Raw genomic sequence first — 55206 nt, 5'->3', positions numbered from 1 at the left:
ACGCCCGAGCTGGATGCCGCTGCGCTGGCTGATCCGGCCAATCTGATGTTCTACGAGCCGACCTACTACCGGATCGGCAACCAGCGTTACCACCGTTCGCACCTGGCCATTTACGTGCCGCATCCGGTGGTCGACATGCTCAAACCGGCCTATCTCTACGGTGGTATCAGCGTGCCGCAGCGGATTTACGAGCGGGTGTATGCCGCTGAACGCACGGCCAACGAAGCGCCGCAACTGGCCATGACCAAGCGCCTGACCACCTTCAAGGTTCCGGATGCGGCATTGAGTAACCCGGATAAGATCGCCCAGGTGCTGCAAGGCGTGATCGAGAACCGTGACAACTATGGCATCTGGACCATCGGCCCGGATGACACGGTGACCCAGAGCGACACCAGCCTGGCTGATCTGGATGCGGTGATCATGAGCCAGTACCAGTTGGTGGCGGCGATTGCCAACGTGCCGGCTACCAAGCTGCTGGGCACCACGCCCAAGGGGTTCAACGCCACGGGTGAATATGAGGAAGCCAGCTATCGCGAGGAACTGGAAAGTATCCAGGCCAACGACCTGACCTCAATGCTGGAGCGTCACCACGCGTTGGTGATGCGTTCCGATATTGCGCCACGGCTGGGTATTGAGCCGGCGCCGACCAGTGTCGACTGGCGGCCGCTGGACAGTCCCAAAGCCGAGGTGTGGGCGACGATCAACAAGACCAAGGCCGAGACCGACAAGATCCTGTTCGATGCCGGTGCCGTGGACGGCCTGGATATCCGCCGCCGGGTCGCGGCCGACAAGGATTCCGATTACTACGGCCTGAGCGAGGAACTGATCGATGCTGGCGAAACTGACCCGCAAGCGTCAGCGCTGGGTGGCGCAGCGGCAGAGGGCGACGGTCAAGGGCAGCAAGCTGGCCTATCCGGCAGCCCCGGCAGCCCGTTATGACGCGGCGCTACAGCGGCTGATCGGCCAGATGCTCAAGGCTTACCGGGCCGAGCTAAAATCCGCCTTGGCGGCTGGCCCGGTCACGCAGGATGCTTCGCCTGCCACCTTGGCCAAGCGGGCGCTGACAGGGCTCAAGTCACGGTTCCAGCGGCTGTTCAGCAGCAATGCGCGCACCCTGACCGACAACCTGTTTGGCCAGATTGATAAAGCCAGCACCAGCAGCCTGAACACCTCACTGCGTGACCTGTCTGGCGGCATCACCCTTACCACTCCGAAGATGCCCGGCGCGCTGTATGACCAGATGCAAGCGGCCACCGCCAGCAACGTGGCGCTGATCAAGTCCATTCCGGCAGAGTTTCACGCCCGGATCGAGAGCGCGGTGTTGCGTTCGATCCAGCCCGGTGGCAACGGCCTGCAGGACGTCATGGAAACCTTGAGCCAACAGGAAGGCATCACCCAGCGCCGCGCCCGGTTCATTGCCGAGGATCAGACCCGCAAGGTCACCACGGCAATGAACTCGGCACGCATGCAGTCCACCGGCATCCGCGAGTTCGAATGGATTCACTCCGGTGGTGGCGCCGAACCGCGCAAGCTGCATGTCGAGCTGCATGGCCAAGTGTTCAGCTTTGACGACCTGCCGGTGATTGACGAACGCACCGGCGAGCGAGGCTTGCCAGGGCAGTTACCCAATTGCCGCTGCACCCTGCGGCCGGTGATCAACTTCGGCGAATGATTCAACCAGCCCACTTCGGTGGGCTTTTTCTTGAGCGCATGCCATGCCTGCACCCTCATCCAAACGCACCACCGACCTCAACGGCTGGCTGGAGGTCCGCGATAATCCGCTGAGCAAGGTCGGAGTGTTCCCGTATCTGGGCAGCGAGATCGGCGCACCTGAGCCAGAGCGTATCTATCAGGTTTACCGGCCTGCTGAAGAGTTGTCCGACCCGGCGTGTATTGCGTCGTTTCGCCTGTTGCCCTTCATCGATGAACACGACTTTCTCGGCGCCGAGCAAGACGGCGGCCTGCCGGCTGAGCGCAAGGGTGTGCAGGGCATGATCGGCGAGCAGGTTTACTTCGAAGCCCCGTACTTGCTGGGCAATATCAAGATCGTTTCCGAAGCCGCCAAGGGGCTGATCGAGGCCGGCAAGATCGAGTTGTCGCCCGGTTACCGCTGCCGCTACGACTTCACCCCCGGCGTGTTTGAGGGCCAGCCCTACGACGCCATTCAGCGCCACATCCGTGGCAACCACCTGGCACTGGTCAGTGAAGGGCGCACCGGCCCGGACGTCGCCGTGCAAGACCACCTCACCATCACCATTGATTCAGCGGAGCTATTACCCATGGCTGTAGCAACTGACAACCCGGATAACGGGGGCACCCTGGCGCAAATCAAGGCGCTGCTCGAACAACTCAAGCCTTTGCTGGCCAGCCAGGCTGAAGCCAATGCCTTGCTGGCTGAAGTCGGCCTGGCACCGACAGGCCCTGTAGCTGATGACGAACCTGTACTCGACGATGAGCCGGCCGCCGACGACGAGCCGGTGGCAGATGACGAACCAGTACTGGACGACGACCTGGCTCAGGACGATGAGCCGACTACGGATGACGACCCTGAGCTGAAAGCCGCCGACAAGGCGGTGCTCAAGGCGCTGGACGGCATCAGCAAGCGTTTGGGGCGTCTAGAGAAGAGCGCCCGAGGCATGGATGCCGCGCTGCTCACCAGCATTGCCGAACGCGATGCTCTGGCCAGCAAGCTGTCCGGGTTTGTCGGCACCTTCGATCACAGCCGCATGACCACCCAGGCGGTGGCGGCCTACGGGGTGAAGAAGCTCGGCATCCCGGCGCGCAAGGGCACCGAGCGCATTGCGCTGGATGCCTGGCTGCATGGCCGCGTACCGGCACACAAACACTCGACCATCACCCATGACAATGCCGGCGTGAACCTGCTCGCTGGCTGGGAGTAAGCACATGGCATTTCCATCTTCGGTGAAGGCCGATCTGATTTCCGGCGTGGTGGGCGAGATTTCCCACGACGGCCCGTTTCGCGCTCGCGCCGGGCAACTGGACAGCGCTGATCCGGCGCACAACGTCATCGGGCGTGCCTTCACCTACGCCGACACCGGGCGGCAGACCCTGCAAGCCGGTGGCGACGGCGCGTTTGGCGGCATCCTCATCCTGCCGAAAACCCATGTGCTGTGCGGCGTACCGGGCGACACCCTGGCCGACAGCATGACGCTGCCCAACGGCGCCCAGGCCGAGTTCGCGGAAATGGGCTTTGTCACCGTGGCCTTGAGCAGCCCAGGCGCAACCATCGGTGTGGCCGTTGTGTACGACCTGGCCACTGGCGAGCTGGACTGGACGGCAGACCCGACCGATCCCGGTGCCGGTCGGGCGCGAGTGCCCAACTGCATGGTCGACCGCTGCAACGCTTCGAACGACACGCCGTCGCTGGCGTTCGTCAAACTCACCAATTAAGGAGGCGCCCCGTGCGAACCCCTGAAAGCAATTACATCAGCGGGCGAGAGCTGGCGCGGCGCGGCCCGTTGGTGATCAAACCCGAACACGCCCGGCACTATGCTCAATTGAGTCAGATCGGCATTGGTCTGGATGGGCTGGCCATGGATTCGGCGCTGATCGGCCCGGCGATTGGTGGTGCCGGTACGCCCGCGCAGTTCCTGCAAGTCTGGCTGCCGGGTCTGGTCAAGCAGATAACCCAGGTGCGCATGATCGACGAGCTGTGTGGTGTGCTGACTGCCGGAGCCTGGGAAGACGAAGAGGTCATCCAGGGCACCATGGAGGCGACCGGCAAGGCTGCGTTGTATGGCGATACCACCAACATTCCGCTGGCCAACTACAAAAGCGGCTATGTGCGGCGTACCGTGGTGCGCTTCGAACAGGGCTTTGTGGTTACCACTCTGGAAGCGTTGCGCGCAGCCAAGGCCAATATCAACGCCGAAGCCGAGAAGCGCAGTGCGGCCACTGAGTCGCTGGACATCTCGCGCAACCGGGTGGGCTTCTACGGCTACAACGCGCCGGAGACCCGCACTTACGGTTACCTGAATGACCCGGTGCTGCCGGCCTATATCAGCCTGCCCACCAACGGCGGCTCACCAGCCTCTGCCGCATGGGCGGACAAGAACTACCTGCAACTGACCGCCGACATTCGCCGCATGGTGGCTGACCTGGTGGTGTCGGGCGGTGGCCACATCAACAACAAGACTCTCATGACCTTGTCCATCCCGCTGGGCCATGGTGAATACCTGGGCGTGACCTCGGACTTCGGCAACTCGGTGCAGGAGTGGATCACCAAGACCTACCCCGGCATGCGCATCGTCGAAGTGCCCGAACTGGCTGGTGCGAACGGCGGTGCCAACGGCGCTTACCTGATGGCCGACGCCGTGCAGGACAGCAGCACCGATGACGGTCGGGTGGTGGCGCAGGTCGTACCGTCGCGCTTCCAGGTGATCGGTGTCGAGAAGCGCGCCAAGGGCCAGGTGGAAGACTTCAGCAACGCCACGGCCGGGGTGACCTTCAAGCGGCCGTGGGCGGTGCGGCGTTATACCGGGCTGTGAGTGGTCTTGCTGTCACATGCCGGGAAGGGCGCCTGACTGAAAACCAGAGCGCGCTTTGAGGTGACCGAGGGCAGCCATGGCAACCTCGATCAGCTCTTCCGTACTCACCATCATGTCGCCCGGCGTGAGCATGCCCTTGATGAACTGCTGATGAGTCATGACGAAAGCGTCAAGCGGCACCGGTTTGATCTGCCGTTCACCTGCATCGTTGAAACTCACCAGATAGCGGCGAGTGGGGCCGGCCTCGATTTCAAGGCGGTCCGGTTTGGGCAACCATTCACCTTCCAGCGCATAGGCAGCAATGAAGTTGCGCGCTGCGTCGAGCTGGTCGGCAGGAATGTCAGCTGCCGAGCGCACGCCAAAGGCGGCATGGGTCTGTGACCAGATCTTGGCTTTGGCCCGACGCTGTACCGATACCTGTAGCGACGACACCTTGCCTTTGATCAATGCACCGAGCATATGGAAACCATCAGTGCCGATGGTCTGGCCGAGCAGAGTGGCCATGCGGTTGTCAGTGTCTTCGTATCGGCCGTGTTTGCGAATCGATGGTAGAACCTCGTCGCATACCCAGACTTCAAAGCGTTGAGCTTCTTCCTTTCGGCTTTTGATGATGAGACGGTAGAGATTGCCTTCATCAATGAGCGTCATGATTTGGCTACGGCGGGCACGGGATGTAACGCCACGATTTGCGACGTCAGATGTGATGTCACCAGTGGTGACACCACATACACGACAGTTATCTACAATGGCCTTGCGACTGTTCGAGTAGCCGAGAATGGAGCAGACGTCGGCAGCGACGAACCAAGGCTTATTGTTGATTAATACTGTGCGTGTGGCCTTTTCCTCAAATTTGAACGGAATGACGTTCGTGATACGCTTGTCCATGACGATTTCTTCCTCCAAGTGGATTTCGTTCCCTGAAGCCCTGGCCCGCAATGCCAGGGCTTCTTCATTAGTGCGGCGCGGCTTTTCAGTCGCGTGCATTCTTTGCGTATAACACTTCTCGGACTTTATAGACGCTTGTTGCGTTTGTAAACATTTGTTGGTGCGCTTTTTGCGCGTGTGCGTCTGAACGTGTACATTTGGTGCGTTTATCGCACCTTTGGAGCATTCATGAGCACTGTTTTTGGCAAGCGCTTAGCTATGGCGAGAGCCAAGAAAAACCTGACACAGCGCGAACTTGGTGAGCTTGTAGGGATCACGTGGTCACAGGTTTCTCGATACGAGGCTGGTAAAAGCAAGCCTCGACTCGCTGCTTTGCTAAATCTCGCCAAAGCCTTAAATGTCGAGGTTGACTATCTCGCAGGTGACAGCGAGGACGAGGACGGTCGTGAGATCACCCTCATGCTTACTGCCGAGGAAACCAAGCGACTCGAAGAGTTTGCCGAATCTGAGGGGCTCAGCTTTAACGACGCAGTTCAAAAAGCAATTGGCGAAGGTTTGAAAATGAAGCTCAACCAACGACCTGACATGCTGGCCCAACTAGAGGCGGAGATGCCTGGAGCCTATGAAAAACTGCTCAAGCTATTGGCCAAGGAATCTTAGGCCCATCTGACCGATCGCTGCTGGGCCATGATACTGAGGCAGACCAATCTGATGGCAACTGCCGATGTATCCTTTCAACGAGTGCCGGCCGCCGGCATCGAGACGGTTGCACAACGTAGTTTGGGCTATCCCTAAACCGTCTTTGATCTCGCTTCATCCTGTTACAAGCCTCTCCAGGACAGGTCGCACGACCTCGCTGTACCTCCTCCGGTTTCAAACACCTCCTTAACGACTTCTGTCATTTTTCCATTTGGGACAATGCATATGCCTATCTACGTCTATTCCACTCTGAGCAACGACCAAAGCTACACCACCTATACCGAACTGGCCGGCGGCGTGCCGCAGAAGGATCAGGCGATTTTCATCGCTGGCAAGGCCAACGTCGCCAATAACCATTTCATCACGCCGCTGGGCATGATCACTGAGGTTACCGCCGAGCAGTTGGCCGAGCTGCGCCGTAATCCGGTGTTCCGCATGCATGAGCAGAACGGCCATATCTCTGTGTCCCAAGCCAAGGCCGATCCTGACCAAGTGGCAGCCTCGATGCAGGGCCGCGATGCTTCGGCCCCGTTGGTTGATCAAGATTTTGCTGAAGGCGAAGCGCCGACCACTGGCAAGGTCGAACGCAAGCAGGCCCGCTGATGTTCAGCCTTGAGGGGTTTCGTCTTCGCTTCCCGCAGTTCGCTCATCTCGGTGACCAGCAGGTGTTGGCAGCGGCTGATGATGGCCGGGGCTTTCTGGCTGACCACGGCTGCGCCTGTTCCGAGCAGCAGTTGCGCCTGATGGTGGCTCATTTGCTGGAGTTGCAGCAGAAGGCACAAGCGGGCGGGGTGGTGGGCCAGGTCACCGGGGCTGGCGTGGATAAAGTCTCGGTCAGTCTTGCGCCGCCACCCAGCCGTGATATGTGGGGCTACTGGTTGAGCCTGACCGGCCATGGTCAGCAGTTGCAGGCGCTGCTCAAGGCCTGTATTGCGGGTGGCTTATACGTCGGTGGCCGTTCAGAGCGGGCGGCGTTTCGTGCGGTCGGCGGTGTGTTTCCTGGAGGTGGCCGATGGCGACGGTAACCCCGAATACGGCTGGCAGCGAGGCACTGCGCCGGGCCTTGGCCGAGATTGCCAGCAAGCAGGCCCGCGTCGGCTTCTTCGAGCACAGTAAATACCCGGACGGCACTTCGGTGGCTCATGTGGCGACCATCCAGGAGTTCCACCCGCAGCACGCCCGGCCGTTCATGCGCCCGACCATTGAAGAGCAGCGCAGCACCTGGCAAGACACCCTCAAGAAAGGCATGCAGGCGGTGATCAATGGGCGGATCGACGCCACCGCGATGCTGCAGCAGTTCGGCATGTTGGCAGCGGGGGATGTTCGCCTGACCATCAGCCGCATCACCTCGCCAGAGCTGTCGCCGATCACCTTGCTGTTGCGCAAGCGCAGGAACTCTCCGGACTTCACACCCGGTGGTCGTGCTGTGGGGCAGGCGGCGCGTGATGCCCGTTTCACCGGCCCCAGAGCGGCCGACGACCGCAACAATCTGTCAGGTGTGTCGACCAAACCGCTGGTCGACACCGGCCTGCTGATCCAGTCAGTCAACAGCGATGTGGTGGACCGATGATTGCCGACCTGAACATTCTTGGCCTGGCTTTGGGCGTGATCGGCACTCAAGAGCTGGTTTGGCATCAGGCCAATGGCCGTCGACAGAACGACCAAGGGCAATGGATCACCCTCTATGAGCCGCCAAAGCCAGTATCAGGCAGCTTGCAAGCGGTGGACCGCACTCGTTATCAGGCGCTGGGTCTGGACCTGGCCCGCCGCTACTGCCTGTTCTATGGAAAGGTGCCGCTCAAAGGGACTGAACGCGGTGAGTCACCGGACCTGCTGGACTTTGCTGGTCGCCGCCATGAAGTGGTCAACGACCTGGACTGGATAGCGCAAGCCGGTTGGCAGGGTGTGCTGGTGGTTGATACAGGGCCGGTGCCATGACTGAAAACCAGCTCAAGGCGCTGTTGCGCAAGACCCTGCTGGACGGCCTGCTGGCCCAAGGCATCAATGATGTGCCGGTGATCAACGGCTACCAACCCACGGGGCAGGGGCGTGAACCCAAAGGTTTGTACTTCTTCCCGCTGGCCGAACCTGGGTATGGCTGGCAATACCGCAAGGATCGCTATGACCCGGCCAGCGGCGAGCAGATCCACAGCGAAACCCAGCTCGTGCGTTCGACCTTCCAGATTGCCGGATTTGCCGAAGCCAACCTGCAGGACGCCTCGGTGCTGACCGCTCAGGACATCACCGGGCTGGCCGCCATGCTGCTGGTTTCGGCGTCGGCCATTACCGCGCTGCGACGAGGCGGGGCAGGGGTTGAGCGGGTCACGGCCATTCGCACCCTGTTCATCGAGAACGACCAAGGCCGCAACGAGGCCACGCCGTCGTTCGACATCACCCTGACGCACAAACGAACCCTGACACAGAGAGCGCCTTCGATAGAGGCGTTTGAGCACGCATTCACTCGGGTATGAGGTCACCATGACCATTTCCATTGATCGTTACATCCAGATCACCTCCGGCGTGGCCGGCGGTCAATCGGTCGCCCAGCGCGAGCTGGTGGGCCTGCGTTTTACCAGCGACCCGCGAGTGCCACTCGACGCGGTGATCAGCATGGGCAAAGGCGATGCCGATGCCTACTTTGGTGCAGACAGCCCAGAGGCGACCTTTGCCAATCAGTACTTTGGCTATATCAGCCCGGCGCCGGCCAGCCAGGCGCAAAAGATTCGCTTTGCCGCTTATGCCGATGTGGCCCGGCCACCACGGATCTACGGGGTGAAAACGGGCAACACGGTGACGGCTTTCAACCGCGTCAAAGACGGCTCTTTGCACCTCACGCTGGGCGGGACGGTTGCGACTCTGGGCGGGATTGATCTGTCAGCCGCCAAGACCTTTGCCGAGATTGCCTCGGCGGTACAGGGCGCTGTCCGTGCACACGCGGCCGGAGGAAAGCAGTGGGCTGACGCGACGGTGACCTATGATGCTGTTGCGGCCATCTTCACCTTGATCGGCGGTGTGGCTGAGCAGGCAGTGGTCGGTATCGATGCCAAGGACGAGTTGGCGCAGCTACTGGGCTGGGGCAAAGCCTTGACCATCAGGTCGCCAGGCAGTCTTGGACAGACCCCGCTGGAAGCCTTGCAGGCCGTGGAGGGCATTACCGACTCGTTCGGTTCACTGAGCTTTCCCGAGCTGAGCATTGATCAGGCGGTGCCTTTGGCGCAGTACGTCGCCGCCTTGAACGTGAAATACATGCTGCTGGTAGCGGTCGACGAGACCAATGCCGAGGCTTGGTATGCCGCGTTGCGCAGCTTCCCGTCCACGGGCTTGATCCTCAGCGGCATTGCCAGTCAGTACAAGGAAGCCATTCCGGCCGCGATCATGGCCGCGACCAATTACCAGCGCCGCAACGCGACGGTGAACTACATGTACCGGCAGGTACCCGGCATGACGCCGGAGGTCAGCAGCAACCAACTGGCCAACCTGCTGGACGGGCTACGGGTGAACTACTACGGCGAAACCGCCAACGCCGGGCAGAAAATCGCGTTCTTCCAACGCGGCTATCTGCTGGGTGACGCCACGGCGCCGCTGGACATGAACGTCCACGCCAATGAGCAGTGGTTCAAGGCATTTCTGACCGCCAGGCTGCTCAGCCTGCAACTGTCGGTCGGCAAGATCCCGGCCAACAACGACGGGCGCGGCATGGTGCTGGGGCAGGTGATCGAGGCGGTGAACCTGGCGCGCTTCAACGGTACCATCATCGTCGGCAAGGACCTGGACGCCACCCAGCAGGTGGCGATCACCCAACTGGCCGGCGACCCTGACGCCTGGCGCGACGTACAGATCAATGGCTTCTGGGCTGATGTGCGGATTGTCCCGCGCAGCGGCGAGAGCGGCGTGACCGAGTACGTGGCGCAATACGCGGTCGCCTATAGCAAGAACGATGTGGTGCGCAAAATTGAAGGGTCGCACAATTTGATCTAACCCTTGGATATTCCAATCTTCTGAAACGTCCTACTGAGTAATTAGAAGATTCTGACATACAAAGTTGCTTGCCCGTTTTAGCTTCCGTTTCTCGTTTAAGGAGGAACTTAATGGCATTGCGATTCAGAAAGTCGATCAAGATTATTCCCGGAGTAAAGCTCAATCTGGGAAAGAAGGGCGCCAGTTTGTCCGTTGGTGGTCGAGGATTAACAGCTAACATCAGTCGACGGGGAACTCGGGTCACAGCGGGAGTGCCCGGTACAGGGCTGTCCACTACCACGATGATGAACTCTCGAACGCAACCAGCGGAGAGCGAAATTCTCTTTGATGCCGCCTGGCATAGAAAACGTCTGGTGGAAGTTGTATCCACAGTTCGCTCGATCATCAGTTGGGCAGCAGGAGTATTTTTCTCTCTGACAGGTTTGGGTTTAAGCAGTAAGCACCTGTGGGGCGGAAGTCTGGTCATGTGGGGTGGGCTGCTGTTTTTACCTATTATCAAGCGGCTTATCAATCGTGTATCAGGACTGAACATTCACGGCTTCTTTTATTTTACTGCGGGACTTGTGCTGATATTCGTCGGTGCCGCACTGACGGCCTAGTCCTGTAAGTCCTTATTTAACTCAGTATTCAACCAGCCCGGCATTGCCGGGCTTTTTTTGAGGTCATGAAATGTACGACATTTCCGCGACGGGTCTGTCGCTCACCATCATTGCTCACAAGACCTTTCCCAATGGCTTCCCGGTCACCGAGTTTGCCGACGATGCCGACCCTTTCGACCTGCCCACCGTAGTGGCGGCAACCGCTGCCATGAACGTCAATGGCGACCTGGTGGTGTTCAGTTCGCCGCAGCCGATCTTGCCGACCCTCAACGTGATTCCTGGCAGCGAAGCGGATAACAACCTGCAGATCCTGTTCGAGGCTAATCGGGCGGCGAAGGGCAAGAAGGTGGCCGGTGATGTGGTCAAGATCGTTGCCAGCTACCCGGACGGCTCCACCCTGACGGTTTCCAACGGCAAGATCCTCAGCGGCAACCCTGGCAACTCGGTCGCCAGTGCCGGCCGCAAGAAATCCAAGGCTTATGCCTTTGCCTTCCAGGACCTCAGTTCCACCCGGCCGACAGCCGAATAAGGAGGCTCTATGGCTGATTTGATCAAACCCAAAGAGGTCGCCATCAAGGATATCGATGGCAACCTGCACACCTTTGTCATTTCCCGGCTGCCGGCGCTGGACAGCCGCGAGATCCTCGCCAAGTACCCGGTCAGCAACATCCCCAAGCTGGGCGAATACAACGCCAGCGTCGAGGCAATGCGCCTGCTGATGTCCTATGTCGCGGTGCCGATGGAAAGCGGCCTGTTGCGCCTGACCACCAAAGCGCTGATCGATAACCATGTGCCGGATGGCGAAGCCTTGCTGCGCCTGGAGTTCGCCATGCTGGAGCACAACACCAGTTTTTTCGGCAACGGCGGCCCCTCCGGTTTCTTGGAAGGGCTCGTCAAGAAGCACCTGCCATTGATTATCCAAACGCTGATGGATTCTTTGCCGCCATCGTCAGCGCGGGATTTGCGACCCGCACCGAACTCAAAACAACCATAGACCTGGAAGAGGCTTTCGAGCTGTGGGAGGTGGTGCAGGTCAACCGCTACAACGAATGGCTGGCCATCGAGCACAGCAAGAAGCAGGGGCGATAAATGTCATTACTCGACACCTTCACCATCCTGTTCCAGGCCGACACCGGCAGCGTCGAGGACGGTGCGCGGCGCTCGGAAAACGCGGTTGATGGCTTGCTGGACAGCCTGCGCGATACCGATGCGATGGCCGGGCGGGTCGGTGACACCCTCAAGGACTACGCCAAGGGCGCGCTGGGCGCAATTACGGCCGCGCTGGGGGCCAAGGCACTGGTCAGCGGCACCATTCAGAAGGCCGCCGATATCACCGCCCTGGAGCAGACCGCCGAGGCATTGGGTGAGGCCATTGAAGAGGTCGACGCCTTTGGCCGTGCCACTGCTGCGGCGGGTGGCGATGCCGAGACTGCGCGTGACGCCCTGACGGACATGGCCGAGAAGATCGGCGAGGCCCTGAGCGACACCGAGTCATCGGCCGCCAAGGCGTTCTCAGCGCTTGGAGTTGGCCTCAAGGATGCCGAGGGCAACTCCAAGGGCGCGGTAACCGGGATGCTGGATCTGGCCGCAGCCGTGGAGGGCATGGACAAAGCCCAGGCGGTGTTCAAGCTCAAAGAATTGGGTGTATCCGATAACATAACGTTGGAGATGCTGCTCAAGGGCCGTAAGGAACTGGAGCGCATGATGGCCGCGCAGAAGGAACAGGGCGTCGTCACCAAAGAGACCGCCGAGCAGGCGCGCAAGCTGACCGAAGGCATGAACCGGCTGCGCGGTGCGTTGGATACGGCCGGTACCGGATTCATGGTGACCTTGATTCCGGCCATCTCCAAAGGCGTGGAGTGGCTGACCACCCTTGTGGACTGGGCCGGCGAGCACAGCGATTTCATTGTCGGGTTTTTCGCGGCGATCGGCACGGCCGTGACGCTGTACTACACCCCGCCGATGCTCAAGGCGGCTGCCACAACGTTGGCGGCGACCTGGCCGATCATCGCCATCGGCGCGGCAGTGGTGGCGATGGCCGCGCTGTTCGCGCTGGCCTACGAAGACATCATGTACTTCATCGAAGGCAACGATTCGTTGATCGGGCAGATCTTCGACAAGTACCCGATGGTCAAGTCCGTGGTGTTCGGCACCATCGACGCGTTCAAAGCCATGGGTGTAGTGGTCAGTGCAATCTGGAACACCATGATCACCGGCTTCCAGCAGGTGATTGATTTCATCTTGGCCGGTGTTCGGCAGATCAGCCAAGGCATCCGCACGGTGGCCAGTTTCTTCGGTATCGGTTCGGATGCACCTGCGGCTGAGGGCGAGAACGGCGAAGGCACCGCGCTGACCGACGCGCAGTCGGCCACGGCGGGGATCGAGGCAGGGCGCCAGGCCATGACTGCCGCCAATGCCTCCCCATTGAACGCCACCACCAGCAACGCCATCAGCAACAGCGCGAGCAGTCGCCGGGAAACCAACGTGCAAGTGGGCGATATCACCATCAACACCCAGGCCACGGATGCCAAAGGCGTCGCGGCGGAGGTGGGCGGTGAACTCACCGGGCAAATCAAGCAACTGGAATCCGAACATTCATCGGGAGTAGACCGTTAATGGCACAGACTGATTTGTCCGTTCAAGAGTCGGCCCAGGATCTGGTCTCGATACTCGATGCGGCCAGTTACCAGCCGCTATTCGAAACCCTCAACCCCATGCGGGTGACCGTGCGAGAGGTGGCGAAGCTGACCCGGTTCGCGGTCGAAGACGGTTCGCCCCGGTCGGATCATCGCTATATCGAGCCGGTGGAAATCGACCTGCCACTGCTGTTGGTTGACGACGTGCGTAACGTCTTCGAAACCCTGCGCCAGGCTTGGCTGGACGGTAAAGCCCTGATTGTGCAGACCAAGGTGCGCAGCTATCCCGACATGATGATCGTGGAGCTGCCGCACGAGGAAACACCAGAGCAGGGCGCCTCGATTCCGGTAGCCGTCCGGTTGCAGGAGGTCAGCGTGGTGACCCCTGAGTTCGGCGCGCTGCCGCCGCGCAAGGTGGTTAATCCGGCCCAGGCCAGCACCACCAAGAAGGGCCACCAACAAACCTCGGAAACACCGGACGCTGCCAAGAAACGAGCCAGCCTCCTGCATGGAGTGTTCGACTGATGCGCACCATCCCCTTAAGCCGTGTACCCAATCAGGAGTTCACGGTCACGCTCCTGCAGAACCGCTGGACACTGCGCGTACGGGTTGGCATAGGCATGATGATGGCTGATATCTATCTCAACGACGCGCCGCTTTTGTTGGGCCAGCGTCTGGTTGCGGGTACGCCATTGATTCCCTATCGACACCTGCAAGATCACGGCAACTTCTGGCTGCTTACCGAGGCCGACCAGTCGCCTTGGTGGGAGCGTTTCGGGGTTGATCAACTGCTGGTGTATGCCGCGGCAGGTGAGCTTGATGCTTGACCTCAGACGCATCCGGATTGGCATCGAAATCGATGGCCGAATCAGGTATTACGAAGGCCTGCGGGTCAAGGTCAGCGGTACCAAGTACGCCAACCCGCTGATGAACGACTGCACGGTGACTATTACCGGCCTGAGCCAGACTACTCGTGACTACCTGCTGACCGAAGCCAGCCCGTTCAATGACAACCGTACGCCCAAGCGGCTGATCGTTGAGGTGGGGCGAGTCTCCACCGGTCTGTTCCGACTGTTTCTGGGCGACATCGAAAGCGCCGAACCTGGCTCGCCGCCCGATATTGATCTGACCCTCAAAGCCAAGACCCAGGCGGCGGCCGGCGGCCAGTTGCTGGCCCGCTCCGGCGCGCCGCTGACCCCGCTGTCAGCACTGGCGCAGGGGGTGGCCAACGATCTTGGCCTGGCGCTGGAGTTTCAGGCCCAGGATCGCAACATTGGCAACTACAGCCACACAGGCTCCGCCTTGCAGCAGGTGGAAAAGCTGCAAGAGGCCGGTGGCGTCTCGGCGTACATCGACGATGACAAGCTGGTGGTCAAGGACGCCGGTGCATCGCTGTCCGGACGCATGCGCGTGCTCAACAAGAACTCCGGCATGGTGGGCATTCCCAAACCCACGGAAAAGGGCGTCAAGGCCACGTTCCTGATTGACCCGGAGACCGCCATTGGCGGCGGCCTGCGCATTCAATCGCGCTTCAATGTCGCGCTCAACGGCGACTACGTGATCAATCAACTGGCGTTCGACGTGCAAAGCCACGCTGACCCGTTTTTCTATACCGCTCTGGCCACTCGACTATGACTTTGCAGAAATCCAACGCCGACCAGGCCAATGACGGCAATCTGGCCGGCGCGCTCAAGCATGCCTTGAATAACTGGCTGATGGGTGTCGACGACATGCTGCCCGCACGTGTGGTCAGCTATGACGACACCAGCAACCGCGCCGTGATACAGCCGGTCGTGATGATCGGCGGTACCGACGGCAGCAAGCTCTCCCGGGCGAGGATCGCCAACATTCCGGTATTCCGCTTCGGGGGTGGCGGGTTCTTTATCCGCTTCCCGCTCAAGGCCGGTGATCTGGGCTGGCTCAAGGCCAATGACCGGGATATCAGCCTGATCATGCAGTCCGGTGGCGGGGAAGAGTGGCCGCACACCAAGCGTCGGCACTCGTTCAGCGATGCGATGTTCTTCCCGGACACTTTCAAGCAGTGGGTGATCGACGGCGCGAATGCCGATGCGCTGGTGGTGCAGAGCCTGGATGGCGCGGTGTGCCTGGCGCTGCACGCTGACAAATTCGTGCTCAAGAGCCCGGCCGGTGAAATCGCCGTTGATGGCAGCCTGAGTATCAACGCGGGCGACCTTGCGATCAGCGCCGGCTCAGTGGCAATCACCAGCGGCAGCCTCACGCACAACGGCAAGAACGTAGGCGACACCCATACCCACCTCGGCCCGGTCAGCGCGCCGCCAGGCCCCGTCGTGCCCACTGGGGTGCCGCTATGAAAACCTTCCTCAGCGACTCGCTTAACGACTTGGTGCTGGGCCGTGACGGCCGCCTGGCCACCGCCCGCGAAATCGATGCTTTCGCTCAATCGGCACGCCAGTACATGCAGGCCCGCCTGGGCGAGATGATCCATAACGCCGATCAAGGCATTCCCTTTACGGCCGTGCTGTGGGGCGGCACCCCCAGCGTCGCGCAGTTTGAGGCCGCCGGCCGTGTGCGCCTGATGCAGGTGCCTGGCGCGCTGGCAGTGGTGTCGTTCACCGCCCGGTTGCAGGGCGACGTGATTGCCTACGACGCCATGGTCAAGACCCAGTGGGGTGAGGTAACCATCAATGGCTAGCTTCCAATTCATCACGTCCAACGGCGTGATTGTGCCGGACACGGCTGACATCCGCGAGGAAGTCATCTCGCAATGGAAAGCCGCTTTCGGTCAGGACCTGGATGTCAGCCCGGAGACGCCGCAAGGCGTGATGATTACCGCCGAGATCGAAGCCCGCGACAGCGTAGCCCGCAACAACGCCGACCTGGCCAACCAGATCAATCCGGACCTTGCGGGTGGCGTGTTCCTGGACGGCATCTGGTCGCTGATGGGCGGCGGCCGACGCCAGGCCACCCGCTCGCTGATCAGTGGGGTGGTACTCGGCGGGCAGGCCGGTACCGACATTTTGGCCGGTGCTCGGGCAGCGGTGGAGGGCACTGGCGCGCTGTTCGAACTGCTGACCAGTGTAACGCTGGGCACGGATGGCCGGGCCTTGGCGACCTTTCGCGCCATTGACTACGGGCCTATTACGGTCAGCGCCGGGCAACTGAATGCCATTGTCACCGGTGTGCTGGGATGGGAAACCATCAGCAACCCCGCCGATGCGGTAACGGGTCGGCTCGAAGAGTCGGATATCGCGGCCCGACGTCGGCGTCGGCAGACCCTGGGGTTGCAGTCGGTGGCCTTGCCCGAGGCGATCATCTCTCGGCTGTACGACACTGAAGGCGTGCGCTCGCTGGTGTTCCGCGAGAATTACACCGACCTGCCGCTGCACATCGACGGCGTGGTGCTCAAGCCGCATAGCATCTACGTGTGCGTGGACGGCGGTGACGATGCTGTGATTGCCGGAGCGCTGCTCGATACCAAAACCCTGGGCGCCGGCTGGAATGGCAGCGTGGCGGTGACGGTCATCGATCAGGCCAGCAGCCAACCTTACCAGGTGCAGTTTGACCGGCCGCAGGTGGTACCGGTGTTCATCCGGGTGACCGCCCGCTACAACAACCTCGACGGTCAGCAGATCATCCCCGAATCGATCATGGCCTACGTCAACGGCAGGCTGGAGGGCGATGCCGGGTTTGTGGTCGGTAACCCTGTGTCGCCATTCGAGCTGGCCAGCGCCGTCAATCAGGTTGAGCCGCGGATCTTTATCAAGCGCGTGGAAATATCCACTGATGGCCATGACTGGCAGAGCGACGTGTTGCCGATCAGCATTCAGCAGAAGGCCCAGACCTCAGTCGGTGCTATTCAGGTACTGCCGACATGAGCGACCGACGTATACAGGCCGTCGAATGCAGTCTCGACGCCATGCAGGCGCTGCTCTGGCAGCACGACAATGCCGAGCGGCTCAAGCGGCTGATCAGCCTCAAGCAGCAGTGGTACCAGCAGAACCACTGCGAGTTCTGGTCGGACTGGATTCGTGACGTGTTCGACCCGCGCACCGCCAACGACTTTGGTCTGGGCATCTGGGCCAGGATTCTGGACATCTCGCTGGGCGTGGACGTGCCCAGCAGCCGCGACAAAGAAGCCTTTGGCTTCGGCGAACAGCACCAGAACTTTGGTAACGGCAACTTTGCCCGAGGCCGGGCCGGGCAGGTGGCGCTCACCACCGAGCAAAAGCGCTTGGTGATCCGCCTGCGTTACTTCCAACTGACCAGCCGGGGCACGGTTCCGGAGATCAACACCTTCCTGCGCCAGTTGTTCGGCGAGCTGGGTAGCGTGTGGGTGGTCGATTCTCTAGACATGACCTACGTGACCTATTTCTTCTCGTTCCAGCCTGACAGCCAGCTCAGCTTCATCACTGAGTTTTATGACCTGTTTCCGCGCCCCTCAGCGGTAGGCGTGCGCTTTCGGGTTCAGCCGCGTGAAGCCTTCGGCTTCGGTACCCAGCACCTCAACTTTTCTCAAGGCAGCTTTGGAGCCTGATCCATGCCCAAGTTTTTCCGATTTCCCTGGGCTTACCAGGGCGATAAGAGCCCCATACCGGACGCCGTTCAGGCGGATGGCAGCTTCAGTTACAACCAAGGCTTCGGCTTTGACTACGAGCGCGCCCGCAATGACCCCAGCTACAAGCCGGTGCCACGCGAAGGCATGAATGGTGTTTTCCATGACATCACCGAGGCGTTGGGCACGATCCAGCGCCAAGGGGTATTTGATTGGGTGGATGCCGCGCAGAACGGCGGTGAGGCGGTGCGCTATGAGCTTAATGCGTTGGTGCGCCACCAGCAAAAGGTCTGGCGCTCACGCATCAGTGACAACCGCTCCGAGCCCGGCACGGATGGTACCTGGACCGATTTGAGCATCAGCCATAACTGCGCCCGTTTTACCGAGTCGGGCCGCCTGATTATCCCGGCCGACGTGACCACCATCTGGATTTCCGGCTGTGCTGGCGGTGGTGGTGGCGCCGGTGGCTCCGGCAACCATATCCAGGGTGCGGCCGCGCCCAGTCCCGGTGGCGGCGGCGCGGGTGAGTTTGTGATTGCCGAGCCTCATGACGTGGTGCCTGGTCAAGTACTGGATATCTTGATCGGCACCCGTGGTCTGGGCGGTGAGCGGGGCGTGCCTATGGTCACTGAACCCGGCAATGGTATCGATGGTGGAGATACCGTCATCGGCTCGGTTCTCACGCTACGAGGCGGCAAGGGCGGCGGACGCGGCATCAGCGCTCCAAACGGCGCCTACTCAGGGGGTAAAGGCGGAGCCGGTTTTCCTAACGGCGGCAGCGGTACCGATGGTACTTCGTCGATTGAGCGAGCCAGTCATACTGGTCTCAGCGGTGCAGGTGCATCCGGTCCATTTGGCGGTGGTGGCCTTGGACAACGCAGTGGTATTCCCCAGGCCCAGCTGAACGAAGGGCTAGAGGGCATGTCTGCTGCGGGATTTGGTACGGGCGGTGGCGGTGGAGGGTCTTCCTACATCAACGTCGGTGCCGGTGGAAAGGGCGGTAATGGCGCGCCCGGTTTCGTAATGATCAGGTGGTGATTCATGGCAAAGCGCGTGTTGTATTCCTTGCAAACCTTCCGTGTGCTGGAGTGGCAAGACACGGACAAAATGAACTATGGCGCTCCAGGCTGGGGCATGGCTGTGGCGGTGATTCCGGAAAGTGACTGGCTGCGGCAGAACACCTTGCAGTGGTACTTCAATGGGTCGTTGACCGACATGGAACCGACCATTGCGCCGCCCGTCATCACCCCGGAAGAAATCCTGTTTCGCAACGGCGTGACTCGCAGGCGCTTGATGAGCGAGGCGCAGATATCTATCACGCCGCTGCAGTACGCGGTCGATCTGGAGATGGAAACTGACGACGAAGCGGCCCAACTATTGCGCTGGAAACGCTACGTCGTCGAGGTCAATCGAATCGACCTGACGCTGCCAGACCCTGACTGGCCAACCCTACCCGAAGAATTTGAAGCCCGCCCCGAGCGGGCTTTTTATTGAGCGCAAGAAATGAACATGACAGTCCCTCGCGGCGTCCGTAACTGCAATCCGGGCAACATCGATTACAACCCGCGCAACCCGTGGATCGGCCAGCTTGGTCTGGAGCTGGGCGTGTTCCGCCCGCGCTTCGCCCGCTTCGACAGCGCCGAGAATGGCATTCGTGCCCTTGGCAAACTGCTGCTCAACTATCGCGGTAAAGATGGCCTGCCCGGCATCGGCGGGCCAAACATCGACACCGTGCGCGAAACCATCACCCGCTGGGCGCCCGGTAACGAGAACGATACCGAGGCCTACATCAGGGCCGTGGCCGGGAAACTGGGTGTCAGGGATAACGACATCATCGACGTGCGCCAACCGCGTGTGCTGCGCACCATGGTCGGCTCGATCATCGCCCACGAGTGCGCCAACTATCGGTACCCGAATGAAGTGTTTGACGAAGGCATGCGGCGGGCGCTGGCATGATCGGCGCGTCCATCGATGGCCGACCCTGGGTCGCGGCGTTGCTGGTCGGCTTGGGCAGCGGCTTCGCCGTTGCCTGGGCGTGGCAGGCCAACGCTTACCGGGCACAGCTGGCCAGCCAAGCCGCTGCCTTTCAGGCCGACCTGACCACCATCGCCAACGCCAGTGCCGCCCAAGCCCGCAAGGCGTTGCAGGTGCAACAGCGCATGCAACAGGCGCTGACCGTGCTCGACCATAAACACACTCTGGAAAAGGAGCAGGCCAATGCCGCAAATGAAGCTCTGCGCCGCGCTGTGGCTGACGGCACTCGCCGGCTGCGCATCGCCGGGACATGTCCTGCCGGTACCGGGCACGTGCCCGATGCCACCGGCACCGCCGGCGTGGGCCATGCAGGCGCCGTCGAACTCGCTCCAGTTGCTGGACGAGCTGTTTTTGATATCAGAGCCGGGATTATTGCCGATCAAGCAGCTTTGAAGGCGCTACAGGAGTACGTAGAGAGCGTTTGCCAAGTACGCTGAAAAGGCGTCACTCGCCGCCTTGGCCTATCTCGATATCAGCGCCCACTTCACGCATCTTGGCATAGACCGTTTCCAGCACTTCATCAGGTAACGTCAGACGTGCTGAGAGCATGAACAGCATCTGGGCGCTCAATTCCCGTGGTGCAGCGCCACCGGTGTACTTGCGCCATTGACGCCCGTCGGCCAGCCCGGCCAGGTCGGCCATCTGATTGCCGGTCATGCCCAGCTCGCGCTTGAGCTGTTCAAGGTCGTCTGTGGAGGGGGGAGAGTAGCGGGTGATCTTGTTCATGTGCCGCCTATGAGAAGCTCCGCTTGCGCGGGGCTTGTTGATCAGGCCAGGTATTTGGTCAAGGCCAGGGTCGCTGCTGCCACCGCGCCGACCAGGCCGGATGCAATCGCGATGGGGTACCAAAATACTTCGCGGCTCATCTTGGATGACTCGGCCCGCAGCTTGATGGTCTCAGCGTTCAATTTGCTGGTCTCGGCCATCAGCTTGGCGATCTCGGAGTGGATCTTTTCCAGTTCGGCGGTGGTCATTGCGTTGCTCATGTGTGCTTCCCTTTGGGGCTGTCGGGCCGGGCGATTTGCGCTTCCCATGTGTTGTATTTTAGGCCCATTGGGCCTATTCCGCAATAGCTGATATTACCTTTTTTGGGAGAGGCGATGCCTGTCGGTGTCGATCAAGCGCTGCGCTCGATCAGAAGGCTTGTCTCTTTTTCACCACCCGTTCAAGCAAAAGGAGCGACCAGCCTGGATGCGTCAACATCCATACCGGTCGCCGAACCCGCAGACCATTCCTGCAAGTCCCGCCAAGGCTCCTGCTCCGTGCACAAAGCGCGGCGAGCCTATCACCTGTTTATCCATACAGTAAAGACTTGCACATGACCAACCCCATCGTTCCATGGATGGGCGGCAAACGCCGCCTGGCCAAACACCTGCTGCCCCTGTTCCCGAAGCACGACTGCTACGTCGAAGTCTTCGCGGGCGGCGCCGCCCTGTTTTTCAAGCGACCTGAACCCGCCAAGGTCGAGGTTCTCAACGACCTGAACGGGGAACTGGTGAACCTCTACCGAGTGGTGCAGAACCACCTTGAGGAATTTATCCGCCAGTTCAAGTGGGCGCTCTCGTCCCGTCAGATATTCGAATGGCAGAAAATGACCCGCCCCGAGACCTTGACCGACATCCAGCGCGCTGCGCGGTTTTTCTACCTGCAGCAGCATGCGTTTGGCGGCAAGGTCAGCGGCCAGACCTTCGGCACCGCGACCACCACCCCGGCGATCAACCTGTTGCGGATCGAGGAAAACCTGTCGGCTGCCTGGCAGCGGTTGTCAGGCACCTACTTAGAGAACCTGCCGTGGCTGGAGTGTGCCGAGCGTTATGACCGGCCGCATACGTTTCACTACATGGACCCTCCGTACTGGAAGACCGCAGGGTATGGGGTGGGGTTTGGGTTTGAGCAGTATGAGGCGATGGCTGATTTTATGCGGCGGTGTAAGGGGCGGGTGATGGTGAGTATTAATGACCATCCGGATATTCGAGACGTGTTTATAGACTTTCAGATGAGCAGATTAGAAACGCGCTACACGACAGCGAATCTGAAGAGCGCAACCGCGAGAACTGCAGTGGAGCTCGTCTTTATGAATTAACGAATCTTTATGTTGGTTTTTTATTTTTACGCGGCGTGTGAGTTTAAGGTTTCGTAGAAGTAGGTGTAGATCCCTCGAAGCTATATAGGGATCTACAATGGTCTAGAGTTATAACTTAAGGGTTGGTGTTTCCGATTGATTTGTCGATTTCTCCCAGGTAGTAGGTTGTCCGGATTTCCATGAGCTTTCTTTGAGGGTGGCTTTCTTTTTTTATTAATGCTTCGAGTTCCAGTTTTAAGTTCTTAAGCCATTCATATTCGTCGCTCAGTACATGGTCGCGCCCTCGCTCGCTTTGATAACGTCGCTCTAGGCTGCCGAATAGTGAGATGTTAGGTGTCGAGTTGTGAATTAGTAGCTCGGCAAATCTTTTTGCATCTAGATGGTGTAGGAATGGTATTGCTGCGTAGTTATTTTTGTTAATGCCGTATTCATAAAGCGATTGGTATGAGCTTGGGTCGCTGCTTAGTCGTTCAATGTATCGGGCTGATATGGTTTTCATATATCTTTCTTGCGCTGCATTTACTGTGCTTTGGACGTGTTGGAAAATTTTTTTGAAGTTTTCTGATTCATTGCCTGGATATCCTAAGCCAGCAAAAGCAAATGATGAAGCATGGAAGTGCTCTTTGGTGGGGTCGAGCGCTCCTGCTTCGAGAAGTTTGTTCATGTAGTTGTCGAAGTATTCTATCGTTTTTGCTGGGTCGCCAACTATTGCGTCTCCAAATTCATTTAGTACTAGAAAGGAACCGGCAACATGTAGTATTAGTCCGGGGTCTGTTATGCTCCCTTCTTTAAGTTGTTCGAGGATCTCTTTCCTTGCCTCAATATACTGGCTTTTAGTTAGGTCACTCCACCCCCAGAGCCTGCGCCATGCTGGGGCTGAGGCATAGCCTACTATTATTGGGTGTAAAGATAAGGATTTATTAATTTCTTCAGCATCTATCAAGCCTGATTCATAGAGCTTGGCGAGATGGAGTGGAGAAATAATAGGGTGCGTCCATTTTACATCTGTGTATTTTTTCTTTAGTTTTTCGTATGCTTGTACGTATGGTGACTTTGCTGTGTTTTTGTTGAAATTCAATAGGTCAAGGTCAGACGTTGGTAGTTTTCGGAGTATTTCTGCTTTAAGCTTTCCGCAGCGATATTCGTGACCTGTTGCAATCATGTACAGCAATAGCTGCTTCATGCCCTCATTAGAGTCTCTGAGAGATTGGTTGAGTGCTATGGTTAGTCGTTCGTACTCCATAAGAATTGCGCGGAGGTTTCGATAGTTTGTCTTGTCTGAAGCTAGGAAAGTGCTGAGGATGGAGGCTTTTTCTGTCTCTACTGTTCTTCGTATAGAGTCGGTTTCTATTTCTTCAATTAGCTTTTCAAGAATTTCACCTGGATCGGACTTGACCTCTATGGTCTTGCCTATGACCTTTTCTTTCTGTTGGGCGTACTCGTTTTTTTGCGTTTCAGGTATATCGGCTTCGTTGGCTAGAATTATAACCTTTAAGCCTTCATGTTCCACAAAGGTATTTATAAAACCTAGTATTTTCTGCACTTCCAAAGAGCTTCGCTCAAGGTCGTCGAAGACTAGTATTTTTCCTTCTAGATTTAATATTGTTTCTTGAATTATTGACTTGTTTTCTTTGCTGGAGTTTACATCTGTGCCGACAAGGCCGTTAATTGCTTTGGATACGAATGAACCTAACAATCGAGCGGGCTTTGAGCTTAGGAGTGGGTGAGACTGCGTGAAAAATTGGTCAGTTATTTCTGTTGTAGATGTTATTCCATAAAGGCTGGCATATAAATAGTTTTTTTGGTTTTCAGATCCGCCAGTTTCTGTAAATCTTTCAGAGAGATATTTTTTTATGAAATGAGTTTTTCCTGATCCCCAAGGGCCGCTAAGCATCACTGCGAAAGCTAAGTCTTTAGAGTCGTCTAGATAGTAGTCAAGGAAAGTTGACGCTTCGTTTTTTGACATTGCATAGTCCTTTGAATGTCTAGGTGAGTAGCTATGATGCGAGTTTTTTGTTGATGATGTCAAGGTGCTCTTTAGTGAGGTGTTGCTCTGGCTGTGCAGCTTTTTAAAGGTTTTTAGTTGTGGCTGTTTGTTTCTTGCTTTTTAATGCGTGTTCTAAAAAAATGAGGTCTTTTTGAGTGGCTTTGTTTTGATCGTCTGTTTTCGTTTCGTGGCTAGCTATGAGTATTTTAATATTTCGCCGAAGATGGAGTTGTATTTAATATAGCGTCAATGTTTAGATAATATAAAAACTATAGCTCAGTCCTCGTCCCTGATTTTTCGGGTTGCCCACGGACTTGCCGACCGGATGCTAACGAAATTCCTCTGAGGACCGGTATCCGACACTATTTCCTGCGCACGTTTGATAGGTGTATGCAGAATCAGCCGTTGTATTGCAGTCTATGGCGTCAGAGCTAGTTGCTTGTGGCCGTGGACGTCGCTCAAACCTCCGTTAGCTGACGCGGTGATAATCACGAAGTCGTTAGACTCGTTCGACTCCAGATCAGTGTGCACTTCGGCCAGTGCGGTGAAGAATAGCGGCTCGTCTTTAGTGCTGGTGATGTAATACGGTTGCTTTTTCTTTGGAACGTCCGCACTTTAATCCATTCGAACTAGTCGTTTGCTGGTGCCAAACACCTAATGTGCGGCCACAATCCTTTCCAGAGTTTTCCTTCAAGCAATGTATCCACCCGGGCATTGATCGGATCTACTCTCTTGCCTTTGGCCCGATGCGCGCTCCACTCCCCGCGCACCTTGTCCACCCGTAATCCTCCCTCGGCTGGCCTTATCAGCTCAACCCGTGTGCTGGGCGCGACGTTGTAGCGGCTGATCGGATCACGGTCGCAGCCGTTGATTATCAACAGGTCCAGCTCAAGCAGGCGCAGGTAGGCGTCCATGTCTTCATAGATCGAGTAGCGACCACACATGATGTTCTCCTGCCGAAATTTCCTCCCTGACACATTGTTCATGGATGATGCAGATTGCTATATGTATATCCATACAGTTATTGGTTCCGTCCACAGAACATGTCAAGAGGGCCATCTCATGAGCATCAGATCTCTCGGGCGCATCGCATTAGGCAGGGTGCCGCTCACGCTGTATCCATCATTCATTCCGGCCTGCTTTCCGTCTTCAACTGCAGACCACATCGAGAAGCACATCAGCCTGAGTGACCTGTTCAATCTCCTGGCCCCCCATGTGTATCCGGCCCAGGTAAATGGTGACAGCATGCAGGGCGCAGGAATCTATTCCGGCGACCTGCTGATCGTTAATTGCGGTCTTGAAGCGACGCACGGCGATATCGTGACAAGGGCGGCATTTAGGTCGACGCTCTTGATGAGCGAACAGGAGAGGTGGGGGACAGTGAAGGCTGCGGTCTTTGCTGGTTGCAGCGTCGGGGTGAAATCGAATCTGTTGCAGGGTGTTGGATTTTGTTCGGCAGAACGCCGGAGGAGGGGTAAAAACTGGAATTGCGGAGCAGAGGTCTTTTTTGCGGAGCAAAACCCTTTGCTCTTTGGTGCGATAAATCCGCGTAACCCATTGATTTATCTATGGTGCCCCGAGCCGGGGTCGAACCGGCACGTCCAAAGAACGAGGGATTTTAAGTCCCTTGCGTCTACCAATTTCGCCATCGGGGCATAACGACAAGAGCAGGGAATATATACATCAAGGCCCTGCGAAGCAAGCCTGTCGGGTGCCGAGATGGCACAAGATGTTGCATTTCAGGCAAATTAAAAAATCTCGACAAATCATGGGCCTACAAAACAACGCTGAAATACGGCTTTAGCGTTCGGACGGTCTCACAGGCGTCTGAACGTGATCACCCACACCAGCGGGTTATCGCTCCAGGATTGCTCTCGGTGTGAAACCTGCCACCAACTGGCGAAGGCGATCACCGGGGTGGGACTGAGACCGGTGTGCGGGGCGGGCAAATGATTGGCGAAGTACACCTGGATACTGTCATTCACAGGGTAAAAACCTTCAGCCTGTGCCTGCTCATCGGTGATGTCGTGCAGTTGCTCGGTACTGATACTGATGACTTCTATCAGGCCGCGTGAAGCTTGGCGGGGCATCGAGCGACTGGGGCGGTGCCACCAGGCGGGATGGTCGGCGGGCGCTGCTGCGCTATTGAATGCCTCGGGAGGTGTGTGCTGATAGCTCTGCCCGGATTGCAGGGTCATGTCCACGAAGTGTTTGAGTTGACGATGCCTTGTCAGGCTGTATCTCGATTCCCAGAGGCCATAGGCGTAACAATCCTCTTTGAGCCACAAGCGTGTGCCGGGCGGCCCGTAGGGGCAGGCCGGTGGGGAGCGGGCGGTGATCGTGCGACGGGTGACCGTCTTTCTGTCTGCCAGAATGGCATCGACCATTGTTGTGCTGAATAAAATAGAGCGTTCCATGACAATTAGCCTCACTGAATCGAATGTTCACCTCATTACAACACAGCCCGAGGCCAAGGCGAGGCCTGTCAATGGGCTTCAAGTGCCTAACCGATGAAGCGTCGTCAGGAACGGCTCCGGCATTCAGTAAAGACAGCCGCAGCCCCGAATTATCGAGGCTGCGGCAATCATTTAGAACGAGTAGTTGGCCGACAGAATGGCCGCGCGCGAATCACCGTATTCGATGGCTGACGAACGCGCAGCAGTACCGTTCTGCTGACGCACGCGCTCTACATAGTCTTCGTCGAACAGGTTGTTGACGTTGAGTTGCAGGTCGAAGTTCTTGTTGACCTGATAGGCCAGCATTGCGTTGTGCACCCAGTAATCATCCAGCTTGGCTGTAGTGCTGGAGCTGACGTTACGCTCGCTGACATAGCGGGCACCGTAGCCGACAGTGAAGCCTGCTGGCAGTTTGTAGGTGGTCCACAGGTTGAGCGAGCGCGGCGGGGTGTTGCCCAGCGCCTGGCCTTCACGGGCAATACCGGCAGCGGTGTCGGCGGCCTTGAGGGTTTCGCTGCTGAGGATGGTGTAGTTGGCGAACACATCCCACTCTTTGCTGATGTGGCCAGTCACGCCGAACTCGATACCGTCTACACGCTGCTCGCCAGCCAGTTGCGTCGAGCCATCAGCCATGGTTTCCCGGGCGTTGCTCTTCTCGACGCGGAAAATGGCGGCATCGAGTTGCAGGCGCTTGTCGAGCAGTTCCCACTTGGTGCCCAGTTCCCAGGTTTCGTTCTTTTCCGGGTCCAGATTCTCGGTGGTGGCGCTCAGGCCGCCGCCGCTGGAGGCCAGGCTTTCAGCCGACGGGTTGAAAGAGTTTCCCCAGGCCAGGTAAATGCGACCGTTTTCGACGGGTTTGTAGACCAGGCCTGCACGGCTGCTGACTTTGTCGTCGCTCGATTTGAAGCGGCTGGTGCGGACCTTGGCGGGCGAGAAACCGTCGGCTTCGCCTTCAAAGTGATCGTAGCGCACACCCAGATTCAGGTCCCACTGCTCGTGCAGCGCGATGGTGTCGAAGGCATACAGCGCGTGGTTGGTCAGCTCGGTTTCGGTGTAGGCCGTAGTGGCCTTGGCGGTTGGGCCGGGCCAGTAGCCCGGCGGGTTGCTCAGCGAGTAACCGGCGGCCGGGTAGTTGCCAATGCCGTAGTTGTAGGTCTTCAGATCCAGCGTCTCGCGAGAGATCTCGGCACCGGTCACCAGGTCGTGGCGCATGCCCAGCAGGTTGAAGTTGCTGATCAGGTTGGTCTGGTTGATCCACATTTCGGTGCTGGCGTGGCGGCCATAGGCTTGCGGGCCGGCTGGCAGGTAGCGACCGGCAGGCAGCCCGGCAGTGTTGACGTGGGACGCCGAGACCGTGGTGTCACGGGTGATGTGACTGAACCGGGTCAGGTTCTGCAGGCGCAGATTGTCGTTGAAGTCGTGCTCGAAATTGGCGGTGAAGGCGTTCTGCTCGATCTTCTCTTTATCGAGGTTTCTCCAGCCGAAATAATCTTCACGGCTGACCCCGGCCAGCTTCTTGCCATCAAGCGCCGGCACGCCGTAGTCCGGGGTGTTGTCGTCGGTCTGGTGGAACGCGCTGAGGGTCAGGCGCGTGGAGTCGCTCAGGCCCAGGCGTAGCGACGGCGCGATGCCCCAGCGTTCACGCTCGATCACGTCGCGGCCGGCCACGTCATTCTTGTGGCCCATCAGGTTCAGGCGAAACGCGCTGTCGGTGCCCACCCCTTCCAGCGGCTGGTTGGTGTCGACAGTGGCGCGGTAGTAGCTGTCGGTGCCAAGACTGCCGCCCAGACGGGTGAAGGCACGATCCATTGGCTGCTTGCTGATGATGTTGATGCTGCCACCGGTGGTGCCGGCGCCGCCGAATACTGAGTTCGGGCCTTTGATGACCTCGACCTGATCGATGTTGAACGTATCGGTACGGCTGGTCTGGGCGCTGTCACGCAGGCCGTCGATCTGGATGTTGCTGTTGGCCGAGAAGCCGCGAATGTTGATGCTGTCGCCGGAACCGCCGCCGCCTTCACCGGCGTTGAAGGTGATGCCGGACACGTTGGACAGCACCTGGCGCAGGCTGAGGGCTTGCTGCTCCTGGATCACCTGGGCGGGAACCACGGTGATGGTCTGTGGGGTGTCGACCAGTTGCGTGGTGATCTTGCTGGACGCCGAACGTTCGGTCTTGTAAGCGCCTTCGCCGGCAGCATCGACATTGATGTTGTCCAGTTGGACAGCCTTGTCGCGGGGTTGCTCGGCCAGCGCGTGTCCGGCGCAGGAAGCAACAGCCAGGCCAAGGGCGGAGAGCATCAGCGGGTTGGCTGAGCGGGTAGGGGTAAGCTTGCTAGTCATGAACAACGCTACCTTTGAGAATCCAAGTCGTGTTTTTTTTGATAGTTATTTGCATTTCTGCGGCCGCGAATATTGCTGATAATCATTGTTATTTACAATAGTTTGTAATGAAATGTTTTCTGTGTAAGCTTTTCATTACAAATGAGCGGTTTTCCCGGCGCCGATCTGGCAAAGCAGAACGGACAGTTTCGGCAATCCCGCGGAGGGAGGCAGTCAGGCCCAGGCTCCGCGATGGCCAGAGCCTGACGACAAAATGTGCAGGAAAAGGCCGTCAGGCCAGTACGGCGACGCTCTTGATCTGCGCCCACAGCGGCTGACCGGGCTGCAGTTGCAGCAGGTCGCGGGAGTAGCGGGTGATCCGCGCCAGCAGCAAGGTGCCACCGGCATCAAGCTGGACCATGACATGCGCCGGGTGGTCCGCCGCGACCTCTTTGATCACCACCACCGGCAGGCGGTTGAGGATGCTGCTGTGTTCGTCGGGTTGCCGGGTCAGGCTCACGTCGCGGGCCTGCACCTTGAACCGCAGGCGGCTGCCGACCGCCTGCGGGGCATGGGCGATACGCATCGTCTGGTTGCTGCCGGGCAGGTTCAGGGTCAGCAACTGGTAGTCAGGGTCATAACCGCCAGTTACGCCCTCAATCACTACCCCGGCATCCGCTTGCATGGCGATCGGCAAGTCAAGACGCGCCAGGGTTTGCTGCAACGGGCCGCTGGCGATGGCCTGGCCTTCGCTCATCAGTACCAGATGGTCAGCCAGCCGCGCGACTTCGTCTTGAGAGTGGCTGACATACAGCATCGGGATGCGCAGTTCGCTGTGCAGGCGCTCCAGATACGGCAGGATCTCCGCCTTGCGCTTGCCATCGAGCGCCGCCAGTGGCTCATCGAGCAGTAACAAGCGCGGGCTGGTCAACAGGGCGCGGGTAATCCCCACCCTTTGCCGTTCACCGCCAGACAGTTTGTCCGGTTGCCGGTCCAGCAAGTGACCGATGCCCATCAGTTCGACTGCCTGGTCCATCTGCACGACGCGCTGCGTGGTCGCCACGCGTTTCTGGCCAAACTCCAGATTGCCGCGCACGCTCAAATGAGCGAACAGGCTGGCCTCCTGAAACACATAACCCAGCGCGCGTTTGTAGGTGGGCACGAAAGTGCGCCGTGCCGTGTCGTGCCAGACCTCGCCATTGACCTGGATGAACGCGCTGGCGGCCTGTTCCAGGCCGGCCACGCAACGCAGGCAGGTGGTCTTGCCCGAGCCTGAATGCCCGAACAGTGCGGTAACGCCCTGGCCAGGCAGGTCGAGGTCTACATCCAGGGCAAAGTCGCTAAACGCCAGCTTCAGGCGAATCTGCAAGCCGTCGCTCATCACTCAACTCCAGACGCTTTTGTTCTTGCCGCTGGAGTAAAGCGCCAACAGAACCAGGAAAGAAAACACCAGCATGATACCCGCCAGCCAGTGGGCCTGTTCATAAGCCATGGATTCGACATGATCGAAAATCTGTACCGATACGACACGGGTCTTGTCCGGAATATTACCGCCGATCATTAATACCACCCCGAACTCTCCAACCGTATGCGCGAATCCTAAAATTGCGCCCGTCAGGTAACCGGGTTTGGCCAGTGGCAGGATAACGTGAAAGAACGTGTCCCACGGCCCGGCGCGCAGCGTCGCGGCCACTTCCAGAGGGCGTTTGCCCATGGCTGAAAACGCATTCTGTAGCGGTTGCACGACAAAGGGCAGCGAATACACCACCGAGCCGGCCAGCAGACCGGCAAAACTGAAGGTCAGGGTGCCAAGCCCCAGGCTCTGGGTCAGTTGCCCGACATAGCCGTGCGGGCCCATCAGCAATAGCAGATAAAAGCCGATCACCGTGGGTGGCAGCACCAGAGGCAGGGCCACCACAGCACCGATCGGGCCCTTGAGCCACGAGCGGGTATGCGTCAGCCACAGTGCGATGGGCGTGCCGACCACCATAAGAATCAGGGTGGTCAGCGAGGCCAGCTTGAAGGTCAGCCAGATCGCGCCCAGATCGCTGCTGTCTAACGGCATTTACAGCTCATATCCGAATGATTTGATCACCGCTGCGGCTTTTGGGCCTTTTATGTACTCGACCAGCGCCTTGGCGGCGGCATTGTCCCGGCCTTTGGTGAGGATCACCGCATCCTGTTTGATCGGCTCATGCAGGTTGGCCGGTACGATCCATGCCGAGCCGCTGCTCAGCTTGCCATCCTTGTAGATCTGCGACAGCGCGACGAAACCGATCTCGGCATTGCCGGTGGAAACGAACTGATAAGCCTGGGTGATGTTCTGGCCTTCGACCAGTTTGGCTTTGGTCGATTCGCTCAGGTTCAGCTTGGCCAGGACCTGGGTGGCCGCCAGGCCATAAGGAGCCGTTTTCGGGTTGGCGATGGACAGGTGTTGCCAGCTATTGGCCTTGAGAATATCGCCCTTGGCATCGACGTAACCTTCTTTGGCCGACCACAGTGCCAGGGTGCCGATTGCATAGGTGAAGCGCGAGCCTGTGACGATGTCGCCTTCTTGCTCAAGTTTTGCCGGGGTGCTGTCGTCGGCGGCCAGGAACACCTCGAACGGCGCGCCGTTTTTGATTTGGGTGTAGAACTGGCCGGTGGAACCGAAGGCCGCAACCAGCTTGTGCCCGGTGTCTTTTTCGAAATCCTTGGCGATCGCCTGGATCGGAGCGGTGAAGTTGGCGGCGACCGCTACCTGGACTTCATCGGCGTAGGCCGGCATCGCGCCCCAGACTACAGCGGCCACAGCAAGGGACTTGAACGCGACGCGCAACGCAAATGCACTCATCAAACAGCTCCGGCAAAAAGTAGTGTGGGTGTGGCTCGAATCAGTTCAGGGTTTTCGCTATAAGCAGAAATATATAGCGATAACTCATAGGCAGGGAAGTGCTGATTTCAAAGTGACGGCTCAGCAAATGCTCTCGAAACAACCTGATTGACTTTTAAAACGCTCAGTCTAATATCTATTCTCATGAACGAACCCATCATCAAGCCCCGGCGTCCGGGGCGTCCGCCCAAGCTCGATCGCGATAACCTCGAAACCCGCGAGGTCTTGATCCGTCGCGGTCTTGAGGTGCTCACCGAGCAGGGCTTTACCGCCACGGGGCTGGACTTTCTGCTCAAGCAGGTCGCCATTCCCAAGGGCTCTTTCTATAACTACTTCCCCAGCAAGGAAGCGTTTGTCCTCGTGGTGCTTGAACACTACGCCGACTATTTCGCCCACCTGCTCGATCAGCACTTGCTCAACGATGCCTTGTCACCCTTGGAGCGGCTGGTCAGTTTTGTCCAGGCCGCCAAGGCCGGCATGGCGCGTCACGATTACCGGCGAGGCTGCATGGTCGGTAACCTCGGTCAGGAAATCAGCGTGCTGCCCGAGAGCTTCCGGCCGCTGCTGGAACAGATTCAACTGGATTGGCAGGCTCGCCTTGCGACGTGCCTGCGCAGTGCACAAACGGCCGGTGAGTTGCCGCGCAGTGCCAATTGCGACGAGCTGGCGGCGTTTTTCTGGATCGGCTGGGAAGGTGCGGTGCTGCGCGCCCGGCTGGTAAAAGGCGACGCACCCTTGAACACCTTCATTGCCGGGTTCCTGCGCGGCTTGCCGCAGTGACCCTTCGACGTATTTAAAACGTTCGGTCTAATTCGGAGGCGACATGGCAGATGAATCATTCAAAGGCATCCTGATCGACAAGGATGACACCGGCTACCACGTCAGCCTCCGCGAGCTGCATGAGCAGGCGTTGCCTGAGGGGGATGTGACGCTGCAGGTCTCCCATAGCACCCTGAACTATAAAGACGCCCTGGCCCTGACCGGCAGCAGTCCGATCATCAAGCGTTTCCCGATGGTGCCGGGTGTAGACCTTGCCGGTAGCGTGATTGCCAGCGACAGCCCGGACTTCAAGCCGGGCGACAAGGTGCTGCTCAATGGCTGGGGCGTCGGTGAAAGCCATTGGGGCGGTCTGGCTCAGCGTGCGCGGCTCAAGGGTGACTGGCTGATTGCATTGCCTGAGGCCTTCACCTGCGCTCAGGCGATGGCGATCGGTACCGCCGGCTATACCGCGATGCTCAGTGTGATTGCCCTGGAGAAACACGGCGTTAAACCCGCCGATGGTGAAGTGCTGGTCACCGGCGCCAACGGTGGCGTGGGCAGTTTCGCGGTGGCGCTGCTGGCACGGCTGGGCTATCAGGTGGTGGCCTCCACAGGGCGGCCGCAAGAAAGCGACTATCTCCAGCAACTGGGCGCCGCCGCGATCATCGACCGCAACGAACTCAATCAGCCCGGGCGGCCGCTGCTCAAAGAGCGCTGGTCGGCGGTGGTCGACTCGTTGGGCAGCCATACCCTGGTCAACGCCTGCGCCGCGACGCGTTATCGCGGCATCGTCGCGGCATGTGGTTTGGCCCAAGGCATGGATTTTCCCGGCAGCGTCGCACCGTTCATCTTGCGCGGCGTCACCCTGGCCGGTATCGACAGCGTCAATCGCCCCAAACAAGACCGGATCGAAGCCTGGTCACGGCTGGCCCGCGACCTGGACCCGACGCTGCTGCCGCTGATCAGTCATGAAGTGGGCCTGAGCGAAGTCATCGACCTGGCGCCGCGGCTGATCGCTGGTGAAGTGCGTGGTCGGGTGGTGGTCGATGTGAATCGTTGAAAGTGCTAAACCCTTTTCCAGTGGGCGATCGCCCGCCGCCTCGGCGCCGCGCTGTCGCGCAACAAACACGCACCGCGGTAGCGCCGCCTCCAGCGGGAAACCCTCCGCGGCAGATCCAGCTCCTACGGTGTACTCCTTGCAAAACAAAAGGTTGTGGTCTTTTTTGACGAGCGTTGGCTTGCCAACGAATGCAGGCAAAGCAGCTTCCGTGACCTTGCAGGTGAGCGACATCCACCAGAAAACCATTGTGAAATAAAAGAAGACTTCAGCCGTGACCGACCAGCCTGCTACCTCCCTTGCGCTGCCTGACATCAGCAATCCGCTGCGTCTGTACATGGCACGCCTGGCTCCGTCGAGCCGGCAAACCATGCGCTACGTGCTGCAGGACGCTGCTGACCGGCTGGGGCTGACCGACGCCGACATCTTCGAAGTGCCCTGGCACACCTTGCAGCCAGGGCACATCACCGCCCTGGTAGCGACCCTGCGTGACGATGACTACGCGCCCAATACCACCTCGCTATACGTCAATGCCATTCGCGGGGTGATGAACGAAGCCTGGCGCCAGGACTTGATCAGCCATGATCATTTGCTGAAAATCCGCTCGGTCAAACCCATGGCCGGCAGCCGCCTGAGCCGCGGCAGCAACATCCGCCGTAATCTGATTCGCGAGTTGATGGACGTCTGCGCCGCCGACCCGCGCCCGCAAGGTCGGCGCGATGCGGCGATTATCGCCATTTTGTACGGTTCCGGGATGCGCAAGTCAGAGTCGGTGAACATCGATCTTAACCAAGTGGACTTTGAGCAGCGTTGCCTGCGCGTGCAAGGCAAAGGCAACAAGCAACTGATCAAGTACGCCCCGGCCTGGGCCTTCGAGGCGCTGCAAGGCTGGCTGGCACTGCGCCGCGAGCAACTGCCGGCCGGCCAGGCAGACGACGCCTTTCTGTTCAACCGCATCCGCCGTGGCAGCCACATCACCCGCGAGCGCATCACCAAGCACGCCATTTACTTCATCGCCCGCCAGCGCGGTCGGCAGGTGGGCGTGAACATCATGCCCCACGACTTCCGGCGCTCGTTCATCACCCGGGTCATCGAAGAGTTCGACCTGTCCATCGCCCAGAAACTCGCCCACCACACCCACATCGCGACCACCGCCAGCTACGACATGCGCAGCGATAACGAGCGGCGGCGGGTGGTGGATCATCTGGAACTCTGAGCCTCCCGGCAGCCGAGCACCTGGCAGATCTCCCTTAGCGCATCGGTGCGTGCCAAACCCCCCGATACCTGGTTGGCGCCCACATGGGGCGCAGTGCGCACACAAGAATCGGCAAAACTGAACGGCTGCCCGGTGTCGCGGTTAACCAACTCGCCGGCCCGTTGTTCTTCGATTCGGCACAGCCGGGCGCTTTGTGCTCCCTGAGAGACCCGCGTGGTGAGCGGCAAAGGGTAATCGAAACCGTGTTGGCCATCGGCGTAGGGATACAGCTTCACATCCTGACCCGTCTGTTGCAGGCGGGTGACGTATTCGGCACAGCGCTCTATACCGTTGTAATCATCGGCAAGACCATGGAACACCCGAACCGGTGCGGCTTGCAGGCGGTTATCCTGCTGGTAACGGGTTGCACAATCGGGATAGAAGGCAAAGAAGCCTTTGAAACCGTTCTCGCCACCCCACAACGTCTGGAAGCGTAACAGGCTGGCGTACAGGGTTGCCTGACCGCCCCGGGAAAACCCCAACAGCGCGACCTTCTGACCATCAACGCGCGGGTGCTGTTGCAGGGCCTGTAGCGCGCGATAACTGTCCAGCACCATGTTCAGGCGGCCCAGACTGGCCTGATCCTTCGATACATTGACCAGCCCACGGCCGCTGAAGCTGTCCAGAGTCAGCGTCGCCAGACCCTGGTGGTTGAGCCGTCGCGCCCAGTATTCGGTGCCCGCGCCCAGACCGCTGGAACCGTGTAGCAGGATCACCACCGGCGCCTTGTCGACGCCCTGAGGCAGGCGCAGCTCAGCACCCAGCCGCACGGGCTGACCGTCGTTTTGGCCAGTGAGAAACTGGCGGTCGCTGAGGGTCAGGCTGTCGATGCTCAACAGTTCTACCCGTGCCGGCAGGTCAGCCAACGAATCGTCGGCCACCGCCAGCGAAGCCGCGAGCGCGAGCAAGACGCCTGAAATCAACGCCTTCATAGTTCATAGCTCAGTGACAACAGCACGGTGCGCGGATCGTTCAGGCCGTAGGCCCGGGCGCCGCTGGAGGCTGAATAAATGACGGTTTGCGGATAGGCACGATCAAGGATGTTCTTCACCCCCAGACCAGCGCTCCAGTGGCCGTCAGCGGTGATGTAACGCAGGTTGGCGTTCCAGAAGAACTGCTCGGGCAGCTCGTAGATCGGCTGGTTAAGTGCATTGGTGGTCGAGCGCGCTTGGTATTGCAGGTCGGTGTTGAAGCTCAGCTCGCCCGGCAGGTTCACCGGCAACCGGTAGCTGGCAGCCGTGGAAGCGGTCCAGCGCGGTGAGTAGGGCATGCGGTTGTCGTCGGCATCCACACCGGGCCCACCCGCATTGGCAAAACGCTCGTAAAAGGCTTCCAGATAACCAAGATTCAAGGTCAGTTGCAGGGCATCGGTGGCAGCCCACTGGTTTTCCAGCTCCGCCCCGTAGGTATGCGCGCCACCGGCATTGATCCGCGCATAGAAATTGCCGATCGACGGCGCATACGCGCTGGCTTGCAGGTCTTTGTAGTCGTTGTAGAACAGCGCCAGATTGCTGCGCAGTCGGCCATTGAAAAACTCGCCCTTGATACCGGTTTCCCAGGTGGTGACGGTTTCCGGATCGAACGCGGTTTGTGCTGAGGCCGCTGCGGTTGCGCGGTTATCGTAGCCGCCGGCCTTGAAGCCTTGGGACACCGATGCGTATTGCATCAGCTTGTCGGTCCAGACATATTCCAGGCCCAGCTTCGGAGTCCAGGAGTTCCAGGTCTGGTTTTCATCGGCGCTAAAGCGCAGGCCGTTGGGCTGGCGGTCAGTGGTAATGTCGTAGTTGGCGAAGGTGAAGCCCTTGCGCTCATGGGTGAAACGCAGGCCGGCGGTCAGGCTCAGCTTGTCGGTCAGCTTGTAGTTGCCCTGGCTGTAGATCGCCGCGCTGTCGGTACGGGTTGTGCTGTACAGGCCGTTGCCGACGATGCGGTTCTGGGCAATGTTGCGGGTCAGGCTGTCGCGCTCGGCCATGAAACGCTCATGAAAGAAGAACAGCCCGGTACTGAAATTGAAACGGTCGTAATCGCCGTTGAGCTGAAATTCCTGGGTGGCGTAGTTCTGCTTGTAGAGGATATACGAACGCTGAATGAACGCTGCAGCCCCTGAGTTTTCCGAATTGACCCGCTGGTTGAAGGCCGACCAGGCACTGACCGACTTGAAGCTCAGATGGTCGTCGATCTGGTAGATCGCGCGCAGTACCGAACTGCCTTGGTCCAGACGGTTATGCGGTACCCAGCTCAACTGCGTAGTGAACTTGTCGTAACGACCGTTGGCGTCAAACGGGGTGTAACTGCTGCTCTCGCCATGGTCGAAGGCGCCGCTCAAGGTCAGTTGCACGTCCCAGCGCGAATCAGTCGGTGCCCAGCGCAGCTTGCCACGGTAAGCCTGACTGTCGATGTCGTTGCCATCACGGCCCAGAGTCTTGTTGCGCACCGTGCCGTCACGTTGCAGGTCCATGGCCGAGAAGCTGGCGTACAAGGTGTCGTCGACCAGCGGCCCGGAAACCAGCAGGCGGGCATTGCGGGCGCTGTAGTTGCCCAGCTCCAGCTCATAGCGGGCCCGGGTTTCCTGGCTTGGGTCGCTGGTCAGAATACGGATGGCGCCGGCGCTACTGTTGCGGCCATACAGCGTGCCTTGCGGGCCACGCAGCACCTCGACGCGCTCGACGTCGTTGAAGTCGACCATCGAACCGATGGCCCGCGGGATGTAAAGATCGTCGGCGTATACCGCCACGGCGGCCTCCTGGATCGGGTCTGACTCGCCGATGCCGCGAATCGAATAGGTCTGGGTGCTATGGCCGATGGAGTTGCGCCCCAGGCCCAGGTTCGGTACCTGGCCTGCGAGGTCGCGCACGCTCTTGACCTGGGTCTGCTCCAGGCGCTGGCTGTCGAAGGCCGAGATGGCCAACGGGGTGCGTTGCAAGTCTTCGCTGCGGTGCTCAGAGGTCACGGTTACGACCGCCAGCGCCGCAGCGGGTGGCAGGTCGCTGGTGCTCAACGGTGTATTGGCGGCGGGCGCCGGTTCAACCAGAATTCCGTGGGTGCCAGGCCGTGCCACCAGCCCGCTGCCTTGCAGAGCGGCATCGATAGCCTGCTCGTTGCTCAGGCGACCGCGTACTGCCGGAGCCTGTAAAGGTGCGACCAGTTGCGGGTCGAACGAAATCGCCTCGCCACTCTGCTCGGAAATGCTCAGCAAGGTGCTGGCCAGCGGTCCTGGGTTGATCTGGAACTCATGGTCGGCAGCCAGTACCGTCAGAGGGGCGCAAAGGCCCAAGGCAAGGCTGAGGAGCGTACGGGGAAACGGCATTCGAGCATTCCTTTATGAGTGATGCTCTGATGTGCAACGGCATGGCGTTTTGTTAAGGGGTCGTTCAGACCGGTTCGGCATAAGCTTATGTCGGACTGATTCGCACCCAATAGCGGCTGAAGAACTGCAAGCGCAGACCCAGACTGTCGCTCAGCAGGGCCAGGCTGCGGTCGGTATCGTCCAGCGGATAGATCCCGCTGACCCGGCGGGGTGCCAGGCGCGGGTCCAATTGGATAACGCCGAGGCGGTAATCCTGCAAAGCGCCGATCACCTGTTCCAGCGGCTGATTCTCGACCCGCAGCAAGCCTCGGGTCCAGGCCTCGTCGGCACTGCTGCCGGTATCAATACTCTGCAACCCGTTGGCATCAAAGTGGGCTCGCTGCCCGGCACTGAGGCTGTGCTGTTGGCCGCGAACGAGCAAGTTGGCCGAACCTTCGAGCAATGAAACGCGGCTGGCCCCAGGCTCACGCCGCATTACCAGCCGGGCTTGGTGGGCGAGCAGCGTGCCGTGGGCTGTATCGAGCTTGAAGAGTTCCCCCGCTGCGATGCTCAGGCTGATTTGTCCCTGCTCCAGCTCAAGGCAGCGCACAGCGGGGCTACGCACTGAGCTGCAGGCATCCAGGGTCAACTGACTGCCGTCGGCCAGACGCCAGTGCCCGCGTTCAGCAGTACCCGTACGCCAGTGTTCGCCGCTCTGCAGTGCACGCAACACCTGCGGGCCGGCCAGCACCCCTAGCAATGCTAGGCTCAGACCGCTGCCGGCAGCGCGCAGGAATCTCCGGCGGCTGTCCGCTGCATCGACCACCGCCGCCAATTGGCGGCTCGACAGTTGCCCCAAACCCGGCGCCTGCAAACCTTGCAGTTGGCCAGTGAGCTGACCGATGGCTGCCGCTTCGCGGGGATGTTCGCGGGCCCATTGTTCATAGTCCTGACGCTGACCCGGCGTGGCTTCTCCGGAGCTGATCAGGGCCAGCCAACGGGCTGCCTGTTGGAGCGTATCGTTCGCGCTCATGGGGCCAGCAACACTTGCAGGCAGCAGCGATAGGCCCGCTCCATGTATTGATGAATACGCGGCCCGCTGACCCCCAACTCTTGGGCGATTTGCCGATAGGTCAGGCCGCCGAAATGATGATGGATAAACGCAGCCTTGACCTTGCCAGGCAAGCCGTCCAATAACCGATCAAGCATCTGTAGCGCCTCGCTGGCCAGATACTGGTCTTGCGGCGAGGGCTGGAGTTCTTGCGGCAGGCTGGCCAGACTCTCTCGATAGGCACGCTCAAGATCGGCACGGCGCCAGCTTTCATACATCACCCTTCGGGCAATGGTGGTCAGCAGTGCACGTGGCTCGCGGATGCGCTCACCGTTATCCAGGCGCAGCACCCGCAGGAAGGTCTCGGCAGCGAAGTCTTCGGCATCATGGCGGTTCTGGGTGCGGCGTTGCAGATGGTTGCGCAGCCAGGCGAATTCACGTTCGAACAGCAAGCGGGTCCAGGCGCTGTGGCCAGAGGATGGGAGGGTAGACATGACAGATCGGCACGCAATGGATACCGCGCTGGCTCAAGTCAGTGGCGGAAGCTCCTAGAAAGATACCTGGCCGCGAAAGTTGGATGTCCACTGGCCGGCCGTTGGAGGGCTAGCCTATCCTGATGCATGAAAAATCCTAAAGAATATAAAATTTATGCATTTGAACTGAAAGGAATATAACCCTGAACCAGGTGCGTGAAAATCTGTAGGCAAAAAAAGACCACCGCACTCAAGGTGAGGTGGCCGAACAGATCTAACCAAAGGATGATGAATGGAGCACGCGCCCGCCGCCGGAGCTGGCGACGGGCCGTAAATCATCGGGGCGCACGGTAGCATCCTCACGCGCGAAAGCATCATCGCTATTATCAATAGTGACTATCGTTACGCATTGTTTGGCGCCGCAAGCCGCTGCGGGCGCGACTTTCAGTCCTGTAACGGACCCACAGAAGGCTCTAGGTCGGCTGTTTTCACAAGTCTTGAGCTGGCTTGGCAAACTGCCCGCTAGCAGAACTACTGGCGAAAATGTGTCCGCTATGTCAGGAACTCCAGCGTAATTGTCCCGTGCCGACAGGGCAGTGAAGATAACCGCCCGTCTTCGATCTGACCCAGGCACGCCCGATATGACGTCATCTACCGCTGCTACCAGCAATACCCAAGCTGCCGACCGACTGCCGCTCGGTTCGCTGCTGGCCCTGGCCGGGTTTATCACCATCCTTACCGAAGCCTTGCCGGCGCGCTGTTGCTTGAGCGGGTGGGCACCGGCAGCTTTGCCCCGGCGATGCTGGGGTTGTTGCTGATTACCCTGGTTGCCGCGTGGCCTCGTCGGGATGGCTATTGAGGTTGAGCGTACAGACGCGACTAGTGCTTGGCTGGCCGCTGGTTGACCGGGTTGGGCGTTGACGTAAAATCGCCGCCCCGGAAAAACGGCGTGTACTGCGAGAGGGAGCTTCGATGCAGCGGGTGATGATTATTGGCCAGCCTGGATCGGGCAAAAGCACGTTGGCGCGTAAGCTCGGCCTGCTCACAGGCTTGCCTGTCGTTCATATAGACACTATCCACTGGCAGCCCGGGTGGGTTGAACGAAGCCCGGACCAGAAGACCCGGCTTTGTCATGAGGTCGAGGCCCGTGAGCGCTGGATATTCGAAGGGGGCCATTCAGCTACTTGGGAAAATCGGATAGCCCGCGCCGATCTATTGATATGGATTGATCGCTCGGCGACGCTTCGATTCTGGCGCGTGCTGCTAAGAACGCTGCTCCAGCGCGGCCGGTCTCGTCCCGACTTGCCGGAGAACTGCCCTGACCTGTTGGCGAAGCTGCCAGAGTTTTTCGGGTTCATGTGGCGTACGAAAAAAACAGCGCGGATGAAGATGCAGCAACTCGTGGCGACTGCACCCTCAACATGTCGCGTCGTTCGGCTGCGCTCCAACCGGGATACCAGGGTTTTTCTGACGAGCATTGGGTATCTATCTGCCCAAGCTCGGCGAGATTGATCAAACGTTGGCTGCTTCGGACGTAAACGGCTGACCAGGCGGCAACGATCAACGCAGAACCTTAAGCCCCACGCTACGTGGTCATGCCGATCAGTTGAGTCGGTTTAGGTACGTTTCACTGTCTTGTTGCCGCCCTGTGGGAGCGAGCTTGCTCGCGAAAGGGCCAGTAAAAACTCTACATCTGCTGTGAATGTGCCGCCGTCTTCACCAGCAACCGGCGCTCGGGTTGCTCGCGCAAAGAAAGACTGCACCCGCCTCAACCATGCGACGAGCAGGTCTCACTCAACCGTTTGTAGTGCAACTCATGCTCCACGCCCTGGCTGTCCATGTAAACCATGCTCGCCACCACCGGCTCACACAGGTCGGACTCGGGTGCCTCAATGCTCACGACTTTTTTGATATCCAGATTCTGGCCATAGCCATATTGCTGAACAACCGGCTGCTCGACAGCAGCAGTCTGGTCATTGGCTGAGGCCATCAGGCTGGCCAGCGACAGGGCGGCAAACAGAACGTATTTCATGACAATCTCCACACTTATCAGGTTGCAAAGTCGCGAATGCGCTTTGCCTATGGCCATCATTTTAAGGAGGCCCCCTGATTCCCGGAAATGGTGGCTGTCGATACACAGAATCAACGAAACCGATGGCGTTCAGTACTGGCGACCGAAGGTTATCGATCAAATTCATTGATGCGTCGCCCCTGAGCTATCCGGCGATCCGATAGCGGCTTTGCGCCAGCAATTTCATGCTTGACCCACTTCAAACAGGCGGGTCAGCGCATGGAAACCTTCGACATTTACCGGAAAACCCGATTTGACGCCCTCGTGCACGAATACGGCCTGGACGGCAGCCGGTTGCTGCCCTGGGCAGGCTATCCGATGCCGTTTGGCGGCGGCTGGTGCGTGGTGCGCCCCGGCACCACTACGCAAACCCATACGCAAATCGATCAGGAGCTGTTCATCGCCATCGAGGGCAGCGCCCGGCTGGTGATCGGTGACCAGCAGATGCCGTTCAGCAAGGGCGACATCGCGGCCATCCCGAAACACACCCACCACTACGTAATCAACGACTCGGCCGAGGACTTTCATTTCTACGTGATCTGGTGGGACCTGAATCACGTAAACAACTTCCTTGCCCAGCACAACGACACCACCGGGTGCCTGGCATGAGCCGCTTCATCGTCACCATCACCCCGCCAACGCCCAATGGCGACCTGCACATCGGCCATATCGCCGGCCCATTTCTGGGCGCCGACGTGTTCACTCGGGTCCAGCGCCAGCGCGGTCATGATTGTGTGCTGCTGTCTTATTCCGACGACTACCAGTCCTACATGCTGCGCAAGGGCCTGGAGCAGGGCGTCGACCCCGTGGAACTGGCGCGGCGCAACAGCGACCGTATCGAGGCGTCGCTGGCGGCAGTGAATATCCAGCCGGATAACTGGATGCGTCCGTATGACAATCGGTTTTTCAGGCAGGCGGTCAGCGAGGTATTTGCCAAGCTGCAACAGGCCGGCGCCATCGAATTTCGTGATAGCCAGGAGGCGTACTGCCCGGACTGCGACAAATGGGGCTATGAAGCCTTCGCCCGTGGCCTGTGCAATTACTGCGGCCATGACTCGGACCCCAGTCAGTGCGAGCAGTGTGCCCAGGCGCCGGATGCCGCACTAATGAGCGGGCTGTACTGCAAGCTGTGCCACAAGGCGCCGCAGTTCAGGAGCACCCACCGGGCGTTTCTCAAACTGGCCGACTTCAAGGCGCCGCTGCGTGACAGCCTGCTGGGCCGACAGTGGCGTGCGCCGCTCAACGCCTGGCTGCGCGACACCCTTGAACACTTGCACGACTGGGGCGTGACCCGGCCCCACGACGCCGGGCTGGACCTGGCCGCCGACGGCTCATGCCGGGTGCACACCTGGTTCATGGGCCTGGCCGGCTACATCGCGGCGTTTCGCGAGTATGCCGAGCGCATTGGCCAGCCGGAGCTGTTCAACCAGTACTGGCGTTCGGGGCAGGGCACGCTGGTGAATTTTCTAGGCTTCGACTGTGTCTTCAGCCATTGCATCGTTTACCCGGTGCAACTGGCGGTGCATGACGAGTTGCGGGTCCGTCAGCATTTCATGCCCAACCAGTTTCTCAAGCTCGACGGGCTCAACCTGTCCACCAGCCGCAACCACGCGATCTGGGTCGGCGATCTGGCGCGCCAGGCCTGTGCCGACAGTGTGCGCTTGTACCTCGCCAGCGTCGCGCCGGAGCAGAGCGAAGGCGACTTTCGCCTGCAGCACTTTCAGCGCTGGCGCCAGGATGTGTTCCTGGACTTTGTCCCGGCGCTGCTGCAAGCCGGTCCCGATCAGCGTGAGCACGGCTGGAACGGCTTTAACGGCGCCGATGCCGGGCTGCTCGAAGCGCTGCGCCTGCAATGGTGCAAGGCCACCGAGCTCAAGCAGTTTTCGATCCGTGGCATGGCTCAGGTGCTACTCGACACCATCGCGATTACCCGTACGCGGCTGGAGGCGGGCCGCCCGGTCAGTCACTTCGCCGCGCTGATCGCGGTGTTCGGCAAGGCGCTGGTCCCGCAAACCGCCGCCGACATCGTCAATGCCTACGCATTGCCCGAAGCACGGCTGAACGCTGTCGTGTTCGGCGGTCCGGCCCCTGACTATTCAATCTGAGCGGCCTGCGCATGAACATGGATTATCAAGTCGCGGTGATCGGTGCCGGCATTGTCGGCGCGAGTATCGCCGCCCGCTTGCTGCACCTGGGCCTGAGCGTGGTGCTGCTTGAGCAGGGCAGCGTCGCCAGCCGCGGTGCCAGCGCCAGTTCCGGCGGGTTGCTGCGTTTGTACGACGCGGACCCACTTTTGATGCAACTGACTGCGCATTCGCTACGGGTCATGGGGGAGGCGCCGTTTTCCGACACCTACACCCGAGCGCTGCGGCGTAGCGGCGTGCTGTATCGCGCCGATATCGCGCATGAGAGTGCACTGGAGGCAGCGATCGAGCGCTACGCCAGCGCGGAGTATCCGCTGCGCAGAGTCCAGGGTTTCGGTCCTTGGTCGGCACGTGCGGATCGCGCTGAGCTCTACGAACCGCATGCCTGCGTCGGCGATGTGCGCGGTGCCACCGCGCGGCTGTGCCAGCGTGTGCGCCGCGATGGGCTGCTGATCGAGCATTGCCGGGTCGAGTTCATCGACTGGCAGGCCGATGGTTCGGCCCACATTCAACTGGGAGAAGCGCGCCTGGATTGCCAGACCGTGGTGCTCGCCAGTGGCGCGTGGACGCATCGGTTGTTACCGGAGCTGGCGCTGCAAAGCCGCGCGATTCCGTTGGCCAGGGTCCAGACCGAGGTCGCCTGGCCGCTGCCGTTGATCGACGCGGTTAGCGGCAGTTATGCCATCCCGCTGGGGCCACATCTCGTGCAGAGCGGTTGCGGGCTGCGTGACCGGGCGCTGTTGCCGGAGCGACTGGCGCGGCCGGATGCCCGGCATATCGAGGATGCCCGGCAACGGGTCAGCCAACTGGCCGGCGGCGGGCGGGTCAGGGTGCTGGATGTGGTGCCGGGCTTTGACAGCTACAGCGCCGATGGCCGGCCACTGCTGGGCTTTGTGGATGAGCCGCGCGGTTTGTACGTGGCTTGTGGGCTGTCCGGGGTGGGCTTCAAATTCGCGCCGGGTATTGCCGACCTTGCCGCCCGGCAGATTCAAGGCTACTTGCATGACGGGCAGCGGTCGGTTAACCCGCATTGGGCCGGGCTGGACGCGCGACGGGGTATGCCGTCATGACGCCAACCGCCATGAAAGTCGGGATCAGCGCGGTGTTCGACCCGGCTGTCACTCCCCATGCACGGACCTTTCTGCGCGCGTTGGCAGCAGGCCGCAACCTGATACCGGGGCTGGCCGGCGTGCAGTGGCACTGGCTCGACGACGGGGCCGACCCCCGGCAGGCCGTCATGGTGGCGCAACAGATGGTCGAGTGGGGCGCCGATCTGGTGCTGGGCCATTTTTCGTCCGACGCCGCGCTGGCCGCCGCGCCGCTGTATGCCCGCCACCAGATTGCGCTGCTGACACCGGCGGCTACGCTGCAAGACTTGACCCGATTCCCCAACGTGCTGCGCGGTTGCCCGTCGGATCGGCAACTGGCCGGCGAGCTGTTGGCCTGGGCCATCAGCCGCTTGTGGCAACGCCTGTATGTGCAGGCTGATGACAGCGCACACGGCCAGGCACTGGCGGCGGCGATCCGGCACAGTGCGCTGGCCCATGGTCTGCAACCGGTAACCGACCGCGAGCAAGCCGACGCCGAGGTGTTTGCCGGGCGCCTGAAATCCAGCTGCGCCTACCTGCAGGCTCGACGCCGGGCCGGTTGCAGCCGACCGCTGATATTTACCGATGACGCCGTTTCGCCGTTTTTCGGCACTGGCCAGCCGGTTGGCGACCAACCGCAAGCCACTTGGGTCATCGGCTTTCACCCAGGCCCCGAGGATTGCCCGGCGGCCCGCCAGCACCGGCAGTGGTTCGCCAGCCCGGCGCAGACCTATTACCGAGAGAGCCTGCGCCTGCTGCATGGCATTGGCGTGCTGGCACGGCGCAATCTGCCCGATCGCCGCGCCTTGCTCGACGCCTTGTGCAACGAGGTGTTGGCCACCCCGCTGGGGCCGCTGGCTTTCTTGCAGAACGAAATACGCGATGCCTCCACCCAGCTCTGGCACCTCGGGCCGCAAGGCCTGCAACCGGTCACCCCGACCTTTTAACCCCCTATTCAATCAAGGACAGATTCCTGATGAGTCTTGCAACCACCACCGTCGATGCGCTGTGCATCGGTTTCGGCCCTGCCGGGATTGCCCTGGCCTGCGCTTTCGAAGATGCCCGCGAACAGGGTCTGCCATTGGGCCGCGTAGACATGCGCTTTGTCGAGGCAGCCGCCGACAGTCAATGGCACCCTGAGCTGTTGCTGGCCGGCACCGACATCAATCACCACGTGTTCCGTGATCTGGTGACGCCGCGCAACCCGCGCAGCCGTTTCTCGTTCGCCATGTACCTCAAGGACAAGGGGCGGTTGTTTGATTTCGGCCTGCTCGGGCGCCCGGCCAGCCGTCATGAGTGGTCCGATTACCTGGGCTGGGTCTCACGCCAGGTCGATGCACGCACCTGCTTCGATACGCGTATTGACGAGGTGCTACCGGTGATTCGTCATGGCCGGTTGTGTGAGCTGCGGGTCGAGACGGCGCACGGCGCGTTCGAAACCCGCAACCTGGTGCTGTCCAGCGGTAGCGCCGCGTACATACCGGAACTGTTCCAGCCCCTGCTGGGGCCGAAGGTGTTTCATACCTCAGGCTTTGTCAGCCATATGCAAGCCTTCGCCAGTGAGCGGCCCAAGCGCTGGCTGGTGCTCGGCTCCGGGCAAAGCGCCAGTGAGTCGGTGCTGGAACTGATCGGCCGCGATCGGCAGGTCGAGATTCACTCGGTGCACCGCACCGCCGGCTTCAAACTCACTCAATTGGGGCAATTCCCCAACCGGGTCTTCGGCCCCGAGCATGTCGATTACTTCCACAGCCTGGACGCTGGCGCCCGCCAGCAGTTTCTCGCCTATAGCCGCGCCACCAACTACGCCGGCATCGACCCGGATGAAAGCCAGAAGCTGTTCTCGCTGATCTACGAAGACACCGTTGCCGGTCGTCAGCAGCTGCACACCCATCACTACCAGCACGTCACTGGCGTGCAGCTGTGTGGTGATGCGTATCAGGTCACCCTGACCGACCGTTTCAGCCAGCAGACCCGGCAACTGGAGGTGGACGGCATCGTCCTGGCCACCGGCTATCAGCAGTACCGCGTGCCGCCGCTGCTCGCCGGCCTGCAGCCATGGCTGGCCGCCGACGAGCAAGGCGCGCTGGTGGTCGATCGCGATTACCGCATCCACACCCAGGGCGCCTGCGACGTGCAGCTATGGAGCAACGGCTTGTCCGAACGCAGCCATGGCATCAGCGACAGCCAGTCGTTCTCGATGCTGGCCCTGCGCGCCGGGCGGATAGCCAGCGCCTTGCACCAGGCATCGACCCGCCCGGTCACAGCTGCCGGCTGCAAAACTACCCTGGCCTTGAGCGAGTGACCGGTATGTATGACAGCATCGGCGACATCGTCCATGACCAGACCTTCCTCAAAGTCAGCGGCCTGGGCGCGGACTTTCATCTGAAAATGGAGTCGTTCAACCCGGCCGGTTCGATCAAGCTCAAGACCGCCAGCGGGCTGGTCGACGACCTGCAGGCGCGGGGGCTGATCCAGCCCGACTCGATCCTCATCGAGTCGTCATCCGGCAATCTTGGCGTAGCCTTGGCCATGCTCTGCGCCGCCCGCGGCCTGCGCTTTACCTGCGTGGTCGACCCCAACACTGCCAGCCATAACCTGCGCCTGATGCGCAGCTATGGCGCCGAGGTCATTCAGGTCGAAAAAACCGACGCCAATGGCGGCTTTCTCGGCACGCGAATCGAGTTGATCCGACAGTTGCAGGCCAGCGACCCGCGTTACCTGTGGCTTAACCAGTACGCCAATGCCGCCAACCCCAAGGCCCACGCGCGGACCACGGCCCGCGCCATCGCCGGGCACTTTGCCCAGATCGATTATCTGTTCGTCGGGGCCGGGACCACTGGCACCCTGATGGGTTGCGTTGAGTATTTTCGCCAGCACAGCCCGCACACCAGAATCATCGCCGTCGACAGCGTGGGGTCGGTGACCTTCGGCACACCCGCCAGCCGGCGTTTCATTCCAGGTCTGGGCACCAGCCAGCGTCCGCCGATCTTCGACGCCGCCGGCATTCATGCGCTGGAAATGGTCCCTGAGGCCCACACGGTGGTCATGGCTCGGCTGCTGGCGCGCAGTCGCGGGCTGCTGGTGGGCGGCTCGACGGCCACGGTGATCAGCGCCGTGCATGCCTGGCGCGAGCGTATCGAACCTGGGGCGGTGGTGGTGGCGGTGTCGCCGGACTGGGGCGAGCGTTACCTCGACACCCTGTATGACGATACGTGGGTTGAGCAGCGCTTTGGTCGCGAGGTGCTGGCGATGAGCTTGGCAGACTTGGGGCGCGAGCCTGCACGCACCACCTGGCTGCCCACACCACAGGCGGATTTTCATGTGCTCGACGGGCAATGTGTGGCGCAGATTCTGGCGGCTGATCCGCTGGCCTGTATCGATGACGTGCGCCAGGCCTATCTGGATCACGAAGCCGGGCGCAGCATCAACCCGGACAGCTATTTCCTGCGTTTTCCCCGGCAGCCGGCCAACCGCATCATTGCCTTGCCGGCCAGCCTGGAGGGTGAGCAGCCGGTCACCGGGATCAAGTGGATTTCCAGTTTTCCGGCCAATATCGACAACGGCCTGCAACGGGCTTCGGCGGTATTGCTGCTCAACCGGCCCGACACAGGCTATGCCTATGCCTGCCTGGAAGCCTCTCGGATCAGCGCCATGCGCACCGCGGCCTCGGCGGTGCTGGGCGCCTGGTGGAGCAATGGCCAGCGCCGCGCCGCCGACCATCTGGCACTGGTGGGGGCGGGGTTTATTGCCCGCAGCATCGTTGATCTGTTGATTGCCGATGGCTGGCGGTTCCAGCGCATCACGGTGCATGACCCGCATGCGCCGTCGGCAGCGGCCTTGATCGGCCATCTGGCCGAACAGCACGGGCTGCAAGCCGAGCAGGTCGAGCTGGCGGCCAGTCTGAGCGCCGACCTATTGGTGTTCGCCACCACCGCGCCGACGCCTTACGTGCATGAGCCGCTGCTGCGTGCCGGTCAGGTGGTGCTGAATATCTCGCTGCGCGATCTGGGGCCAGCAGTGATCGCCCAGGCCAACAACCTGTTCGATGACGTCGAGCACTGCCTGAAGGCCGGTACCTCGCCGCAACTGGCGGTCGAGCACTATCAGCAGCGCTCGTTCATCAGCGGCAGCCTGGCGCAATTGATGCTCGGCCAGATCAGCCTTGATCCGGCCAAACCGACCATCTTCTCGCCATTTGGCCTCGGCGTGCTGGACCTGGCGGTAGGGCAGCGCGTGTATCGCCGGGCGCTACAGCAGGGCCGGGCCTTGCCGGTGCCGAATTTTTTCTTTGAACCCAGCCGCTGGTGACGACCATGTACACAATCGCCATTGTCGGTATGGGCTCGCGCGGGCTGAGCCTGCTGGAGCAGTTCATTGCCCTGAGCCGCGCCAACCCGCATCTGCCGCTGCAACTGGACCTGTTCGATCCCGGTACTCCGGGCAGTGGCCTGCACCTGAGTGACCAGCCCGATTACCTGATGCTCAACACCATGGCCGGGCAGATCTCTGCGTTCTGCACCGCCCACCCGGCCACCCAACCGCCGGGGCCGAGCTTCCTGCAGTGGTGCCAAGCGCGAGATCTGCGCCTCGACGCCCGCGGCCATGTCGACCCCAGCGGGCAGGGCCGGCCGCTGGCCTTCGCTGACTTCGTGCCGCGTCGTTTGCTGGGGCTGTACTTGCAAGACAGCTACCGCTGGCTGCTGGGGCATTGCCCGGCACAGTTGCAGGTGCGTCACTACCCGCAGCGGGTGAGCCGTGCCCTGCCTGCGGCCGGTGGTTCGGGGTGGCAACTGACCACCCAAGAGGGCACTTGTCATCACTACCACGGATTGTTCATCACCAGCGGCCATGCGCCGGCCACGCCGCTGCCGGCCGAACCCGGCGCACGGGTGGCGATCGAGGGCCTGGGCCTGAGCGCCATGGATTGCATCGCCGAACTGACCCAAGGCCGTGGCGGCCGCTACGTGGCTGATAACGGCCTGGCCGGTTGGCGCTACCTGCCCAGCGGCCGCGAGCCGCAAATCTACCTGTATTCACGCAGTGGCTTGCCGTTTCATGCCCGGCCAAGCGGTTTTGACGCGCCGTGCCAGCCCTGGCCACGGCTGTTCTTCACCGCCGAGGCTATCGAACGGCTGCGCGCAGAGTCTGGTTGCGCGCGGCTGGACTTCGCCCGCGATCTGCTGCCGTTGATCACCGATGAAATGCGCGCGGTGTTCTATCAGGCCAGCGTCAGCCTGGCCGAGCCGCAAGGGTTGCCCGCAGTCCAGCAGGCCTTGCGCGAGACGGCGCAGCGCGATGAGTTGTTTGCGCAACTGGCCCGACAGTGGGGGGCTTTCGAGCCGCTGCACTGGATGCCGATGCAGCCGTGGACGGGCGACGATTACCCGCAGTGGCTGCGCCGCTGGCTTGAGCAAGACCTGATTCGCAGCCGCCTGGGCCGCCGCGCCAGCCCACTGACCCAGGCCCTGGAAGTCTGGCGTGACTACCGCGACCTGCTGCGCCTGGCGGTTGACCACGACGGCCTGCTGGCGCACTCACGGGTGGATTTTTACCGCCGTTTTGCCGGGCTCTCCAACCGTCTGGTCGGCGGCCCGCAGCAAGAGCGCTACGAAGACCTGCTGGCGTTGCTCGACGCCGGCGTGGTGCACCTGCTGGCCCCAGGTCAGGTGCCTGCGCAACTGGACTGCATCGTTCGGGCACGCAATGCCCACAGCGGCCTGAGCCTCAATGCCAGCGGTTTGCTCGGCGACCTGCAACGTCAGGGCCTGATCCGAGCCGCTCAGGCGTTTCCCGCCGACGGCGTGTTGGTCAACGACCAACACCGCGCCATCCGCGCCGATGGCTGCGCACATTCGCGGCTATGGCTGCTGGGGCCAGTGGTGGAAGGCAGCAGCTTTTACAACCACTACGTACCGACCCCCGACCCGCATTGCCTGGCGCCGCTCCAGGCGCGCCGGGCGGTGCAGGACTGCCTGGGCGCATTGGCCTCGCCGTGCGCCGTGGCCTGTTGACCCCGTTTTCTCACTGACAAGGACCGACCCCATGTACTCGATACCCTACGAACTGACCCTGCTCACCGCGCTGGCCGGCGCCTTTATCGTGCTGATCATCAGCCCGGGACCGAATTTTCTGGTCATCACCCAATTGTCCTGCAGCCAGTCGCGCCAGCAAGGCATCTGTGCCGGTCTTGGCGTGGCCTCGGGCAGTATCATCTGGGCGCTGCTGGCCGTCACCGGCCTGGGCCTGATGTTCCAGCAGTTGCCCTGGCTGCAGCCGGCCCTGCAACTGCTTGGCGGCGTTTACTTGGGCTGGCTGGGAATCAAAAGCCTGCGCAGCGCCGGCAACCCGCCGGCCCCTCGCGATATCAACGCACTGGGCATTGCCAGCCTGAGCCGCGCCTACCGCTTCGGCCTGCTAACCAACCTCACCAACCCCAAGGCGTTGGCGTTCTATACCAGCGTGTTCACCACCGTCGCTGCACCGGGCCTGCCCATCTGGGTGCGCAGCGCCGGGGTATCGATCATCGCGGTGTTGGCCATCTCTTGGTTCGTACTGCTCGCCACCCTGTTCTCGATCCCGGCCATCCAGGCCCGCTACCAGCGCATGAAAAAAGCCATCGACATCATCACCGGGCTGTTCATGGTCGGTTTTGGCCTGCGTTTGCTGGTGGGGTTGCTCTGATTCTCTCCAAATCTCTGATTGTTAATGAATATCTCGTAGGAGCGGTCGGGCGGCGATCCGCTTTAGCCGCGAAGGCTTTTACTGATGCAGGAGAGCACCATGCACACCAGCAACTGGCATTACCCCACCTCCATCCGCGTCGGCGCCGGACGCGTCCGCGAGCTTGCCGACGCCTGCCGCAGCGCCGGCATCCAGCGTCCGCTGTTGATCACCGACCGCGACCTGGGCAGCCAGCCGATGATCCAGCAAGCCCTGGACGACTGCCGCCGCGAACTCGGCCAGTGCGCACTGTTCGACCAGGTCAAGGGCAACCCCACCGGCAGCAACGTCGCCGCAGGCCTTGAGCGCTACAAAGCCGGCCAGCACGACGGGGTGATCGCCTTTGGTGGCGGCTCGGCACTGGACGCCGCCAAGGCCGTGGCTCTGATGTCCGGCCAGCACCGCCCGCTGTGGGATTTTGAAGACATCGGCACCAACCACCTGCGTGCCGACCCCGACGGCATTGCGCCGCTTATCGCTGTGCCGACCACCGCCGGCACCGGTTCGGAAGTCGGTCGCGCCGCGGTCATCACCGACGAAGCGGCACGGGTCAAACGCACCATCCTGCACCTGCGGATGATGCCCAAAGTGGCGATTCTCGATGCCCGGCTGACCCTCAGCCTGCCACCGGCACTGACCGCCGCCACCGGCATGGACGCGCTGACCCACTGCATCGAAGCCTGGTGCTCGCCGGTCTGGCACCCGATGGCCGAAGCCGTGGCGGTCAAGGGCCTGCAGATGATCCGCCAGCACCTGCCACGGGTGGTGCGCGACGGCCAGGACCTTGAGGCCCGGGAGCAAATGCTGGTCGCCTCCAGCCTCGGCGCAGCGGCGTTTCAGCGCGGGCTGGGCGGCGTACATGCCATTGCCCAGTCGCTGGGCGCGCTCTACGACCATCACCACGGGCTGCTCAACGCGATCGTGTTGCCCTATGTGCTGGTGGCCAACCAGGCGGCGCTGCATCAACCCATGAACGAACTGGCCCATGACCTGCGTTTGCCCAAACCGGGCTTCAATGGGGTCATGGACTGGTTACTGCAATTGCGCCACGACTGCGGCATTCCGCACACACTGGCGGCATTGGGTATTGATGAGCGTGATGCCGAATTGATCGGCCGGATGGCCTTCAAGGATGGCTGCTCGCACACCAACCCGGTGCGTCACTGTGCCGAGGGCTATCAACGGATTTTCAGCCATGCCGTGCAGGGGATGTGAGGGTGCAGCAGCTCAATGACTTCTGGCTGCGGCAGGTCGACAGCGGGCGGATTGTCGGTGGGGTGTTGTTGCTGGCCGAGGCCGGTGAACTGCGCTATGCCAGTGCTTGTGGCTGGGCTGACCGCGAGGCGCAACGACCCATGCAGCGCGACACCGCCATGCGCCTGGCGTCGCTGAGCAAATTGCTGACTTCGGTCGCCGTGCTGCATCTGTGCGAAACGGGCGTACTGGACCTGAACGGCCCTGTCAGCGACTGGCTGGGGTATTTTCGCCCACGCCTCGCCGATGGTCGCGAGGCGGTGATAACCCTGCGTCAGTTGCTGTGCCATACGGCGGGGCTGGGTTACGGTTTCGAATTAGCGTCGGGCAATGCCTATCAACGGGCCGGGGTGTCTGACGGGCTGGATGACCCAAGCCACAGCCTGCAAGACAACCTGCAGCGTTTGGCACAGCTGCCGCTGTTGTTCGAGCCGGGTACGGCGTGGCGCTACTCGCTGGGCACCGATGTGCTGGGGGCGGTCATCGAGGTGGCCTGCGATCTGAACCTGGCTGAGGCGATCAACCGCTATGTCACAGGTCCATTACAGATGCGCAGCACCGGCTTTACTGCCTGCGACTCTCTGGCCCGCGCCTACAAGGACGCCCCGACGCTGCCGCAACCGATCAGCGATCATGATCGTCTGCCGCTGGATGGCGGGGTGGCACTGCTCAGTGCCCGCCGGGCGTTCAACCGCCAGGCTTACGCCTCAGCCGGCGCCGGGTTGGTCGGCACCGCCGCTGATTACCTGCGCTTGCTTGAGTGCTTGCGCCTGGGCGGTGCGCCGCTGCTCAGCCCGGTCAGTTGCGCGTTACTGACCGCCAACGCGTTGGGCGAGCTGCCCATGACCAGTCGCGGCGCTGGCTGGGGCTTTGGCCTGGGGCCGGCGGTGCTGCTTGACCCTGTGGCTGCCGGCCAGCCGCAAGGGGCGGGTAGCTGGGGCTGGTGCGGGTTGTATGGTTGCCACTATTGGGTCGACCCGCAGGCCCAGCGCAGCCTGGTGGTGCTGACCAATACCGCAGTGGCCGGCGCCTGGGGCGAGCTGGCAGACGGTATCGTGCAGCACATCTATTGATGAGCGGCCACAGGGTATGGCTAATGAACGCGGCGGTTCTGGCTAGCGTTGGCGTTTGTTTGCCGGTTTGCTGCGTACCGGTTGCGCCGGTATCGGCGCAAAGATCGCCCTGATGCCCCTGCATTGCGGATAGTCCGCACAGCCCCAGAAGTTGTCGCCAGCCTTGGCGCCGCTACGCGCCACTTTCATGACCATGGTCTTGCGGCAATGCGGGCAGGCCGGGGCATGTGTCTTCGCATCGGGCGGCGGGGCGGCAGGCTTGGCTTTTCTGGCCTTGGGCCGGGCGGTTGTGGTTTTGCCGGTCGGCGCGGGCCGCGCCTCTTGGGCCATCGGCGGTGCGGTGTCTGGCAGGCTTTCGGGGGCTGCCAGTCGCTTGCGCTCGGCAAATGCCGTGACAAGCCTGCTGATAAAAGGCAGCTTTCTGGCGAGCCTGAGCAGCAGGGAAGGCGATTGGTGTGTCATGGGGGCTGTCGTAAAAGTGAACCGTGTGGGCGCCATGCAGGTGGCGGCCGGAGTCTGATGTTAGCGCAACCCTAGCGTGGTGATTGACAGGTGTCAGGCTGCTGGGCAGTCTGATGGCCTTACGACATTTGGGATGAGGGGCATCATGGACAACGAAGCACTCAGAAACAAGCTCAACGTCATGATTGCCGAGCAACTGGGCATTTCAGAGCAGGAGGTCAGCCGTGGCTATGGCGGTTACGGTCACACCCTGGAAAATCTGGGTGCAGATGAGTACGACATCATCAGCCTGCTGATGGCGCTGTCTGGCGAGTTTGGCATCAGCATCTCGGATGAAGACGCACAGACTCTGGATACGCCGAAAGCGATTTACGAGTACATACTCAAGCAGACTAAGGGCTGACCTGAATCGATTGATGGCCAAAGGCAATCAATTTTTGCTGATGTCTTTATGATGTCATGGTAAAACACGGGCTGGAATGACTTACCAGGCCAGGGAATGCCATGCTAAAAATCGTCAGTCACGTTGTTGCCTTGTTGCTTTTGTCCTGCACGCTGGCGGTTGGAGCCAAGGAAACCCGGGTCCCCGACTCGGTGATCGTGCAACGCCTGATCGAGGAGTCCATCGCCCAATACCCCGGCAGATGCCCTTGCCCTTATAACGCCGCGAGCAATGGCAGCCGTTGTGGCAAGCGCAGTGCTTACAACCGCGACGGCGGCTATGCGCCCTTGTGCTTCAAGGAAGATGTCACCAAGGAAATGGTCCAGGCGTATCGGCAGCGTTCTGCCAGATAGCTTGCTCACCGGTACGCGTACTTATACGCGTGATCGGTGAGCAAAGCGGCCACAAATTTACTGAGCATTGATCCAGATGGTCTTAAGCTCGGTGTACTGATCATGCGCCCACTGCGACTTGTCGCGAC

At 60.5% G+C, this 55206-nt stretch carries 61 protein-coding genes, 1 tRNA gene and 1 pseudogene (1 of these 63 only partly in view); 45 read left to right on the top strand and 18 right to left on the bottom strand.

All coding sequences use genetic code 11. From position 1 onward, the window contains the following. The 5 genes in view from NRB16_RS24535 to NRB16_RS24515 are tightly spaced (at most 43 nt apart) and all read left to right on the top strand, a layout consistent with a single transcriptional unit that may run on beyond the window. A protein-coding gene (locus NRB16_RS24535) for a DUF1073 domain-containing protein (protein WP_253110945.1) crosses the window boundary here: on the top strand, positions 1-939 show its 3' portion. It extends 564 nt beyond the left edge of the window; the window shows 939 of its 1503 coding nt (coding positions 565-1503); its start codon lies off the left edge, out of view; the stop codon is at positions 937-939. Then, the gene (locus NRB16_RS24530; RefSeq protein WP_257107148.1) at positions 830-1672 is read left to right on the top strand and encodes a phage minor head protein; all 843 of its coding nucleotides are present in this window, start codon (positions 830-832) and stop codon (positions 1670-1672) included. Before NRB16_RS24535 ends, NRB16_RS24530 begins: the two co-directional genes overlap by 110 nt. Before the next feature lie 43 nt (positions 1673-1715). Beyond that, positions 1716-2900, top strand: coding sequence for a DUF2213 domain-containing protein (locus NRB16_RS24525; protein WP_257107147.1), 1185 nt, complete (start codon positions 1716-1718; stop codon positions 2898-2900). A gap of 4 nt (positions 2901-2904) precedes the next feature. After that, positions 2905-3411 carry a hypothetical protein gene (locus NRB16_RS24520; protein ID WP_257107146.1) on the top strand — a complete coding sequence of 169 codons (507 nt, stop codon included), beginning with the start codon at positions 2905-2907 and terminating at the stop codon, positions 3409-3411. Between the two features lie 11 nt (positions 3412-3422). Next, positions 3423-4508: a DUF2184 domain-containing protein gene (locus tag NRB16_RS24515; protein ID WP_257107145.1), complete on the top strand. Its 1086-nt coding sequence runs from the start codon at positions 3423-3425 to the stop codon at positions 4506-4508. Between the two features lie 12 nt (positions 4509-4520). Here the strand turns inward: NRB16_RS24515 and NRB16_RS24510 are convergent, their stop codons facing one another. After that, positions 4521-5393 (bottom strand): BRO family protein, encoded by an 873-nt coding sequence (locus NRB16_RS24510; protein ID WP_257107144.1) that lies wholly within the window; start codon positions 5391-5393, stop codon positions 4521-4523. A gap of 228 nt (positions 5394-5621) precedes the next feature. Here NRB16_RS24510 and NRB16_RS24505 point away from each other — a divergent pair, with 228 nt between their 5' ends. The 22 genes from NRB16_RS24505 (at position 5622) to NRB16_RS24400 (ending at position 20310) form a co-directional block, all read left to right on the top strand. Beyond that, the gene (locus NRB16_RS24505) at positions 5622-6053 is read left to right on the top strand and encodes a helix-turn-helix domain-containing protein (RefSeq protein ID WP_257107143.1); all 432 of its coding nucleotides are present in this window, start codon (positions 5622-5624) and stop codon (positions 6051-6053) included. 264 nt (positions 6054-6317) lie between these two features. Beyond that, positions 6318-6695 carry a hypothetical protein gene (locus tag NRB16_RS24500; protein ID WP_257107142.1) on the top strand — a complete coding sequence of 126 codons (378 nt, stop codon included), beginning with the start codon at positions 6318-6320 and terminating at the stop codon, positions 6693-6695. Then, entirely contained in the window at positions 6695-7117 is a 423-nt protein-coding gene (locus NRB16_RS24495) for a DUF4054 domain-containing protein (RefSeq protein ID WP_257107141.1), read from the top strand. The genes NRB16_RS24500 and NRB16_RS24495 overlap by 1 nt, the downstream gene beginning before the upstream one ends. Then, positions 7105-7662 carry a hypothetical protein gene (locus tag NRB16_RS24490; protein ID WP_257107140.1) on the top strand — a complete coding sequence of 186 codons (558 nt, stop codon included), beginning with the start codon at positions 7105-7107 and terminating at the stop codon, positions 7660-7662. The genes NRB16_RS24495 and NRB16_RS24490 overlap by 13 nt, the downstream gene beginning before the upstream one ends. Beyond that, positions 7659-8030 carry a hypothetical protein gene (locus NRB16_RS24485; RefSeq protein WP_257107139.1) on the top strand — a complete coding sequence of 124 codons (372 nt, stop codon included), beginning with the start codon at positions 7659-7661 and terminating at the stop codon, positions 8028-8030. The genes NRB16_RS24490 and NRB16_RS24485 overlap by 4 nt, the downstream gene beginning before the upstream one ends. Then, on the top strand, positions 8027-8563 hold the full coding sequence (locus NRB16_RS24480; protein WP_257107138.1) for a hypothetical protein: 537 nt from the start codon (positions 8027-8029) through the stop codon (positions 8561-8563). Before NRB16_RS24485 ends, NRB16_RS24480 begins: the two co-directional genes overlap by 4 nt. A 7-nt stretch (positions 8564-8570) precedes the next feature. Next, a complete protein-coding gene (locus NRB16_RS24475; RefSeq protein ID WP_257107137.1) occupies positions 8571-10070 on the top strand; it encodes a DUF3383 domain-containing protein in 1500 nt (499 codons plus the stop codon). 110 nt (positions 10071-10180) lie between these two features. After that, positions 10181-10669, top strand: coding sequence for a DUF4236 domain-containing protein (locus NRB16_RS24470; protein WP_257107135.1), 489 nt, complete (start codon positions 10181-10183; stop codon positions 10667-10669). A 70-nt stretch (positions 10670-10739) separates the two neighbouring features. Next, positions 10740-11198 carry a hypothetical protein gene (locus NRB16_RS24465; protein ID WP_253110982.1) on the top strand — a complete coding sequence of 153 codons (459 nt, stop codon included), beginning with the start codon at positions 10740-10742 and terminating at the stop codon, positions 11196-11198. Between the two features lie 9 nt (positions 11199-11207). Then, a complete protein-coding gene (locus NRB16_RS24460) occupies positions 11208-11663 on the top strand; it encodes a hypothetical protein (protein ID WP_257107134.1) in 456 nt (151 codons plus the stop codon). Between the two features lie 95 nt (positions 11664-11758). Next, positions 11759-13285, top strand: a complete 1527-nt coding sequence (locus NRB16_RS24455; protein WP_257107133.1) for a phage tail tape measure protein — start codon at positions 11759-11761, stop codon at positions 13283-13285. Then, complete coding sequence (locus tag NRB16_RS24450; protein WP_253110988.1) at positions 13285-13830, top strand: phage baseplate protein; 546 nt, start codon at positions 13285-13287, stop codon at positions 13828-13830. The genes NRB16_RS24455 and NRB16_RS24450 overlap by 1 nt, the downstream gene beginning before the upstream one ends. Then, positions 13830-14132, top strand: coding sequence for a hypothetical protein (locus NRB16_RS24445; protein ID WP_253111000.1), 303 nt, complete (start codon positions 13830-13832; stop codon positions 14130-14132). Before NRB16_RS24450 ends, NRB16_RS24445 begins: the two co-directional genes overlap by 1 nt. Then, a complete protein-coding gene (locus tag NRB16_RS24440; RefSeq protein WP_257107132.1) occupies positions 14125-14940 on the top strand; it encodes a hypothetical protein in 816 nt (271 codons plus the stop codon). The genes NRB16_RS24445 and NRB16_RS24440 overlap by 8 nt, the downstream gene beginning before the upstream one ends. Beyond that, positions 14937-15638 carry a Gp138 family membrane-puncturing spike protein gene (locus NRB16_RS24435; RefSeq protein WP_253111006.1) on the top strand — a complete coding sequence of 234 codons (702 nt, stop codon included), beginning with the start codon at positions 14937-14939 and terminating at the stop codon, positions 15636-15638. The genes NRB16_RS24440 and NRB16_RS24435 overlap by 4 nt, the downstream gene beginning before the upstream one ends. Next, a complete protein-coding gene (locus NRB16_RS24430; protein ID WP_257107131.1) occupies positions 15635-15979 on the top strand; it encodes a hypothetical protein in 345 nt (114 codons plus the stop codon). Before NRB16_RS24435 ends, NRB16_RS24430 begins: the two co-directional genes overlap by 4 nt. Then, positions 15972-17162 (top strand): baseplate J/gp47 family protein, encoded by a 1191-nt coding sequence (locus tag NRB16_RS24425; protein ID WP_257107130.1) that lies wholly within the window; start codon positions 15972-15974, stop codon positions 17160-17162. The genes NRB16_RS24430 and NRB16_RS24425 overlap by 8 nt, the downstream gene beginning before the upstream one ends. After that, positions 17159-17821, top strand: coding sequence for a DUF2612 domain-containing protein (locus NRB16_RS24420; RefSeq protein WP_257107129.1), 663 nt, complete (start codon positions 17159-17161; stop codon positions 17819-17821). Before NRB16_RS24425 ends, NRB16_RS24420 begins: the two co-directional genes overlap by 4 nt. 3 nt (positions 17822-17824) lie before the next feature. Next, positions 17825-18877 (top strand): hypothetical protein, encoded by a 1053-nt coding sequence (locus NRB16_RS24415; protein ID WP_253111058.1) that lies wholly within the window; start codon positions 17825-17827, stop codon positions 18875-18877. Positions 18878-18880: 3 nt separating this feature from the next. Beyond that, positions 18881-19333 carry a tail fiber assembly protein gene (locus NRB16_RS24410; protein ID WP_257107127.1) on the top strand — a complete coding sequence of 151 codons (453 nt, stop codon included), beginning with the start codon at positions 18881-18883 and terminating at the stop codon, positions 19331-19333. Positions 19334-19348: 15 nt separating this feature from the next. Continuing rightward, positions 19349-19795 (top strand): structural protein P5, encoded by a 447-nt coding sequence (locus NRB16_RS24405; protein ID WP_257107126.1) that lies wholly within the window; start codon positions 19349-19351, stop codon positions 19793-19795. Next, entirely contained in the window at positions 19792-20310 is a 519-nt protein-coding gene (locus NRB16_RS24400) for a lysis protein (protein ID WP_257107125.1), read from the top strand. The genes NRB16_RS24405 and NRB16_RS24400 overlap by 4 nt, the downstream gene beginning before the upstream one ends. Positions 20311-20317: 7 nt before the next feature. Here NRB16_RS24400 and NRB16_RS24395 read toward each other — a convergent pair whose 3' ends face one another. Beyond that, positions 20318-20599 (bottom strand): XRE family transcriptional regulator, encoded by a 282-nt coding sequence (locus NRB16_RS24395; RefSeq protein WP_257107124.1) that lies wholly within the window; start codon positions 20597-20599, stop codon positions 20318-20320. 41 nt (positions 20600-20640) lie between these two features. Continuing rightward, a complete protein-coding gene (locus tag NRB16_RS24390; RefSeq protein ID WP_373568505.1) occupies positions 20641-20859 on the bottom strand; it encodes a hypothetical protein in 219 nt (72 codons plus the stop codon). A 332-nt stretch (positions 20860-21191) separates the two neighbouring features. On the opposite strand from NRB16_RS24390, the gene NRB16_RS24385 reads away from it, so the two are divergent. Then, on the top strand, positions 21192-21956 hold the full coding sequence (locus tag NRB16_RS24385) for a DNA adenine methylase (protein ID WP_257107123.1): 765 nt from the start codon (positions 21192-21194) through the stop codon (positions 21954-21956). Positions 21957-22071: 115 nt separating this feature from the next. On the opposite strand, the gene NRB16_RS24380 is transcribed toward NRB16_RS24385, so the two are convergent. The 3 genes from NRB16_RS24380 to NRB16_RS29470 form a co-directional block, all read right to left on the bottom strand. Beyond that, positions 22072-23922 carry a KAP family NTPase gene (locus tag NRB16_RS24380; protein WP_257107122.1) on the bottom strand — a complete coding sequence of 617 codons (1851 nt, stop codon included), beginning with the start codon at positions 23920-23922 and terminating at the stop codon, positions 22072-22074. Between the two features lie 438 nt (positions 23923-24360). After that, positions 24361-24483, bottom strand: a complete 123-nt coding sequence (locus NRB16_RS29475; RefSeq protein WP_306456522.1) for a hypothetical protein — start codon at positions 24481-24483, stop codon at positions 24361-24363. A gap of 89 nt (positions 24484-24572) precedes the next feature. Continuing rightward, positions 24573-24887: an SOS response-associated peptidase family protein gene (locus NRB16_RS29470; RefSeq protein ID WP_306456520.1), complete on the bottom strand. Its 315-nt coding sequence runs from the start codon at positions 24885-24887 to the stop codon at positions 24573-24575. Here NRB16_RS29470 and NRB16_RS24370 point away from each other — a divergent pair. Beyond that, positions 24886-25257: pseudogene (locus NRB16_RS24370) on the top strand (LexA family protein); the annotation flags it as partial. The gene NRB16_RS29470 and the pseudogene NRB16_RS24370 overlap by 2 nt on opposite strands. 255 nt (positions 25258-25512) lie before the next feature. On the opposite strand, the gene NRB16_RS24365 reads toward NRB16_RS24370, so the two are convergent. The 6 genes from NRB16_RS24365 to modA all read right to left on the bottom strand — a co-directional run bounded on the left by NRB16_RS24365 (position 25513) and on the right by modA (position 31485). Further along, a tRNA-Leu gene (locus tag NRB16_RS24365) sits at positions 25513-25598 on the bottom strand. Positions 25599-25760: 162 nt separating this feature from the next. Further along, on the bottom strand, positions 25761-26360 hold the full coding sequence (locus tag NRB16_RS24360; protein ID WP_257107121.1) for a hypothetical protein: 600 nt from the start codon (positions 26358-26360) through the stop codon (positions 25761-25763). A 171-nt stretch (positions 26361-26531) separates the two neighbouring features. Next, positions 26532-28739 carry a TonB-dependent siderophore receptor gene (locus NRB16_RS24355; RefSeq protein ID WP_257107120.1) on the bottom strand — a complete coding sequence of 736 codons (2208 nt, stop codon included), beginning with the start codon at positions 28737-28739 and terminating at the stop codon, positions 26532-26534. A gap of 271 nt (positions 28740-29010) precedes the next feature. Next, positions 29011-30099, bottom strand: coding sequence for a molybdenum ABC transporter ATP-binding protein (gene modC, locus NRB16_RS24350; RefSeq protein WP_257107119.1), 1089 nt, complete (start codon positions 30097-30099; stop codon positions 29011-29013). Positions 30100-30102: 3 nt separating this feature from the next. Further along, positions 30103-30783 carry a molybdate ABC transporter permease subunit gene (gene modB, locus NRB16_RS24345; protein WP_045490654.1) on the bottom strand — a complete coding sequence of 227 codons (681 nt, stop codon included), beginning with the start codon at positions 30781-30783 and terminating at the stop codon, positions 30103-30105. Next, a complete protein-coding gene (modA, locus tag NRB16_RS24340; RefSeq protein ID WP_257107172.1) occupies positions 30784-31485 on the bottom strand; it encodes a molybdate ABC transporter substrate-binding protein in 702 nt (233 codons plus the stop codon). 249 nt (positions 31486-31734) lie between these two features. Between modA and NRB16_RS24335 the strand changes: the two genes are divergently transcribed. From NRB16_RS24335 to xerC, 3 genes are all read left to right on the top strand, one after another. Further along, positions 31735-32370 (top strand): TetR/AcrR family transcriptional regulator, encoded by a 636-nt coding sequence (locus NRB16_RS24335; RefSeq protein ID WP_045490658.1) that lies wholly within the window; start codon positions 31735-31737, stop codon positions 32368-32370. Between the two features lie 43 nt (positions 32371-32413). Then, positions 32414-33409 carry an MDR family oxidoreductase gene (locus tag NRB16_RS24330; RefSeq protein WP_257107117.1) on the top strand — a complete coding sequence of 332 codons (996 nt, stop codon included), beginning with the start codon at positions 32414-32416 and terminating at the stop codon, positions 33407-33409. 334 nt (positions 33410-33743) lie between these two features. After that, positions 33744-34622 (top strand): tyrosine recombinase XerC, encoded by an 879-nt coding sequence (gene xerC, locus NRB16_RS24325; protein ID WP_257107171.1) that lies wholly within the window; start codon positions 33744-33746, stop codon positions 34620-34622. Here the strand turns inward: xerC and NRB16_RS24320 are convergent. The 4 genes from NRB16_RS24320 to NRB16_RS24305 all read right to left on the bottom strand — a co-directional run bounded on the left by NRB16_RS24320 (position 34607) and on the right by NRB16_RS24305 (position 39492). Continuing rightward, positions 34607-35593, bottom strand: a complete 987-nt coding sequence (locus NRB16_RS24320; RefSeq protein WP_257107116.1) for a dienelactone hydrolase family protein — start codon at positions 35591-35593, stop codon at positions 34607-34609. The genes xerC and NRB16_RS24320 overlap by 16 nt on opposite strands. Beyond that, entirely contained in the window at positions 35590-37968 is a 2379-nt protein-coding gene (locus NRB16_RS24315; protein ID WP_257107115.1) for a TonB-dependent receptor, read from the bottom strand. The genes NRB16_RS24320 and NRB16_RS24315 overlap by 4 nt, the downstream gene beginning before the upstream one ends. An 85-nt stretch (positions 37969-38053) precedes the next feature. Beyond that, positions 38054-38980 carry a FecR domain-containing protein gene (locus NRB16_RS24310; protein WP_257107114.1) on the bottom strand — a complete coding sequence of 309 codons (927 nt, stop codon included), beginning with the start codon at positions 38978-38980 and terminating at the stop codon, positions 38054-38056. Continuing rightward, positions 38977-39492, bottom strand: coding sequence for a sigma-70 family RNA polymerase sigma factor (locus NRB16_RS24305; protein WP_257107113.1), 516 nt, complete (start codon positions 39490-39492; stop codon positions 38977-38979). The genes NRB16_RS24310 and NRB16_RS24305 overlap by 4 nt, the downstream gene beginning before the upstream one ends. Before the next feature lie 951 nt (positions 39493-40443). Here NRB16_RS24305 and NRB16_RS24300 point away from each other — a divergent pair. Continuing rightward, entirely contained in the window at positions 40444-40983 is a 540-nt protein-coding gene (locus NRB16_RS24300; RefSeq protein WP_253139582.1) for an AAA family ATPase, read from the top strand. 256 nt (positions 40984-41239) lie between these two features. On the opposite strand, the gene NRB16_RS24295 is transcribed toward NRB16_RS24300, so the two are convergent. Beyond that, a complete protein-coding gene (locus NRB16_RS24295) occupies positions 41240-41503 on the bottom strand; it encodes a DUF2790 domain-containing protein (protein ID WP_045490686.1) in 264 nt (87 codons plus the stop codon). 258 nt (positions 41504-41761) lie between these two features. Here NRB16_RS24295 and NRB16_RS24290 point away from each other — a divergent pair, with 258 nt between their 5' ends. The 10 genes from NRB16_RS24290 to NRB16_RS24245 all read left to right on the top strand — a co-directional run bounded on the left by NRB16_RS24290 (position 41762) and on the right by NRB16_RS24245 (position 53821). Next, positions 41762-42151 carry a cupin domain-containing protein gene (locus tag NRB16_RS24290; protein ID WP_253117168.1) on the top strand — a complete coding sequence of 130 codons (390 nt, stop codon included), beginning with the start codon at positions 41762-41764 and terminating at the stop codon, positions 42149-42151. Next, a complete protein-coding gene (locus tag NRB16_RS24285) occupies positions 42148-43647 on the top strand; it encodes a methionine--tRNA ligase (RefSeq protein WP_257107112.1) in 1500 nt (499 codons plus the stop codon). The genes NRB16_RS24290 and NRB16_RS24285 overlap by 4 nt, the downstream gene beginning before the upstream one ends. Positions 43648-43658: 11 nt before the next feature. Further along, the gene (locus NRB16_RS24280; RefSeq protein ID WP_373568504.1) at positions 43659-44756 is read left to right on the top strand and encodes an NAD(P)/FAD-dependent oxidoreductase; all 1098 of its coding nucleotides are present in this window, start codon (positions 43659-43661) and stop codon (positions 44754-44756) included. Further along, on the top strand, positions 44753-45721 hold the full coding sequence (locus NRB16_RS24275; protein WP_257107110.1) for an ABC transporter substrate-binding protein: 969 nt from the start codon (positions 44753-44755) through the stop codon (positions 45719-45721). Before NRB16_RS24280 ends, NRB16_RS24275 begins: the two co-directional genes overlap by 4 nt. A 29-nt stretch (positions 45722-45750) precedes the next feature. After that, positions 45751-47076, top strand: coding sequence for a SidA/IucD/PvdA family monooxygenase (locus NRB16_RS24270; protein WP_045490696.1), 1326 nt, complete (start codon positions 45751-45753; stop codon positions 47074-47076). 5 nt (positions 47077-47081) lie between these two features. Beyond that, entirely contained in the window at positions 47082-49082 is a 2001-nt protein-coding gene (sbnA, locus tag NRB16_RS24265) for a 2,3-diaminopropionate biosynthesis protein SbnA (RefSeq protein ID WP_257107109.1), read from the top strand. Positions 49083-49087: 5 nt separating this feature from the next. Then, a complete protein-coding gene (locus tag NRB16_RS24260; RefSeq protein ID WP_257107108.1) occupies positions 49088-50785 on the top strand; it encodes an FAD/NAD(P)-binding protein in 1698 nt (565 codons plus the stop codon). 31 nt (positions 50786-50816) lie between these two features. Beyond that, positions 50817-51455, top strand: a complete 639-nt coding sequence (locus NRB16_RS24255; RefSeq protein WP_045490700.1) for a LysE family transporter — start codon at positions 50817-50819, stop codon at positions 51453-51455. Between the two features lie 99 nt (positions 51456-51554). After that, the gene (locus NRB16_RS24250) at positions 51555-52709 is read left to right on the top strand and encodes an iron-containing alcohol dehydrogenase (RefSeq protein WP_257107107.1); all 1155 of its coding nucleotides are present in this window, start codon (positions 51555-51557) and stop codon (positions 52707-52709) included. Between the two features lie 2 nt (positions 52710-52711). Then, positions 52712-53821: a serine hydrolase domain-containing protein gene (locus NRB16_RS24245; protein ID WP_257107106.1), complete on the top strand. Its 1110-nt coding sequence runs from the start codon at positions 52712-52714 to the stop codon at positions 53819-53821. A gap of 42 nt (positions 53822-53863) precedes the next feature. Here the strand turns inward: NRB16_RS24245 and NRB16_RS24240 are convergent, their stop codons facing one another. Continuing rightward, positions 53864-54283 (bottom strand): topoisomerase, encoded by a 420-nt coding sequence (locus NRB16_RS24240; protein WP_257107105.1) that lies wholly within the window; start codon positions 54281-54283, stop codon positions 53864-53866. A gap of 145 nt (positions 54284-54428) precedes the next feature. On the opposite strand from NRB16_RS24240, the gene NRB16_RS24235 reads away from it, so the two are divergent. Together NRB16_RS24235 and NRB16_RS24230 are read left to right on the top strand one after the other, a co-directional pair. Continuing rightward, a complete protein-coding gene (locus tag NRB16_RS24235) occupies positions 54429-54686 on the top strand; it encodes an acyl carrier protein (RefSeq protein ID WP_045490707.1) in 258 nt (85 codons plus the stop codon). Positions 54687-54787: 101 nt separating this feature from the next. Then, positions 54788-55078 (top strand): hypothetical protein, encoded by a 291-nt coding sequence (locus NRB16_RS24230; protein ID WP_045490709.1) that lies wholly within the window; start codon positions 54788-54790, stop codon positions 55076-55078. Positions 55079-55206: the final 128 nt, after the last annotated feature.

Origin of the sequence: Pseudomonas sp. LJDD11 (genome assembly GCF_024584215.1) — a bacterium.
Taxonomy (GTDB): domain Bacteria; phylum Pseudomonadota; class Gammaproteobacteria; order Pseudomonadales; family Pseudomonadaceae; genus Aquipseudomonas.
This window is presented reverse-complemented; position numbering and strand designations above follow the sequence as displayed.

Coding starts and splice junctions, on each gene's coding strand:
- NRB16_RS24530 (WP_257107148.1), top strand. CDS start 830: ATGCTGGCGAAACTGACCCGCAAGCGTCAGCGCTGGGTGGCGCAGCGG.
- NRB16_RS24525 (WP_257107147.1), top strand. CDS start 1,716: ATGCCTGCACCCTCATCCAAACGCACCACCGACCTCAACGGCTGGCTG.
- NRB16_RS24520 (WP_257107146.1), top strand. CDS start 2,905: ATGGCATTTCCATCTTCGGTGAAGGCCGATCTGATTTCCGGCGTGGTG.
- NRB16_RS24510 (WP_257107144.1), bottom strand. CDS start 5,393: ATGGACAAGCGTATCACGAACGTCATTCCGTTCAAATTTGAGGAAAAG.
- NRB16_RS24505 (WP_257107143.1), top strand. CDS start 5,622: ATGAGCACTGTTTTTGGCAAGCGCTTAGCTATGGCGAGAGCCAAGAAA.
- NRB16_RS24500 (WP_257107142.1), top strand. CDS start 6,318: ATGCCTATCTACGTCTATTCCACTCTGAGCAACGACCAAAGCTACACC.
- NRB16_RS24495 (WP_257107141.1), top strand. CDS start 6,695: ATGTTCAGCCTTGAGGGGTTTCGTCTTCGCTTCCCGCAGTTCGCTCAT.
- NRB16_RS24490 (WP_257107140.1), top strand. CDS start 7,105: ATGGCGACGGTAACCCCGAATACGGCTGGCAGCGAGGCACTGCGCCGG.
- NRB16_RS24485 (WP_257107139.1), top strand. CDS start 7,659: ATGATTGCCGACCTGAACATTCTTGGCCTGGCTTTGGGCGTGATCGGC.
- NRB16_RS24480 (WP_257107138.1), top strand. CDS start 8,027: ATGACTGAAAACCAGCTCAAGGCGCTGTTGCGCAAGACCCTGCTGGAC.
- NRB16_RS24475 (WP_257107137.1), top strand. CDS start 8,571: ATGACCATTTCCATTGATCGTTACATCCAGATCACCTCCGGCGTGGCC.
- NRB16_RS24470 (WP_257107135.1), top strand. CDS start 10,181: ATGGCATTGCGATTCAGAAAGTCGATCAAGATTATTCCCGGAGTAAAG.
- NRB16_RS24465 (WP_253110982.1), top strand. CDS start 10,740: ATGTACGACATTTCCGCGACGGGTCTGTCGCTCACCATCATTGCTCAC.
- NRB16_RS24460 (WP_257107134.1), top strand. CDS start 11,208: ATGGCTGATTTGATCAAACCCAAAGAGGTCGCCATCAAGGATATCGAT.
- NRB16_RS24455 (WP_257107133.1), top strand. CDS start 11,759: ATGTCATTACTCGACACCTTCACCATCCTGTTCCAGGCCGACACCGGC.
- NRB16_RS24450 (WP_253110988.1), top strand. CDS start 13,285: ATGGCACAGACTGATTTGTCCGTTCAAGAGTCGGCCCAGGATCTGGTC.
- NRB16_RS24445 (WP_253111000.1), top strand. CDS start 13,830: ATGCGCACCATCCCCTTAAGCCGTGTACCCAATCAGGAGTTCACGGTC.
- NRB16_RS24440 (WP_257107132.1), top strand. CDS start 14,125: ATGCTTGACCTCAGACGCATCCGGATTGGCATCGAAATCGATGGCCGA.
- NRB16_RS24435 (WP_253111006.1), top strand. CDS start 14,937: ATGACTTTGCAGAAATCCAACGCCGACCAGGCCAATGACGGCAATCTG.
- NRB16_RS24430 (WP_257107131.1), top strand. CDS start 15,635: ATGAAAACCTTCCTCAGCGACTCGCTTAACGACTTGGTGCTGGGCCGT.
- NRB16_RS24425 (WP_257107130.1), top strand. CDS start 15,972: ATGGCTAGCTTCCAATTCATCACGTCCAACGGCGTGATTGTGCCGGAC.
- NRB16_RS24420 (WP_257107129.1), top strand. CDS start 17,159: ATGAGCGACCGACGTATACAGGCCGTCGAATGCAGTCTCGACGCCATG.
- NRB16_RS24415 (WP_253111058.1), top strand. CDS start 17,825: ATGCCCAAGTTTTTCCGATTTCCCTGGGCTTACCAGGGCGATAAGAGC.
- NRB16_RS24410 (WP_257107127.1), top strand. CDS start 18,881: ATGGCAAAGCGCGTGTTGTATTCCTTGCAAACCTTCCGTGTGCTGGAG.
- NRB16_RS24405 (WP_257107126.1), top strand. CDS start 19,349: ATGACAGTCCCTCGCGGCGTCCGTAACTGCAATCCGGGCAACATCGAT.
- NRB16_RS24400 (WP_257107125.1), top strand. CDS start 19,792: ATGATCGGCGCGTCCATCGATGGCCGACCCTGGGTCGCGGCGTTGCTG.
- NRB16_RS24395 (WP_257107124.1), bottom strand. CDS start 20,599: ATGAACAAGATCACCCGCTACTCTCCCCCCTCCACAGACGACCTTGAA.
- NRB16_RS24390 (WP_373568505.1), bottom strand. CDS start 20,859: ATGAGCAACGCAATGACCACCGCCGAACTGGAAAAGATCCACTCCGAG.
- NRB16_RS24385 (WP_257107123.1), top strand. CDS start 21,192: ATGACCAACCCCATCGTTCCATGGATGGGCGGCAAACGCCGCCTGGCC.
- NRB16_RS24380 (WP_257107122.1), bottom strand. CDS start 23,922: ATGTCAAAAAACGAAGCGTCAACTTTCCTTGACTACTATCTAGACGAC.
- NRB16_RS29470 (WP_306456520.1), bottom strand. CDS start 24,887: ATGTGTGGTCGCTACTCGATCTATGAAGACATGGACGCCTACCTGCGC.
- NRB16_RS24360 (WP_257107121.1), bottom strand. CDS start 26,360: ATGGAACGCTCTATTTTATTCAGCACAACAATGGTCGATGCCATTCTG.
- NRB16_RS24355 (WP_257107120.1), bottom strand. CDS start 28,739: ATGACTAGCAAGCTTACCCCTACCCGCTCAGCCAACCCGCTGATGCTC.
- modC (WP_257107119.1), bottom strand. CDS start 30,099: ATGAGCGACGGCTTGCAGATTCGCCTGAAGCTGGCGTTTAGCGACTTT.
- modB (WP_045490654.1), bottom strand. CDS start 30,783: ATGCCGTTAGACAGCAGCGATCTGGGCGCGATCTGGCTGACCTTCAAG.
- modA (WP_257107172.1), bottom strand. CDS start 31,485: ATGCCGGCCTACGCCGATGAAGTCCAGGTAGCGGTCGCCGCCAACTTC.
- NRB16_RS24335 (WP_045490658.1), top strand. CDS start 31,735: ATGAACGAACCCATCATCAAGCCCCGGCGTCCGGGGCGTCCGCCCAAG.
- NRB16_RS24330 (WP_257107117.1), top strand. CDS start 32,414: ATGGCAGATGAATCATTCAAAGGCATCCTGATCGACAAGGATGACACC.
- xerC (WP_257107171.1), top strand. CDS start 33,744: ATGGCACGCCTGGCTCCGTCGAGCCGGCAAACCATGCGCTACGTGCTG.
- NRB16_RS24320 (WP_257107116.1), bottom strand. CDS start 35,593: ATGAAGGCGTTGATTTCAGGCGTCTTGCTCGCGCTCGCGGCTTCGCTG.
- NRB16_RS24315 (WP_257107115.1), bottom strand. CDS start 37,968: ATGCCGTTTCCCCGTACGCTCCTCAGCCTTGCCTTGGGCCTTTGCGCC.
- NRB16_RS24310 (WP_257107114.1), bottom strand. CDS start 38,980: ATGAGCGCGAACGATACGCTCCAACAGGCAGCCCGTTGGCTGGCCCTG.
- NRB16_RS24305 (WP_257107113.1), bottom strand. CDS start 39,492: ATGTCTACCCTCCCATCCTCTGGCCACAGCGCCTGGACCCGCTTGCTG.
- NRB16_RS24300 (WP_253139582.1), top strand. CDS start 40,444: ATGCAGCGGGTGATGATTATTGGCCAGCCTGGATCGGGCAAAAGCACG.
- NRB16_RS24295 (WP_045490686.1), bottom strand. CDS start 41,503: ATGAAATACGTTCTGTTTGCCGCCCTGTCGCTGGCCAGCCTGATGGCC.
- NRB16_RS24290 (WP_253117168.1), top strand. CDS start 41,762: ATGGAAACCTTCGACATTTACCGGAAAACCCGATTTGACGCCCTCGTG.
- NRB16_RS24285 (WP_257107112.1), top strand. CDS start 42,148: ATGAGCCGCTTCATCGTCACCATCACCCCGCCAACGCCCAATGGCGAC.
- NRB16_RS24280 (WP_373568504.1), top strand. CDS start 43,659: ATGAACATGGATTATCAAGTCGCGGTGATCGGTGCCGGCATTGTCGGC.
- NRB16_RS24275 (WP_257107110.1), top strand. CDS start 44,753: ATGACGCCAACCGCCATGAAAGTCGGGATCAGCGCGGTGTTCGACCCG.
- NRB16_RS24270 (WP_045490696.1), top strand. CDS start 45,751: ATGAGTCTTGCAACCACCACCGTCGATGCGCTGTGCATCGGTTTCGGC.
- sbnA (WP_257107109.1), top strand. CDS start 47,082: ATGTATGACAGCATCGGCGACATCGTCCATGACCAGACCTTCCTCAAA.
- NRB16_RS24260 (WP_257107108.1), top strand. CDS start 49,088: ATGTACACAATCGCCATTGTCGGTATGGGCTCGCGCGGGCTGAGCCTG.
- NRB16_RS24255 (WP_045490700.1), top strand. CDS start 50,817: ATGTACTCGATACCCTACGAACTGACCCTGCTCACCGCGCTGGCCGGC.
- NRB16_RS24250 (WP_257107107.1), top strand. CDS start 51,555: ATGCACACCAGCAACTGGCATTACCCCACCTCCATCCGCGTCGGCGCC.
- NRB16_RS24240 (WP_257107105.1), bottom strand. CDS start 54,283: ATGACACACCAATCGCCTTCCCTGCTGCTCAGGCTCGCCAGAAAGCTG.
- NRB16_RS24235 (WP_045490707.1), top strand. CDS start 54,429: ATGGACAACGAAGCACTCAGAAACAAGCTCAACGTCATGATTGCCGAG.
- NRB16_RS24230 (WP_045490709.1), top strand. CDS start 54,788: ATGCTAAAAATCGTCAGTCACGTTGTTGCCTTGTTGCTTTTGTCCTGC.